Here is a 57671-nt window from a genome sequence, read left to right as displayed (position 1 = left end):
GCGGGATACGGCGATGCCGTTCATGGAGGGTCTGCACGACGTGGTGGGGCACCACGTCCAGATCGGTGTGCTGGACGGCGGCGAGGTGCTGTTCCTGGAACGGCTCTCGGCGCCGGGAGCGATCATCAACTACACCCGCATCGCGGGCCGGCTGCCGCTGCACGTGTCCTCCAGCGGTTTGGTGCTGCTCGCCCACGGGCCAGTGGAACTGCAGGAACGCGTCCTGGCGGGTCAGTTGCGGGCCTACACACCGCACACCATCACGTCCCCCGCAGCATTGCGCTCCACTCTGGCCGCCGTCCGGCAGCAGGGATACGCGTTCTGCGCGGGCTACTTCCACGAGGACGCTCTCGGCATCGCGGCTCCGGTCCGCGACGGGCGGGGCGACGTCATGGCCGCCCTTTCGGTGATCGTGCCCAACGAATCCGGAGCCACCTCCGTCGTGCCCGTGGTGCGGGCGGCCGCGCGGGGCATGTCCCGTGCCCTGGCGGCTCGAGGAGCCCAGGGCCTCCCCGGCTGAACCGCTCGCAACTCGGTCTCTCACTGAATGAGAGTGCTGTCGCGCCACCTTCCCGCCCACGCGCATGCTTCCCGCAACCCCAACGACGGGAGGCGACGACGTGGTCGCAACTCTGGAGATCTCCGACAAGGAGACCGTGGCCGAGGGCGTGGTCGCGCTGACCCTGGGCCACCAGGCGGGCACACGGCTGCCGGACTGGACACCCGGCTCCCACATCGAACTGGTGCTGCCCGACGGGACCATCCGGCACTACTCGCTGTGCGGCAACCGGTGGGACGCGTACACGTACCGGATCGCGGTTCTGCGCGAGCCGCACGGCCGCGGCGGATCGGCGTACGTCCACGATGTACTGCGGCCGGGCGCGCGGGTCGGCGTCGGCGGTCCGCGCAACCACTTCCCGCTGGTGCCCTCGGAGAAGTACCTCTTCATCGCCGGTGGAATCGGTATCACGCCGCTACTGCCGATGGTCCAGCAGGCCGAACTGCTGGGTGCGGACTGGCAGTTGCTCTACGGCGGACGGACGCGGGCATCCATGGCCTTCGCCGAGGAACTGTCGGTTGCCTATGGCGAGCGGGTGCACCTCGTACCGCAGGACGAGTACGGACTGCTCGATCTCGACGCCTGGCTGGGAACTCCGGGTGCAGACACCAAGGTCTACTGCTGCGGTCCCGGTCCGCTGCTGGCCGGCGTGGAGGCCGCCTGCGCCGACTGGGCACCGTACACCCTGCGCACCGAGCGCTTCAGCGCCGCCGAACAGACCGCCCCGGTGCGCGGCACCCCCTTCGAGGTCGAGTTGCGGCGGACAGGACGCACCGTGACCGTGACCCAGGACCTCTCGGTCCTGGACGCGGTGCGCCGTGCCGGAGTGGACGTGCTCGCCTCCTGTGAGCAGGGCACCTGCGGCACCTGCCTCACCCCGGTCCTTCAGGGCCGGCCCGACCACCGCGATTCGATTCTCGCCGACCATGAACGGGCCGCCAACACCTGCATGTTCCCGTGCGTGTCCCGTTCCTGCGACGACCGCCTGGTCCTCGACCTCTGATCCGTCCCCGCCCGAGCCGTGCCCAGGAGCCGTCATGCCCGAATCCGCCGAGCGAGCCGCAATGGTGCCCATCTGCGACGCCGACCCCTTCGCCCCCTCCGTCCTTGAGGAGCCGGAAGAACTCCACCATGTGCTGCGGGATGCCGGGCCCGTGGTGTACCTGCCCCGGTACGACGTCCACGCCTTGGCCCGCTACAAAGAGGTGCACGCCGCCCTCCTGGACTGGCAGCACTTCGAGTCGGGTGCCGGGGTGGGGCTGGCCAACTTCCGCCACGAAGAGCCGTGGCGGCCGCCGAGCCTGCTGCTGGAGGCCGACCCGCCCCGGCACGATGCCCCCCGGCGAGTGCTGCGCGAGATCCTCGCTCCGCCGGAGCTCCGCCGCATGCGCGAGACATGGCAGGCCGCGGCGGAGGAGATGGTCGACCAACTCCTGAGCGAAGCAACGGAGTTCGACGCCTTCGCGCGACTGGCACGGGCGTTCCCGCTGAAGGTCTTTCCCGACGCGGTGGGACTCGGCCCCGACGGCCGGGAGAACCTCCTGCCCTACGGCAACATGGCCTTCAACGCCTTCGGTCCCCGCAACGACCTGGTGGCGGCGGATGCCCATCAGGTGGCCGAGCTGTCGGCATGGGTCAATGCCCAGTGCGCCCGCGAGGCACTTGCCGAGGACGGGTTCGGAGCACGTATCTGGAGCGCGGCCGACCGTGGTGACCTGACGCGCACCCAGGCGCCATTGGTGGTGCGTTCACTGCTCACCGCCGGCGTCGACACCACGGTGCACGGTCTGGCGGCCTGCCTGTACGCCTTCGCCACCCACCCCGAGCAGTGGCAACGGCTACGCGAGCGACCGGAGTTGGCGCGGGTCGCCTTCGACGAGGCGGTGCGCTGGCAGTCGCCGGTGCAGACCTTCTTCCGTACCGCCACCGCCGACATGACCATCGCCGGCACCGTCATCCCCGAGGGAACGAAGATCCTCATGTTCCTCGGCGCCGCCAACCGTGACCCCGCCCGCTGGACCGACCCGGACCGCTTCGACCTCACCCGCGATCCCTCCGGCCACGTCGGGTTCGGCATGGGCATCCACCAGTGCGTCGGCCAGCACGTCGCCCGCTTGGAGGCCGAGGCGCTGCTGACCGCACTGGCCCGCCGCGTCGAGAGGATCGAGTTCACCGGCACCCCGCGCCGGCACGTCAACAACACCCTGCGCGCCTGGGCTTCCCTACCCGTGCGCGTCCACCCCAGCGCCTGAGCCGAGAGGAACCACGAAATGCCGCAGCGCGTACGAGCCGTTGTCGCCCTGGCCAAGGGAGAACCGGTCACCCTCGAGACGATCGTCGTGCCGGACCCCGGTCCGGGTGAGGCCGTGGTGAAGGTGCAGGCCTGCGGGGTGTGCCACACGGACCTGCACTACCGCGAGGGCGGTATCAACGACGACTTCCCGTTCCTGCTCGGCCATGAGGCCGCCGGAATCGTGGAGTCGGTGGGGGAGGGCGTGACCGAGGTGGAACCGGGCGACTTCGTCGTCCTCAACTGGCGTGCGGTGTGCGGGCAGTGCCGCGCCTGTCGACGCGGCCGTCCCTGGTACTGCTTCGCCACCCACAACGCGACCCAGAAGATGACATTGGCCGACGGCACGGAACTCTCGCCCGCCCTGGGCGTCGGGGCCTTCGCCGAGAAGACCCTCGTCGCGGCCGGCCAGTGCACCAAGGTCGACCCGAAGGCATCGCCTGCTGCGGCGGGACTGCTGGGCTGCGGCGTGATGGCGGGTCTCGGCGCCGCGCTCAACACCGGCTCCGTCGGCCGCGGCGACTCGGTCGCCGTCATCGGCTGCGGCGGTGTCGGCAACGCCGCCGTGGTCGGCGCCCGGCTGGCGGGCGCGGCGCGGATCATCGCCGTGGACATCGACGACCGTAAGCTGACCACCGCTCGGTCGATGGGGGCCACGCACACCGTTAACTCCCTCGCGGCCGACCCGATCGAGGCCGTCCGTCAACTGACCGGAGGTTTCGGTGCCGATGTCGTCATCGACGCCGTCGGCCGCCCGGAAACGTACCGGCAGGCGTTCTATGCCCGCGACCTGGCCGGGACCGTGGTGCTGGTCGGGGTGCCGACCCCGGACATGAAGATGGAACTGCCACTGCTGGACATTTTCGGGCGCGGCGGGGCCCTGAAGTCGAGCTGGTATGGCGACTGCCTTCCCTCCCGCGACTTCCCCCTGCTCATTGACCTGTACCTCCAGGGCCGCCTGGACCTGGACGCCTTCGTCACCGAGACCATCCCCCTGGACGACGTCGAGAACGCCTTCGCCCGCATGCACAAGGGTGATGTGCTGCGCTCGGTGGTGGCGCTGTGACAGCCGCCCACATCCAGCGCCTGGTCACCTCGGGCACCTTCAGCCTGGACGGCGGCACCCGGAACGTCGACAACAACGTCTGGATCGTGGGCGACGACGAAGAGGTGATCGTCACCGATGCGGCACACGACGTCCCCGCCATCGCCGACGTCGTCGGAGAACCGAAGTGTGACGGCCCTCGTGTGCGACCACGGCCATGACGACCACATCGACGCCACGCCCGCCCTCGCTGAACTGACCGGGACGCCGATTCTCCGCCTTCCAAGGAGCCACCGTGATCTATCGCAGCCTCCTGTCCGGACTCCACATCCCCAACTCCTTCCTCTCGGATCACGTACTCGCCGGTGCCGCTACACGGGCGGACAAGGCGGCGCTCATCGACGCCTCCACCGGCGAATCCGTCACCTACGCCGAACTCGTGCGAGCCGCCGCCTGCGGCGCGGAAGGGCTCGCGGGGACTGGCATCGCGCCGGGCGACGTCGTCGCCGTGATGAGTCACAACCAGCCCCGGTTCGCAGTGGCGGTGCACGCCGTGCTCAGGGCAGGGGCAGTGGTCTCCCCGCTCAACCCGGTGCTGACGGTGGAGGAGATTGTCAAGCAGCTCACCGACTCCCGTGCCCGTGCGCTCGTCGTGGCGCAGCCGTTCGCGGAGAAGGCCGCGGAGGCCGCGCGGCGGGCCGGAGTGCGGCAGATGTTCGTCATCGGCACCCACCCGGAACAGGGTTCCTGGGACGTTTTGGTGGCAGGCGCCGAGCCAACTCCTCCGGCGCTCACCGCGAACCCCGCCGAGGCGCTCGCCGCGCTCCCATACTCCAGCGGAACCACGGGCATGGCCAAGGGCGTCATGCTGACCCACCGCAACCTGGTCGCCAACCTTCAACAGCTCGCACGATGCTGGCAGTTGACTGAGGACGACGTGCTGTGCGGCGCGCTGCCGTTCTTCCACATCTACGGCTTCACTGTCATCCTCAACTCGGCGCTGCTGGCAGGCGCGACCGTCGTCACCCTGCCGCGCTTCGGACTGCGGCCCTTCCTCGAGGTCGTTCAGAGCTACGGCGTCACCAGGGGGCACCTAGCCCCACCCATGGTCTTGGACCTCGCACAGGCAGCAGAGGTCGATGAGTACGACCTGTCGTCGATGCGCAAAGCGATCTGCGGGGCCGCTCCGTTGGACGAGGAGCTGGCGGCGCGCGCGGAGAAGCGCATCGGCTCCGTGATCCGCCAGGGCTACGGGATGACCGAGGCGAGCCCTGGCACCCACTGCGCTCCCGACGAGATCTTCGTTGAGACGCCTGCGGGAGCGGCCGGGCGCCTGCTTCCCGACACTGAAGCACGGCTGGTCGACCCGCTGAACGGCGAGGACGCGGAGCCCGGCGAGACCGGGGAACTGTGGGTCCGCGGCCCTCAAATGATGGCCGGATATCTGGCCAACCCAGAAGCGACCGCCCAGACCCTCACCGAGGGATGGCTGCGCACCGGCGACATCGCCCGCGTCGACGAGCACGGCAACTTCTTCGTCGTCGACCGGCTCAAGGAGTTGATCAAGTACAAGGGCTATCAGGTCGCGCCCGCTGAGCTCGAGGCCGTACTACTCACCCATCCCGACATCACCGATGCCGCCGTCATCGCGATGCCCCACCCGACGGGCGGCGAGGCGCCCAAGGCCTTCGTCGTGACCGAACGGACCATCGACGCCCAGGACCTCCTCGACTGGGTGGCCGCGCGGGTCGCTCCGTACAAACGCATCAGGGCCGTCGAGTTCATCGACGCCATCCCCAAGTCGCCGGCCGGGAAGATCCTGCGTCGCCGACTCAAAAAAACTTGATCAAGACTCGATCGAACAGAAGACAGCGAAGGAAACGAATATGGATCTGACGGGCAAGGTCGCGGTCGTGACCGGCAGCGGTCAGGGTCTCGGGCTGGCGTACGCCTCCGCCCTGGCCCGAGCGGGCGCGAGAGTAGTGGTCAACGACATCAACACCGAGGCGGCCGACAGGGCCGTCAAAACCATCGAGGCCGCCGGCGGGCGGGCCGTCGCCGAGGTGGCGGCAGTCGGCCACAGCGAGACGGCCGACGCCCTGGTCGCCCGCGCCCTCGACGCCTTCGGGCGGCTCGACATCATGGTGACCAACGCCGGGCTGCTGCGCGACAAGGTGCTGTGGAACATGACGGACGACGACTTCGACTCCGTCATCGACGTCCACCTGCGCGGCACCTTCACCTGCGCCCGCGCCGCCGTACGGCACTTCCGTACGGCCGGGAATGGCGGGCGGCTGATCCTGGCCGGCTCACCTGCCGGGCAGCGCGGCAACTTCGGTCAGACCAACTACGCGGCGGCCAAAGCCGGTATCGCCGCCATGACCCGCACCTGGGCCATGGAATGCGCCAAGGCCCGGATCACCGTCAACGCACTGATCCCGAACGCGGCCACTGCCATGACCCGGTCCATTCCCTTTCTCGCCCCGTACGTCGACATGCTCGACCGGGGCGAGCCGATCCCGTCCGCAGTCCGCCGCGCATTGTCGTTCGGCGGCCCTGAGGACTGCGCGGGCCTTGTCGTCTTCCTCGCCTCCGACGCCGCGTCCCAGGTCACCGGCCAGTGCATCGGCATCGGCGGCGACCGCCTCACTCTGTGGTCCCATCCGGCCGAGATCCGCTCCGCGTTCCATGACGGCGGCTGGGACGCCGGCACGATCGCCGAGACCTGGGCCTCCGGAGTCGGCGAACGCCCGGAGACGTACGGCATCGCTCTGCCCAAGCGCCCCACCGCGACTCAGGAGGCCGCCCGATGACCGCCCCACTCGACATCGCCTCGCTCACGGCCATCGATGTCCATGTCCACTGCGAGGTCTCCAAGGACGGGCGTCCCTCCCTGCCCCCAGACCTCCTCGCCGCCTCCGAGAAGCACTTCGGTCCGGGCGGTCAGCGCCTGCCGCAATTGGAGCAGGTCGCCGCGTACTACCGGGAACGGCGCATGGCGTGCGTCGTGTTCACCGTCGACGCCGAGTCCACCACCGGCTATCCGGCCATCGCCAACGAAGAGGTCGCCGAAGCGGCCGCCGCACACCCGGACGTGCTGATCCCCTTCGCCAGCATCGACCCGGCGAAGGGGCAGACGGGAGTGAAGGCCGCGCGGCGTCTGGTCGAGGACCACCATGTCCGCGGCTTCAAGTTCCACCCCAACATGCAGGCGTTCTTCCCGAACGACCGGGCGGCCTACCCCCTGTACGAGGCGCTTGAGGAACTGGGCGTCCCCGCGCTGTTCCACAGCGGCCAGAGCGGCATCGGCGCCGGCCTGCCCGGGGGCGGCGGCATACGCCTGAAGTACTCCAATCCGCTGTACCTCGACGACGTCGCCGCCGACTTCCCAAATCTCAAGATCATCATCGCTCACCCGTCCTTTCCCTGGCAGGACGAGGCCCTCGCCGTCGCCACGCACAAGCCGAACGTGTGGATCGACCTGTCCGGCTGGTCGCCGAAGTACTTTCCGCCGCAGCTCGTCCAGTACGCCAACACACTGCTCAGCGACAAAGTGCTCTTCGGCTCCGACTTCCCCTTGATCACTCCCGACCGTTGGCTGAAGGACTTCGCTTCCCTGCCCATCAAGGACGAGGTCCGGCCGAAGATCCTCAAGGAGAACGCCGCCCGGCTCTTCGGCCTCACCAAGGACTGACCTGTCAGCAAACCGACGCGCCAATCCTCTGGAGCGCGGCGGGGTCTTGCGCGCGGCCGAGTCCGTTGCACAGCAAGCTGCCAATTTCGACGGCCTTGACGCGGTGGTCGGTCGCGGCGGCGTACGCGACACGGCCCGCGCCGGTACAGATGCCTAGCGTGGCCGATATTGGGCGGATCGACATCCTGACGTGTGGTCAGGTAACTGACGGCGTTGGTTATGTCCTCCGGCGGGTTGGAAGGGGGCTTCCGGCAAGCGTGGTCCTCCTTCACACTCGCCCTGATAGGCCGTGTCGAAGCGAGGGCGGCGAATCCGAGCTCGGCCAGTCGTCGGGCATGGAGACCAGCCCTCTGCTCCTTAATGCCGCCCCTTGGAGGGGCGATCACGCTCGCGGGCAGGGAGCCCGGCACGCCGTCACGGGCGTTGGGGGCTGTAGAAATGCAGGTCGGCCCCATAGTGCTTCTGGGGAAGTGACATCTGCGTTCGCGTCCTTCTTCGCCTCTTTCGCGCAGCACACGGCTTTGGACAACGTGCTGAGGAGGGCCCATGGGGTGGGGGACTCGAAGGGGATGTCCTCCGGTGGCCTGAGCCGGTCTCGGGCCGCGCCAATGACCCTGCGACTGTCGCGCGTGCCCACAAAAAAGAAAATTCCGTCCCGGGATCACTTCATCCAGGGAGAAAACTGTCCCTCCCTCTGCCCGGGTGAACGGTGGCAGACTTGCGGCCATAACCAGTGACGTGCCGGATGCGAGTGGGGGAGACTTCTCGCGAGATGCCGTGCCGAATCGAGTCTGGATTCATCGATGTCGGCCCGTGTCAGGAATCCTATAATGCGGACCCGCCTACGCGTACGCCCGGAGCCCGCGGCTCCTCTCGGCTCGAGTGAGCCCACCAGTCGGCGTGAATGAGATGCAAGGCCATCCTGGGATAAAAACGCCCCCCTCACAATGTGAGGAATTCGTGTGAGAGTGACTTGTATGGAGAGCAGCATACATTTGAACGGGTTGGGTGTATTTCTCAAAGCCCGGCGAGCGGAGCTGAGCCCGCGCACGGTAGGGCTGCCGGAGTCGGGAGCGCCGAGGCGCGTACCAGGTCTCCGGCGGGACGAGGTCGCCCGGCTGGCCGGGCTGAGCAGCCCGTACTATGCGCGCTTGGAGCAGGGGCGTGTAGTACGGCCGTCGGCGGCCGTACTCGCGACGCTCGTCCGCGTCCTGCACCTGGATGACGAACAGCGGGACTATCTGTTCGAGCTGGCGGGCGAGGTGGGAGTCAAGGTCTGCCGACGCCCGGCGCAGAAGGTTCAGCCTCAGGTGCAGCGATTCATCAACGATATCCCGTTCACCCCGGCGCTGGTGCTGGGCCGGTACATGGGCATCCTCGCCTGGAACTCGTTGGCCGCCGCTTTGGTCACCGACTTCTCCCGGATCCCGGTCAGGAAGCGGAACTTCGTCCGGCTCCTCTTCGTCGAGCCTGCAATGAGGGTGCTGTACCCGGACTGGGAGCGTGTCGCCCACGCGTGCGTCACGCAGTTGTGGATGGAGGGCGCCAAGTGCCCCGGAGACGTACAGCTGACCGAGCTCGTGGGCGAACTGTCGGTGGCTGACGCCCACTTCCGCCGATGGTGGGGAGCGAAGCACGCCACGGCGCTGAGCGTGGGAACGAAGACCCTGCGGCATCCGGTCGTCGGGGACGTCACCCTTGACTGGGACAGCTTCACCAGCGACACCGATGGCGAGCAGCAGTTGGTGATCTGGACCGCCGAACCAGGAACGGCATCTCACGACAACCTGCGTCTTCTCCAGGCATGGACTGCGCGGCCGTCGGCAGTATGAGCGGCTGCATGCATCCGAGCGAGGCCGGACACCCGACGTGAGACTTCACGGGCTCGGCAAATTGGTGAATGCTACATCTTTCTCGGCTACGGTCGTTGCCCGATAGTGCCACACCCGCTTTCATCTGCTCCGCTGTCGGGCAGCGGAGCAGAGTTCCCTTCGGGAGAAGAATATCCGGGGAGAAAACTCTCCCTCCCATGGGGGATGCCGGTGGTGCAAGACTTCGGGGCGTGACCAACCGCGGTCGCACAACACGTGCGCATTCTGAATACGCGGTGGTGACGAAGTCGTGGGATTCGCCCAGTTCCCTGTCGCCGTGCAGGCCAGGTGCCCCATCCGCCGAGTCCGAAGGCCTATGTATGTCCTCCCCTGAGTTCACTGATCCGGATGTTCCACCCCCCACCGACTCCACCGAGTCCGAGTCCCTCACCGCGCCGACACGACGCACGTTCATCGCCACCAGTACCGCGGTCGGTGGTGTCGTTGTCGTCGGCGGCGTGATCGGAGGGTCCTTGCTTACCGCCGGGGAGGAGGTGGCTGCCGCCGAGGGGCCTCCGTCCAGCCGTGTCTCTCTGACGGTGAACGGCACCCGCCGGACCGTGACGGTGGACAACCGCACCTCGCTGCTGGACCTGTTGCGCGAGCACTTCGATCTGACCGGTTCGAAGAAGGGCTGCAACGCGGGTGCTTGCGGGGCGTGCACCGTGCTGGTCGACGGCCGACGGGTCAACTCCTGTCTGACACTCGCCGTCCGGCTGGAGGGCGCCGACGTCACGACCATCGAGGGTCTGGCCGACGGCGACAAGCTGCACCCGCTGCAGCAGGCGTTCATCGAGCAGGACGCGTTCCAGTGCGGTTACTGCACGCCGGGCCAGATCATGTCGGGCGTCGGCTGCATGCAGGAGGGACACACCGACTCGCCGGAGGAGATCCGCGAGTGGATGAGCGGAAACATCTGCCGCTGCGGCTGTTACGTGAAAATCGTGCGCGCGGTCGAGCAGACCGCCGGCCGGAAGTAAGGAGCCGCTGACATGTATCCCTTCTCCTTCACGAAGGCCGCGAACACCCGCGAAGCCCTCAACTCCGGTCGGCACGGAGGCCGTTACATTGCTGGCGGCACCACTCTCGTCGACTTGATGCGCGAGACCGTCGAGCGTCCTGAGGCGCTGGTCGACATCTCCGGTCTACCTCTGAACGAAGTCACCGTCACCGAGCGTGGCGGGCTGCGCATCGGTGCGCTGGTGACCATGGCCGAGACGGCCGCCAACCGGAAGGTGCGCACGACCTACCCGGTCATCTCCGAGGCGCTGGAGCTGAGCGCGTCGGCCCAGCTGCGGAACATGGCTACCATCGGCGGCAACATCATGCAGCGCACCCGCTGCACCTACTTCCGCGACGTGACGGCCGACTGCAACAAGCGTGATCCGGGGTCGGGCTGTGCCGCGCTACACGGCCACAACCGCACGCACGCGATCCTCGGTACCTCCGGCTCCTGTGTGGCCACCCACCCCTCCGATGCCGCCGTGGCCTTCGCGGCGCTGGAGGCGAGCGTGCATCTGTTGGGCCCGGACGGAGAACGCCGTGTCCCCTTCGCGGACTTCCTCCTCAAGCCCGGCAACACCCCGAACCGCGAACAGGCCCTCCGGCAAGGTGAGTTGATTACGGCGGTGGAGATTCCGGCGCTGCCGCGCCCGCTGAAGTCGGGCTACCTGAAGGTGCGTGACCGGCAGTCGTACGAATTCGCCCTGACGTCGGCGGCCGTCGCACTGCATGTGCGTGGCGGGGTGATCCGCGAGGCGAAGGTCGCCGCCGGGGGAGTGGCCACGGTGCCGTGGAAACTGCCTGGCGTCGAGCAGGCCCTCATCGGTGAGCGCCCCTCGGAGTCGTTGTGGAAGGCCGCTGCCGCCAAGGCGGCGGAAGGCGCTCGTCCCCTTCAGCACAACCGATTCAAGGTCGAGTTGCTCAAACGGACCGTGGAACGCCAGCTGCGCGTAGTAGGAGGTATGAAGTGAGCCCCCAGCCGCAGACCGCTGTAGGTGCGCCGCTGTCCCGGGTGGACGGCCGACTCAAGGTCACGGGCAAGGCGCAGTACGCCGCCGAGTTCGACATCGACGGGGTCGTGCACGCGGTCATCGTCGACAGCAGCATCGGCCGCGGCCGCATCACGTCCATCGACACCGGCGCCGCAGAGAAGCAGCCGGGTGTGCTGCGGGTGATCCACCACGGCAACGCGCCGAAGCTGCCGTACCGGGACAACTCCGGGTCCAACAACATGCCCGGGCGCAGGCTGCGGGTGTTCCAGGACGACAAGGTCCTCTTCCACGGCCAGCCGGTCGCCGTCGTCATCGCCACCACCCTGGAGGCCGCACAGCACGGCGCGAGCCTGGTCAAGGTCCGCTACGACGCGAAGAAACCCTCGACCGACCTGCACGAGGCCGAGCCGGACCAGCCGACGAACTACGCGCGCGGCGACGCGGAAGCCGGGCTGCGCAACGCTCCCGTACAGCTGGACCTGACGTACCAGCTGGGGCGCAACCATCACAATCCGATGGAGCCGCACGCCACCATCGCCCGCTGGGACGGCAACAAGGTGACCGTCTGGGACAAGACCCAGTGGGTGGTGGGCACGCACGACGAGATCGCCGCCGTGTTCGATCTGCCCGCGGACGCGGTGCGGGTCATCAACCCGTTCGTGGGTGGCGGCTTCGGCAGCGGCCTGCGCTGCTGGCCCCACACCATCGTCGCCGCGCTGGCCGCGCGAGAGACGAAGCGTCCCGTCAAGCTGGTGCTCAGCCGCAAGCAGATGTACTTCGGCACCGGATTCCGGCCGTCCTACGAGTACCAGCTGCGCCTCGGCAGCGACCGGCGCGGCCGGCTGTCCGCCGCGACCCACCGGATCGACTCGGAAACCTCGTCGTACGAGACCTTCACCGAGGGGGTCATGCTGCCCGGGCAGATGCTCTACAGCATGCCCAACGTCAGCCAGGCGTACCGGACGGTGCCGCTGGACGTCAACTCGCCGATCTGGATGCGCGGGCCCGGTTTCGCGTCGGCGTCGTTCGTGATCGAGTCGGCGATGGACGAGCTCGCCCACAAGCTCGGCGTCGACCCGATCGAGCTGCGCCGGCGCAACGAGCCGTCCGAGGACGAGGCGAAGAACCTGCCCTGGTCCACCCGTCGGCTGCGTGAGTGCTACACGGTCGGTGCGCGTGAGTTCGGCTGGGATCGTCGTAGTCCCAAGCCTCGTTCGACGCGTGACGGGGACTGGCTGGTCGGTCTGGGCATGGCCGCGGGCGTGTACGACCCGGGGCGCTATCCGGCGCAGGCCCAGGCCCGGCTGAACGCCGACGGCACCGCGGTGGTCGACGCGGCCACCACTGACATGGGGCCGGGAACCTACACCTCCCAGACCCAGGTCGCCGCGGACGCGCTCGGGCTGGCCATGCGCGCGGTCACCTTCCGGCTCGGCGACTCCCTCTATCCGGCGACCGGGCCGCACGGCGGCTCGTCGACCATGGCCAGTGTCGGCTCCGCCGTCCTCGACGCGTGCGACCAGGTGCGCCGGCAGGCGATCAAGCTGGCCGTCGAGGACCGCGGGTCGCCGCTGTACGGCGTGCCGGCCGGCGACGTCGTCGTGCGGGGCGGCCGACTCCACGTGCAGGGCAATCCGGCGCGCGGTGAGACGTACAAGAGCCTGTTGGCCCGCAACAACCGCACCCACCTCGAAGCACACGGCGACTACGCCGGACCGCCGACTCCCGAGCGGGACTCCTACGCCGCCTACAACGCGACCTTCGCCGAGGTCGCCGTGGATGCGACGCTGGGCCTGGTGCGGGTGCGGCGGGTGCTCGGGGTGTACGACTGCGGCCGCATCATCAGCCCCAAGCTGGCCGACAGTCAGGCGATCGGCGGCATCGTGGGTGGCATCGGCACGGCGCTGCTGGAGCACACGGTCACCGACCACCGTGACGGGCGGATCGTGAACCCGAGCATGGCCGACTACCTGGTGCCCGTGAACGCCGACGTCCCAGAGGTCAGGGCGATCTACCTGGACGGCGAGGACAACTCGGGCAACGCGCTGGGGGTGAAGGGGATCGGCGAGGTCGTCCAGGTGGGTGTGGCCGCCGCGATCGGCAACGCGGTCTTCAACGCCACCGGCCGCCGGGTCCGTGAACTGCCCATCACCGCCGAGGCGTTGCTCTAACTCTCAGCACGCCCATCGACCGGCCCGGCAGCAGCTCCACTGTGCGGCTGCCGGGCCAGACTGGGCCGCCGCCGCGCACAGATGCTCCCCCGCAGCGCGGCGGCGGCCCGCCCCACGTTCCCCCGGCGAACCACGGAGAAAGACTCATGCTGAACATCGCGGACACACTGCACCGCTGGTGCCGCGAAGCACGCCCCTTCGCCCTGGCCACCGTCGTTGACGTCACCGGCAGCGCTCCCTTGCCGATCGGCACGTCGGTCGCGGTGGACGCCGACGGCAACGCGGTCGGCAGCATCTCCGGCGGCTGCGTCGAGGGCGCGGTCTATGACCTGTGCCAACGGGTCCTGGAGGACGAGGGTCCTGTCCAGCGCGCCTGGTTCGGATACTCCGACGACGACGCCTTCGCCGTCGGCCTGACCTGCGGCGGCGAACTCGAGGTCCTCGTCCGGCGCATCGACCCGGCTACCGAACCGCATCTCGGTGCCGCCCTGGACGACATCGTCCAGGGCAGGCCGACCGCCGTGGCGCAGATCGTCGACGGCCGTCACGACTTGCTGGGCCGCATGGTCTGCGTCCTTGTCGATGGCACCGCCTCCTACGGAACCCTGGACGGAGGGCCGACGGACCGCGCGGTGACCGCGCAGGCGGGCGCCCTGCTCCGGTCCGGACGTACCGCGCGCGTCGAGCTGGGCGGAGACGCCGACGCCTGCCCGGACCGGCTGTCCGTCCTCATCCACGTGGCAGCCCCCCGCCCCCGCATGCTGATCTTCGGCGCCGTCGACTTCGCCGCCGCGCTCAGCCAGGCGGGCCGCTTCCTCGGGTATCACGTCACCGTGTGCGACGCTCGCCCCGTCTTCGCCACACCGGCACGTTTCCCGGACGCGGACGAGGTCGTCGTCGACTGGCCCCACCGCTACCTTGAGCGCACGAGCGTGGACGCCCGCACCGCCGTCTGCGTCCTCACCCACGACGCCAAGTTCGACATCCCTCTGCTACGACTGGCCCTCGGTCTGCCCGTCGGTTATGTCGGGGCCATGGGATCGCGGCGCACACACGAACAGCGTCTCCGCCTTTTGCGCGAACAGGGCATGTCCGACGCTCTCATCGCCCGCCTACACTCGCCGATCGGCCTCGATCTAGGGGCTCACACACCGGAAGAGACAGCTGTCTCCATCGTGGCGGAGATCATCGCCTCCACCAACCTCGGAAGTGGCCTGCCCCTCTCCCGACGCACGGGACCGATCCACCGTGCGATGCCCCCGTTGCCATCCGCGGCCGATGCCCTGCCCACGTTCGAAGGGACAGCCGCACGTGCCGGTGTGTGAAGCGGCACGGTCTCGCGGATGATCAATGGTGTGCCGGGGCAGCGACAGGACCCGGACGGCCCCCATCTCAGGCGGGCTTCCCGCAGCCGAACCCGCCGCCCTCGCGGAACCTTGACCGCTGAACACCCTCGATCCGCAGACGCTTTCTTCCGGCAAGTGCGCCACAAGCACATCTGCGGAGCAACGCTTCGCCCCGGCCAGGGGCCCCATCCCTGTGAGATTGGCTGACATGACTGGCAGTGCACCCCATGAGTTGGGTGACTTCCTGAAACTTCGGCGTGCGGAGCTGACTCCCCGCTCTGTGGGGCTGCCCGACTCGGGAGCGCCGCGGCGAGTCCCAGGCCTGCGCCGGGAGGAGGTGGCTGTGCTGGCCGCGATCAGCACCGACTATTACACACGGGTGGAACAGGGACGCATGGATGTCTCCCAGCCCGTGCTGGAGGCCATCGCCCGAGTACTGAAGCTCAGTGACGACCAGCGGGAGTATGTCTTCGAACTGGCGGGCAAGGACGCCGGCCGCCCGCACCCGCCCGAGGCTCAGGTCGTCAACCCGCAGCTGCAGCGGCTGCTCGACGACCTCATGTCCATCCCCGCGATGGTCCTCGGACGCCGGATGGACGTGCTGGCCTGGAACGAGATGGGTGCTGCCCTGGTGGGCGACTTCGGGCGCATCCCGAAAGCGGACCGCAATTACGCGAAGATGATCTTCTCGGACCGTATGAGGGGCCTGTACGCCGACTGGGAGGCCGCGGCCCGCCTTGCCGTCGCACAACTGCGAAGGGAAACGGCCCGCAACCCGGGCTCGCCGAGACTCGCCGCACTGGTCGACGAGTTGTCGGAGCGGGACGCGGACTTCCGGCGGTGGTGGGCCGAGCACCTCGTGGCGGCCCGGAAGGTCGGTGCGAAGACGCTGAACCATCCGATCGTCGGCGAACTCACCCTCGAATGGGACACCCTCACGTGCAGCACCGACCCCGATCAGCAACTGACCATCTGGACGCCCGCACCCAACACGGCCACGCACGACAGACTGCGCAGCCTTGCGGCTTGGGTGGCTGACGGGCAACCGGCCGCCCCCGGTACGGCGAACTGACGACGACATCGCGCGCAGGCGAATCCGGTTCGACGCGTGCACGCGACGCCCACTTCGCCGGCGGCGCGGCGCCTTCGAGGCGTGGTCCGCAGGTTCGCCGACGTCACCGCGAGCGAGATAGCCGGTTCACAGAGGGCGATGTCAGGCGGGTGTAGGGCGACCAGGGTGAGATCAACGGCTCGGCCCACTGGGGGCGGTCGCCGACGTCCGGCCATGCAGGCGGCGAAGTACGAGCCGAGCAGCATGGGCACTGCTGCTTCCAGGCTGGCGTCCTCCCGGATGCGTCCTCCCGGATCTCTCCCTGGTGGTGGGCGGATGCAGATAGCAGGGTTTCCTCCCTGGTTTCAAACAGCCAGGGAGGAAACCCTTCCCCTCGCAGCCGCTTATTCCATGACTTGCCGTCAGCCGAGGCCGTCCTACGAGGTGGTCGGCACCGCGGCCCGCAGGGCTTGGCTGGCCCGGTATCGCGGGTCGTGGTAGGACGACCAGAGGGCGTCGAGCAGTTCGAGCACGCCGCCTGTGGACCAGCGGGCGCTCCAGGCGAACGGGCCCATGGGGTAGTTGGTGCCCAGGCGCATCGCGGTGTCGATGTCATCAGGGGTCGCGACTCCGTGGTGGGCCGTCTCCCACGCCTCGTTCGCGATCATCGAGAGAACTCGGGCGAGCACGAGTCCCGGTGTGTCGGCAATGGGGAAGGCGCGTATGCGGGCGCGATCCAGCAGGGCGACGACGGCGTCGGTGAGTGCGGCGTCGGTGGAGGCGAGGGCGAGAGCCGTCGCCGTGGCGGGATCCAGACAGCGATCGAGGAGAAGTACGGGCTCGCCGCGTAGGGCCGACTCCTCGCGCGCACTCCGGCCGCGAGTGACCATGACCGACCCCAGACCGACGAACTCGACGCGGGGGGTGTCGCTCTCCTCCCGGCCGAACGCGAGGCCGCCACGGGTGACCAGGGCCTCCAACTGGTCGTCCGAACCGTGGAGGACCACAGGCGTGGCGCCTGATGCCTCGGCCTTCACTTCCGCGGCGAGGGGGAGCGGTCGCTCGGCGGTCCCGTCGTACTCGTAGAAGCCTCGGCCGGTCTTGCGACCGAACCGTCCTGCGGCGATGAGTTCGCTCTGGATGAGGGAAGGGGCGAACCGAGGGTCGTAGTGGTACGACGTCCAGACGGACTGCGTCACCGCGAAGTTGACGTCGTTGCCGATCAGGTCCATCAGTTCGAACGGGCCCATGCGGAATCCGCCGGCGGAGCGCATCAGTTCGTCGATCGTCTCCGCAGTGGTCGCACGCTCTTCGACCAGTCGCAGGGACTCTCCGTAGAAGGCCCGGGCGACCCGGTTGACGATGAATCCGGGTACCGAGCGGACATGGGCGACCGACTTGCCCCAGCGTACGGCGAGTTCGACGACGGTGTCGACGACCTCGTCGGCGGTCTGCAGGCCTCGGACGACCTCGACGAGCTTCATCACGGGGACGGGGTTGAAGAAGTGCATGCCGACCACGCGTGACGGATCCGGTGTGCCGGCGGCGATGGCGGTGACCGACAGCGACGAGGTGTTCGTCGCGAGGACGCACGTCGGTCCGAAGTGTTCTGCGGCTCGCCGCAGAACCGCCTGCTTGACGTCCAGGTGTTCCAGGATGGCTTCGATGGCGACCGTCCGCGCATCCACCGGCGCCTGGGCGAGATCCGTGAGGGTGAGCAGCCGTGCCTCGACCAGGGCGGGCGCCGCTGGGTCCTTCCGGCTGAGGCGGGCGGTGATGTCGGATCTGGCCGCGTCCAGCTGTGCCTCGTCCGGGTCGACCAGGTGCACCGGGTGTCCGGAGGCGAGGGCGACCTGCGCGATCCCTCGGCCCATCGTGCCCGCTCCGATCACACAGATGGGGGCCAGTGGCTGTGACATCAGGGTCTCCTCGGCGTCGTCCGTGGACCGTCCTGCCGCAGCACCATGGACGATCTCCAAGATCCTTGACATGGATCCTCGACAGAGTATCGTAATGTCAAACTTTTTCACGTGTATAAGAAACAGGTCGAAGTGTGAGGTGTGTGTCAGGTGGCGGCCCGCACACAGCTGCATCCCGAACGGGCCGACTCGTCGAACCAGGAGCTGAGTCCATGAGTTACGAGGACATCACCCTCGCCGTCCACGACGGCGTCGCGGTGATCACGATCAACCGGCCCGACCGGGCCAACAAGCTGAGGTTCGAAACAGCCCGTGAGCTGCTCGCAGCGCTGCAGCACGTGCGGCAGACACCTGAGATCGACGTGGCGATCCTCACCGGTGCCGGCGACAGGTTCTTCTGTATCGGGGGAGAACACGACCAGCTGGCTTCCCTCGACTACTCCAGCGTGATGCCGGTCATCGATCTCTACGAGTTCATCGACGCGATGCCCAAGCCAGTGATCGCGGCGGTCAACGGCTATGCCGTCGGCGGGGGGAACGTGCTCCAGGTCGTGTGCGACCTCTCGATCGCCGCCGACCATGCTGTGTTCCGCCAGGTGGGCCCGATGGTCGGCAGCTTCGACGCCGGCTACGGCACCTGGTACCTCGAGGAGACCATCGGGCGCCGTCGGGCGAAGGAGATGTGGTACCTGAACCGCAAGTACTCCGCGCAGGAAGCCCTGGACATGGGCCTGGTCAACGAGGTGGTGACCGGCCGCCCCGTCCTTGACCGGGCCGTCGAGGTGGCCCAGGACCTGCGTCGGCGCGGCCCCTTCGCGCTGGCCGCCCTCAAAACCGCCTTCTCCAGCCGCCACACCGGCGTCGCCGGGCAGGCCCGCCTCGCGCACGACCTGCTGCTCACCGCCTACCGCAGTACCCAGGAGGCGGCTGAGATGTCGGAATCCTTCGAGGAGCGCCGCGACCCCCGCCGCGAGAGGTTCAACCGATGACCGGGCGCCATGTGGAACGCGACGACTTCCTCGCCGTGCTGACAAAGCGCCTCACGGCCTGGGACGGGAGTGACACCCCCGCGATCCGCTCCCTGCTCCACACCGCGGACGTCCTCGACCTCGCACAGGAGACGGCCGGACTGGACGACTCCGTCGACTGGCTCGTGGCAACCGTGCGGACGACCGCGTACTTCTCACCCGCGGCGGCCTTCGCCCTCGGCGGCCGGTTCGCCGCGCAGCGCGGACTCGCGGCTACGGAGGCCGCCGACCGCGACGTGACGGACCTGACGGACCTGACGTCTGCGGTCACCAATCCCACGGCTCACCGCCCATGGACGGCCACGGTGCCGACGCTGCTGGCTCCCGCCGCGTTGGTATTCCTGGACCGTGGGACGCATTCCGCCGTCCTGGCCCGCTGGGACGCTCTCGTGGCGGAGGACGCCGAAGGCACACGGCGCACCGGACTGCGCGCAGCCGCCCTGCGGACGGTCCGGCTCGACGACACCCTGGTGACCACACTGCCGGACGCCGTCGCGCGGCGCACCTCACGCGACTGGGACCTGTTCACCTCCGCCGTCGGGCTCGGCCTCGCCGAGAAGGCGCTCGACACGGCCGAGACCTACGCCCGCGAGCGGCGTCAGTTCGGTTCCCCCATCGGTACCTTCGCGGGTCTGCGCGCGATGCTGGCCGAGATGAGGATCCGCGTCTGCGCAGTGCGCGTGATGCTCGACGCGGCGGCCGCCGGTGACCTCGACACAGAGGAACTGCTGGCCCAGGCGGGCAGGACCGCCGTCGATGTCTGCCTCGACGCGATCCAGGTGCACGGCGGCTACGGATACGTCGACGAATACCCGGTGGCCGGTCTGCTGCGCGACGCGGTGAGCCTGCGGGCCCGGGGTGGCGGCCGCCGGTCCCTCCTGGCACAGGTCGCCGCGCGTGGCCTCGGCCACCTTGGGGGCGACGCCTGATGGCCCTCGCACCCTTCCCGCGCCGCACGAAGAACCACCCGAGGACGGAGGCTTCATGAACGCGTCCCCTGCCCCGCTGCACGGGATCACCGTGGTCGACATCTCGTCGTCCTACGCGGCACCCACCACTTCCATGTACCTCGGTGACATGGGAGCGGAGATCATCAAGATCGAGCCCGTGCGCGGAGACGACGCCCGCGGCTGGGGACCACCCTTCCTCAACGGCGAAGCCGCGTGGTTCCTGTCGGTCAACCGCAACAAGAAGAGCCTGTGCCTGGACATCCGCGGCGAACAGGGCCGCGAAGTGCTCTTCCGGCTGCTGGAGACCGCGGACGTGTTCATCGAGAACCTGAACCCGGCCAAGCTCGACCGGCACGGTCTCGGACTGGCCGCCCTGAGCGAACGGTTTCCCAGGCTGGTGATCTGCGCGCTCTCCGGATTCGGGCTCGACGGGCCCGACGCCGCCCTGCCGGGATACGACCTGATCGCCCAGGCCCGCTCCGGGATGATGAGCGTCACCGGTGACGCCGGTGTACCGCAACGCGTCAGCACGGCCCTGTCCGATGTCGCGGCCGGTACCGTCGCCGCGTACGCCATCGCGGCAGCGCTGGTGAGGCAGCAGATGCACGGCGTGGGCGAGATCATCGACGTCTCTCTTCTCGAGGCCGACCTTGCTTTCATGTCACCCCGCATCGCCAGTTACCTCGCGGGCGATCCTGAGCCCCGCCCCTGTGGGGGCACCGACTCCGTGGTCGCGATCTACCAGTCGTTCCTCACTAGCGACCGTCCCATCGTCGTCGCCGTGGGCAACGACAAGCTCTGGCTCAACGCCTGCGCGGCCCTGGGCCTGGACGAGCTGGCCCGGCGGCCTGACCTGGCCACCAACGCCGGACGCCGAGGGCAACGGAACGAGGCCGTCGACGCCTTCCAGTCGGTTCTGTCCACGATGACCTCGCAAGAGGCACTCAAGGCCCTGCAGGACGTCGGCGTACCCTGTGCACGGATCAACTCGCTGTCCGAAGTCGTCGAGGACCCCCAGGTGGAGGCCCGCGAGGCGATCGTCAGCCAGGTTCATCCACGGGCGGGTGTCTTCCGGGGCGTCGGAAGCCCGTGGCGGCTCGGTTCGCAGAGCAGCCGGGCCCCGCGCTTGCCGGCCCCGCTCCAGGGCGAGCACGGCCACGACATCCTTGCCAGTGCCGGATTCGACGACGAACGGATCGCCGATCTCACGGAGGCGGGTGTCGTATGGATTCCCTGATCGAGGTGGCCGAGGCCGAGCGAGTGCGGACGATCACTCTGAATCGTCCGGACCGGCTCAACGCCCTGAACAGTTCAGTGCTGGACGCCCTGGCCGACGAGGTCCGACGGGCCGCCGACGAAAGCCCGGGAATCAGGTGCCTGGTCGTCCGAGGGGCGGGCGACAGAGCCTTCAGCGCCGGCGCCGATCTGGAGGAGATCCGGGGCCTGGACGCCGACCGGGCGCACGCATTCATCCGACGGGGCCATCGCGCGATCACCGCGATCGAACGCTCGCCCGTTCCGGTGATCGCCGAGGTCGACGGCTTCGCACTCGGCGGGGGCTTCGAGCTGATGCTGGCGTGCCACGTGGTGATCGCCTCCGATCGCAGCCGGTTCGGCCTCCCGGAGGCACGGATCGGCTGCATCCCGGGATTCGGAGGCACCCAGCGGCTGCCCAGAACCGTGGGCAAGGCCGCGGCGCTCCATCTCATGCTCACCGGCACCCGTATCGACGCCGATCGTGCCTGGCAGATCGGTCTGTTGTCCGTCCCGCCCGTCCCCGCCGCCGGGCTAAGGCGCGAGGTGGACGCCACGGCGCGCCTGATCGCCTCGGGAAGCCGCACCGGGCTGGCCAACCTGCTCGAAGCCGCACGGCAGAGCACCGCCGGCCCTGCCCTGGAACACGAGGCGGCGCTCGCCGCACTGTCGATCGCCTCTGCCGACGGCCAGGAGGGCATCACGTCCTTCGCCGAGCGACGCGAGCCCGTCTTCACCGAGGAGTGACGAAGTGACCCCTGCCCCCGAGATTCCACCCCCGGCGGACGACACCGCCGTGATCCAACTCCTCGACCGTGTGATCGCACAGACCGTGGCTCCGGCCGCCGTGACCGTAGACCGGGAGAGCACATTTCCCGCGGCGTCCGTCCAGGCGCTCGCCGAGGCAGGTCTCGGCGGGCTGTTGATGCCGACCTCGCTCGGGGGGCGTGGCACATCCACGGCGACGTATGCCGAAGCGCTCTCCCGGATCGCGGCCGCCTGCGGATCGACCTCCACGGTCTACATGACCCAGATGCACTGCGCGCACCCGATCCACCTCCAGGGAAGACCCGACCAGCACGAAGCCTGGATTCCCGCGATCTGCCGGGGCACGGCTATCGGGGCCATCGCCCTGACCGAGCCCGAGTCCGGATCGGACGTCGCGTCGATGCGCACGACGGCGCGCCGTGACGGCGACTCCTATGTGATCAACGGCGAGAAGACCTTCATCTCCAACGGCGATGTCGCCGACGTCATCGTGCTCTTCGCGACGGTCGACCCGAGCCTCGGCAAGGACGGCATCACGGCCTTCCTCGTCGACACGGCGCGTACAGAGGGTCTTGAGGCCGGCAGGCCGATGAAGAAGCTGGGCCAGAAGGGCGCCTCGACCGTCACGCTCGGATTCCAGGAGTGCCGCATCCCTGCCGACGCCCGACTCGGCGCCGAGGGTGAGGGCTACCCGCTGCTGCTGCGGTCCGTCGCCAAGTCACGCATCAGCGCGGCCGCGCAGGGAATCGGGTTCGCACAGGGCGCCTTCGACGCTACGGCGCGCTACTGCGCGCAGCGAGACCTCCTCTCCTCCCGCACCCGAAGCGCCCAGGACCTCCAGTTCGAACTGGCACGGCTGCGGGCCGAGATCACGGCCGGCCGGTCGATGCTGAGGGAGGCCTGCGACCTGGTCGACGCCAGCGGCGAGGACCCCACGGCCGAGGTCTCCATGGTCAAGATGCACTGCACGACGCTGGGCGTGCGAGTTGCCTCGGCCTGCGTCGAACTGCTCGGCGACGACGGCGACCGCGACGACATCGGCGCGGAGCGCCGGCTGCGCGACGGGAAGATCACCGAGATATACGACGGAACGAACCAGGTCCAGAGCATGCTCGTCGCCCGGGACATCCGCCTTTCGGCGACGCCGTGACCGAGAGGCCGATGAAGTCCCTGTACACGAAGGAGAAGTCCATGGTGTGGGAGGGCCGCCACGACCGTCTGTTCATCGGAGGGCAGTGGGTTCCAGCACATGGTGAGCACCTGAGGATAGTGTCGCCGTTCACCGAGGAGGTCATCGCCGAGGTCCCCTCGGCGTCCACGAGCGACATCGACCGCGCCGTCGCGGCGGCGCGCGCCGCGTTCGACAACGGCCCGTGGCCGCGTATGCCGCTGGAAGCGCGCATGGCGGCGCTGCGGGAACTGCGGCGGCTGGTCGCCGAGCACCAGGAGCCCATCGCCCAGCTGATCACCGACGAGATCGGCTGCCCTATCACGCAGTCCCGTGCCCTCCAGGCCGTCAGTCCGGTCCGGGTGATCGACGCGTGCCTCGATCTCGCGCCGGACTACCCGTTCCGGTCGATCCGCACCGCTGAGACGGGCAGCGCACTCGTCACACGGGAGCCGGTCGGCGTGGTGGCAGCGGTCGTTCCGTGGAACGTGCCCATGAGCATCAGCGTCCAGAAGATCGTCCCAGCGATGCTGGCGGGGTGCACGGTCGTGCTGAAGCCGGCCCCGCAGACGCCTCTCGACGCGTATGTCCTGGGCGAGCTGATCGAGCAAGCCGGGTTCCCGGAGGGCGTGGTCAACATCGTTCCGGCAGAGCGCGAGAGCAGCGAGTACCTCGTCGCGCACCAGGGCGTCGACAAGGTGACCTTCACCGGATCAACCGCCGCGGGCCGGCGGATCGCGGCGCTGTGCGGTCACGACCTGCGGCGCGTCACGCTCGAGCTGGGGGGCAAGTCGGCCGCCGTCGTCCTCGACGACGCCGACCTCGACCAGGCCGTGGAGACGATGCGCCTCGGGGCGTTCCGCAACAACGGTCAGGTGTGCAGCCTGAAGACCAGGGTGCTGGTCTCCGAGGCGCGCCAGGACGAGCTCGTCGAGCGGCTGGGCGCCTTGATCGACTCGATGCCCGTGGGCAGCCCCTACGACGAGGCCACCCAGATCGGGCCGCTGTTCTCCTCCCGGCAGCGCGAGACGGTCGAGCACTACATCGCCACCGGCCACAAGGAAGGCGCGACCCTCGTCAAGGGCGGTGGACGTCCGCAGGGTCTTGACCGCGGTTGGTTCGTGGAACCGACGCTCTTCACCGGTGTGCGGCCCGACATGACGATCGCTCAGGAAGAGATCTTCGGACCGGTCCTCGCCGTCATGACCTACCGGGACGAAACCGAGGCGGTCGAGATCGCCAACAACTCCGCCTATGGCCTCAGCGGGGCCGTGTTCACCTCGGACCCCCGTCGAGGGCTGGAACTCGCGAGCCGGATCCGCACCGGTGTCGTGGAGCTGAACGGGCACCCGGTGGGGCTCAGGGCTCCGTTCGGCGGGTTCAAGGCCAGCGGGATCGGGCGCGAGTTCGGCCCAGAGGGCCTCGACGCCTACACGGAGGTGCGGTCCATCGGACTGCCCCCGGACGTGGCGGCATCGCTCGCGTGAACGACTACACCGTGGCTATTGGATCGAGAGGAACGAACTGTCAGATGGATCGTCTTGCCAGTACCGATGGACTGACCGAGGACCAGCGCGAGATCCTCAAGCTGGTCCGGCAGTTCGTCGAGGAAAAGATCATGCCGGTCGCGACCGGGCTCGAGCACAGGGACGAGTATCCGACCGAGATCGTCGAGGGCTTGAAGGAGCTCGGCGTCTTCGGCCTGACGATCCCGGAGGAGTACGGCGGCCTCGGTGAGTCCTTGCTGACGTACGCGCTGTGCGTGGAGGAGATCGCGCGGGGCTGGATGAGCGTCTCGGGTGTCATCAACACGCACTTCATCGTCGCGTACATGCTGATGCAGCACGGCACCGAGGAGCAGAAGCGGACGTACCTCCCGCGGATGGCCACCGGCGAGGTCCGGGGCGCCTTCTCGATGTCGGAGCCGGGCCTCGGCTCCGACGTCTCGGCCGTGTCCACCAAGGCCGACAGACTTCCCGACGGCTCCTACTCGATCACCGGCCAGAAGATGTGGCTGACCAACGGCGGCTCGTCGAACCTGGTCGCGGTGCTGACGAAGACCGACGAGGGCGCGGACTCGGTCTACAGGAACATGACCACGTTCCTGGTGGAGAAGCAGCCCGGCTTCGGCGAGACCGCCCAGGGCGTCACCATCCCGGGAAAGATCGACAAGATGGGCTACAAGGGCGTCGACACCACCGAGATGATCTTCGACGATCATCGGATCGGGGCTGGTCAGATCCTCGGCGGAGATCCCGGCAAAGGCTTCTACCAGATGATGGACGGCGTTGAGGTGGGCCGGGTGAACGTCGCCGCGCGGGCGTGCGGGATCGCCGTTCGCGCCTTCGAGCTGGGCATCGCGTACGCGCAGCAGCGTGAGACGTTCGGCAAGCCGATCGCACAGCACCAGGCGATCCTGTTCCGCCTCGCCGAGATGGCGACCAAGGTCGAGGCCGCGCACGCGATGACGGTCCGTGCGGCCCGCAAGAAGGATGCGGGCCGGCGCAACGACGTCGAGGCCGGCATGGCCAAGATGCTCGCGAGCGAGTACTGCAAGGAAGTGGTCGAGGCGTCGTTCCGCATCCATGGCGGGTACGGCTACTCCAAGGAATACGAGATCGAGCGGCTCTACCGTGAGGCGGCCTTCATGCTCATCGGCGAGGGTACCTCCGAGATCCAGAAGATGATCATCGGTCGCAGTCTGCTCAAGGAGTACGCGATGTGATGTGCCGAGCGGTAGCCCTTGCCGGTCGCCCCGGCGCAGACCGGCGCCGGGCGATCCCGCCCCCAAGGCTGAAGCACGACATTTTTCAGTATGACAATTGACTACCTTGGTCATATACTGCAGCTTTCGGGATCTGGAGCCTTGGTGTGTCCGACGCGACCGCGTCGGCCGGCCTGGCGGGCGTGGAGGGTTTTGCATGGCTGGTGCGGCGAGGTCTGGGGCCGACGAGAGGTTCAAGGCACGGCAGGTGATGCGGCCACGCGACCAGGTGGAGCAGCAGATCCGGGATGCGATTTTGGAGGGACATTTCGCTCAGGGGGAGAAGCTTCCACCGGAGACGGAGCTGGCGAAGCAGTTCGGGGTGAGCCGTCCGACCGTGCGTGAGGCACTGGGTGCGTTGGTGAGCGGGGGACTGATCCGGAAGATCCCTGGGATGTCCGGCGGGAGTTTCGTCAATACGGTGACTCCGGATTCGCTGAGCCGGATGCTGAGTGAGTCAGTGGACACGATTTTGCGTCTGGGCGCGTTGGATGTATTTGAGTTGACGGAGGTGCGGCGGGTACTGGAGGTGCCGGCCGCGCGTATGGCTGCCGTGCATCGGAGTGAGGCGCAGGTAGACGAGTTGCGGTCGATTGTGGAGCGACAGCGGACGACCACGATTGATGATCCGGGAATTCCGGGTTATGACCTGGCCTTTCACACGACGATCGGGCAGGCGTCGGGTAATCGGTTGCTGGCGGCATTCATTGCGGCTGTGCATGATGCGACGCATCCGGCGCAGTTTCTGGATGTGACGGAAGAGGTGGGGAGGCGGACGGTGAAGCAGCACATGGTGATCCTCAAGGCGATCGAGGAGGGGGACGAGAGGGCGGCTGCGGAAGCGATGCAGTCGCACCTCGACTACGTCCTGCGCTACTCGACCGCGCAGAGCGATTCTGTGTGACCTTCTGCCCGCTGTCTCGGCGCCCTGCCGGCACGGCTCGGTACGGCAGCCAGGTGTTCTCAGCCGATCGCGAGAACCACGGAGCCGCTGGTACATGCAGGTGGCGTGCTTGCGGATGAGCGGTGTTCCTTCGCTGCCAGGCTCCGCGTGCCGAAGCCGGGAAGACCTGCAACAGCGACTGGATATCCAGCCTCACAAACGAGGTCGGGGCGCGAAAAAGCGGTGAAATCCATCCCGGGAGGGGAACATCCTGGGAGGGAATTCTCCCCCCTTTCCCGGATGGAATCGGTGTCATGCTGGGAAGCGTGACTGCCAACGTCCCCCTCAACGAACTGGGAGAATTCCTCAAGAAGCGCCGCTCGGAGCTGAGCCCGCGCACGGTCGGACTGCCCGAGACCGACAGGCCCCGCCGGGTGGCAGGGCTGCGCCGTGAGGAGGTCGCCCGGCTCGCCAGCATCAGCACCGACTACTACACCCGTCTCGAGCAGGGCCGCATGCACGCCTCCGCACCCATACTGGACATCCTGGCCCGCGTACTCCAGCTGGACGACGACGAGGGCGGCTACCTCTTTCAGCTCGCGGGCAAGACCACCACCCGCACGAGACGGCGCGGTCGGCAGCAGGTCCAGCCGCAGCTGCAGCGGGTACTGGACGACCTCACCGCCACCCCCGCCATCGTGCAGGGCAGGCGCGGCGACATTCTGGCCTGGAATGCACTTGCGGCTGCCCTGGTCACCGACTTCTCCCGCCTCCCGGAAAAGCATCGCAACTACCCGCGGATCACCTTCACGGATCCGGCTATGCGCACCCTGTACGCCGACTGGAAGACCTCGGCGCACCTCTCCGTGGCCCAGCTGCGGATGGAAGCCGCGAAGTTTCCTGAAGATCCCCGCCTGATTGAGCTGGTCGGTGAACTGTCCCTGCGGGACGCACAGTTCGCCCGCTGGTGGGGTGATCACCACGTCGCCGCCCGCACAGTGGGCACGAAGACCCTCAACCATCCGGTCGTCGGGGAACTCGTCCTGGACTGGGACACCCTCACCGCCAACACCGACCCCGACCAGCACCTGACCGTCTGGACCGCCGCCCCTGGCTCCTCCGCCCACGACCGGCTGCGCATCCTCGCCTCCTGGGCCACGGACCAGCACCTGTACCCCTCGGAGCCACACATCTGACGCCGCCGAAAGCCCTCGTCGATCGGCTTCCGCCCAATCCGCACGCCCATGGGGCGGTTTTCACGTTCACGATCCGCCAGACCGGCGGCTTCACCCGCAAGATCGGCGGTGCCCCGGGGCTGCGTGTGTCCGGAGGGTCCGTCCGGACGGCTCGACTCCGTGGTGAGGGAGCGCGCCGATGACGCACGCACCGCTCGTGCTGGTGGGGATGGCGCGGGCATCGCAGCCCCTGACGAGCCTGACGGCTTACGGTTGTCGAGATCACGTACCGCTGCTACTGCCGACGCCGGACCTGCCAGACGACGACCCCTTTCCGTGGATCGAGGAGGTCGAGGATTTTCTGGCCGATCTCCAAGACTAAGAAGATGTAAAGGGCTTCCACGAGAAGAGGGGAGGACGAGCAGACTTGCGTCTTCTTCATCGCCAGAGCCGACGAAGACATCTGCTGACGGTAGCCTCCCGCGTGGTCACGCTGCACGGAGTCCCTGCGGGAACCCTCGGGTCGTCGGCGACGAGGCCGAGGAATCCGGTGTGGGTCGACGCGTGACAGGAGGACACTCGTCATCCCCATACGCATGAAGAGACTTCGCTCCACGCGCCTGGTTGGCGGAGACGCCCCCCGCCGTCACGTGCGCATGGCGGACGTCCTACAGCACTGGTTCGCACCACAGGACGCCCTGCCCCGGCATACTTCGGCGTCCTGCGGATCAGATGGCGTCGGTGAGAGAGCTGAACTCGTCGTCGGTGAGTCGGACCAGTGCGGCGGCGGTGTTCTCCTCCAGATGCGACACCCTGGAGGTGCCGGGAATCGGAAGTATCACGGGGGAGCGGCGCAGGAGCCAGGCGAGGGCGAGCTGCGAGGGGCTCGCCTCATGCTGTTTGGATGCGGCGTCCAGGGGGCCGCCCGGACGGGCGAGCTCGCCGGTGGCGATCGGGAACCAGGGGATGAACGCGATGTTCTCAGCCTCGACGTAGTTGAGTACGCCTTCAGCCGAGCGGTTCGCGAGGTTGTAGAGGTTCTGCACGGAGACGATCTCGGTGTGTGTGCGGGCTTCCTTCAGCTCTTCGACCGTCACTTCCGACACGCCGATGTGGCGCAGCTTGCCTTCTTGCTGCAGCCGGGCCAGCTCCCCCAGTTGGTCGGCGAGCGGAACCGTGGGGTCGATGCGATGCAGCTGATACAGATCGATGCGCTCGAGTCCGAGGTGGCGCAGGCTCAACTCCACCTGCTGACGCAGGTACTCGGGCCGGCCGTTGGGTCGCCAGTCGCCTGGGCCCGGGCGGGTGAGACCGCCCTTGGTGGCGATGACCAGGTCATCGGCGTAGGGATGCAGAGCCTTGCGGATCAGCTGCTCGTTGACGAACGGTCCGTAGGCGTCGGCCGTGTCGATGAAGTTGATGCCCAGCTCCACGGCTCGGCGCAGGACTCGGATGGCCTCGTCCGGATCTCGCGGCTCGCCCCAAACGCCGGGGCCCGTCAGCTGCATGGCGCCGTAACCGAGACGGTTGACCGTCAGGTCGCCACCCAGGTCGAAAGTGCCCGAGGCGACCGCGGGGTTCGTGGTGGGCTGCGTGCTCATAACAAGGTCCTTAGGTGAGTTCGAAGGTCCAGGAGGACGGCGGGTACGGTCGGGCTATTGAACGTGGAGGGGGGCTGTTCAGCTCTGCCGACGCTCTCGGCCGCCTGCCCGGCGGCGACGAGGCAGTACCTCGCCGCCGTGTTCATCACCGACTGCCCGAGCCTTTCACCAACGCTCCGCCTGAGGAAGGGACGGTTCTTTCCCAGGACGGAACTGTCCCGGGGAAGGAACCTCCCTCCTTGAGTGTGAGTGTGTACACGCCAACCGCAGAGCCGGCTGGGTTTTACGTCGGTGGCGAAGCCGGATGTGCCGGGGCCTGAGCAGGGCTTCGCCGCTGCGGCACCGCCTCGCCGGAGCGGGCGGAATTCGGCGAGCGGCGGAGCCTGGGCCAGACAACCAGGATGCTGGCGGCAAGCCCTCCGAGGGAGAGGAGGGTCAGCTGGCCTGCGATGGAAGGGCAGCCCGATGGCGCTTCATAGCCGCCGTCCTGGAGACCCGCGTGACGCTCGAAGTGGTTGAAGGCGCCGGGGAAGACTGCCTCGTCGAGGGCGTACAGCGCGGGGAAGGCGGACGGCCCTGCGGCGATCGAGAACGCCGCCCACTGGTCGGCATGCCGGGCCTCGTGCTCCGACAGGCGCTGCATGTGCGGTGTGTCCGCCTCCATGCGCTGGTCGGTGAGGAAGACGGTGCCGAACATGGTGCCTGCGCGGACGACCCCGTCCTGCAGGACCACGGCGGTCGTCCCGTTGTCGGTGCACTGGTACAGGTCGCCGCCTTTGGCCACGCCGTAGAGCAGGGCCGCCCCGGAGACCGGCGCGTTGACTATCGTGCGGGTCGTTTCCCACGGGCCCCCGTCCCCATTGGCCGCCGCGTTGCCGTACGCGTCGGCGGCGGGTTGGGCGGGTTGTACCGCGCAGGTGCGGAACTCGTCGGCGGCGCCGACCGCGACGAAGGAACCGGCGCACACCAGTTGCACCACCGCTCCGGCGGCGACCGCCCCCACACGGCGCCGGGACGGCACCCGTCCGCGTAGCGTGCTGACGAGGCCGAGGGCAAGGCCCACAAGGCCGCCGCAGATCAGGCACGCCAGCCACCACAACGCTTTGCCGGTTCTCCGGTTCCCTGGCGGCGTGGCGGGTGGCTGTCGATCTGGAAGGGGTGGCTGTCGCTCCGGGACTACCGTGGGAACGGGCCGGTCCAGCGTCGACGTCGTCATGAGCGCCTTTCTGGGCTGGTGGAAAAGAAGACCCCGCTCATCGTTCCGTGGTAATTCTCGGGTCGTGGTCCGTGGGAGAGGGGAATGTTCACGATCGATCTTTATATACGAACGAAGGCGAGAAAAGAGGAGAGTTTCATCCGGGGAGAAAGATATCCTGGGAATAAACTCTCCCCCCTTTCTCGGATGTGATTGTTGCCACGCTGGATAGCGTGGCTGGCGTCAATCGCCTCAATGAATTGGGAGAGTTCCACAAGAAGCGCCGGGCTTTGGCTCGCTGTACGGTGCGGAAGCCGCACGCCTCGCTGGCGCGGCGGTCAGCGTTGGCGATGGCCGCGCGGACGGTGCGGGTTGCTGAGGGATGGAACAGCCGCCGTTCCTCTGCGGAGTGGATCGCCGTGTCGGACGTCAACTACTGCTCTGCCGACCGACCTGGCGGTGACACCACCGGCCGCATCGTCATCCGCGTCCCCCAGGCCCACTACGCGGATGCCGCCCAGATCCGCCAGAGCCCGGAGCGCCGGCCGCCGCTCACTGCCTGGTCCGCGCCGACGACGGACCCGTCGCGCAGTTGGTCCGAGAGGTGGACGTTGGATACTGCGTCGCTTCGTCGACGCACCGAGCCGCTGGTGACGCAGACGCCCGGTGACATGCTTATCGTTCCCGAATGGAAAGGGGCGTGTTTCCGCGATGACTTCCATCTTGGGATGGAAAGCGAGCGGGCCGCCGCAGCGCTGCAGGGGAAAAGCGGCTTACTGCGCGACGGCGGCCTCAGAAAATTCGGCAGCCAGAACAGCAGGGCTTGATCAAGTTCCGTAGGTGTCCGGTTCGTTGGGGATGCCCAGGATGGGGAGTACTCGTTGGGGCTCGTCGCGGATCGCCCGGGTGGTCTTGGCGATGTTGTCGGCTCCGAGGGTTTTCAGCACGCCGATGGCGAGGTTGCGGAGGGTCGCCATGGCCCGTGGTGCGAGGGCGCCGTGCAGCGTGAGAACGCTGACCGGCGCACCTCTGCTCATCGCGCGGGCTCGGCCTACCGGCCGCTCAACACGCATGGAACGTAGCCGACCCGCTCGTCCGGATCGCCGTCGACCGTTGGGGTGATCGGTGTCTCCGCAGCGGTGCGCCACGGCAGCTTCGGCCACCACTGCCGCTGTGCGGCAACGGCGTCCGCGGTCGGCTCCGTCGGCACCCCCGGGACGAGCACCAGGTAACCCTGCTTCTGGCATTCCGCTTCCGCTCGCACCCGCTCGACCGGTTCTGTCCAGCTGTGCGGCGCGAGATCGAACAGTCCCCAGTGCACCGGAATGATCAGCTTGCCGCCCACCAGTTCGTTCACGCGCACGGCGAGTTCGGGTCCCAGGTGCTGGTCCGGCCAGTCCGGGTCGTACTCCCCTGATTCGATCAGAGTCACGTCGAACGGCCCGAGGCGTTCGCCGATCTGCGTGAGAGCGGGCGCGTACCCGGTGTCGCCCGAGTACCAAGCCCGGTGCTGCGGGCCGCGCAACGCCCACCCCGACCACAGGGTTTCGTTGCTGCGCAGCGGGTCTCGGCCCGAGTTGTGCCGGGCGGGAGTGGAGACGAGTTCCAGGGAGCCGACCTTGGTGGTCTGCCACCAGTCGAGTTCGCGAATCTGCTGCGCGGGGACACCCCACCGTTCCAGGTCCGCTCCGATTCCCAGGGGCACCACGAACGTGGTGTCCGACCAGCCGGACATCGCACTGATCGTCGGTTGGTCGAGGTGATCCCAGTGGTCATGCGAGATGACCACGACATCCACCGGGCGGAGATCGGAGAGTGCGGCGGGCGCCGGGTAGAACGGCTTGATGCCGAGCAGGCCGTTCGGCCCTGCCTGTTCTCCCCAGAACGGGTCGATCAGCACTCGGGTACCGTCGATCTCCATCAGCGTCGACGAGTGGCCGAACCAGGTGATGCGCAGCCCCTCCGCCGGCGGATCATCGAACAGACTGGTGTCGGTCGCCGCGATGTGAAGGGGCTGATCCGGGCTACTGGTATCGCTGCTGTCACCGTCGAAGATCGTCCCTGCGAGCGGTGCCCGCGGGGACAGCCACAGCGGCTGGGGGTCCCTGAACTCGCCGTCGTGCCACTGCGGTGACCTCTCGATCCTGGCCTGCCGCTCGCCGGACGGAGACGCACCGAACGGTGTGGTGCGCACGTAGATCAGACCACCGACCACCGTGATCACGATCAGCACGCCGACGACGACCACGGCCCAGCCGATCCGCCGCCGCCAGCGTCGCGGCCTGCGCGGAGCCGACTCGGCCGCACCGTCCTCGGGTGGGTTCGGGACGGTGGGGCCATCGTCCTCATTCAGTCGTGCGGTCACCACGTCGGTCCTTCTGCGCATTTCACGTCGGCGTCTTTCAAAAGCAGGGAGAGAAACAGGGCAGTTGACACGCCTCAGTCAGCGCAGGTGCGCGGTCATGAAGCGGGCGACCAGCGCGGCCGGCTGGTCAGGATTCCGGCTGAACTCGTGGTCCTGACCAGGAAGCAGATGCAGTTCGCCGTTCCGGAAACGGGCGGCGTAGTCCTCGGACCGGCTCGGGGGAATGAGCGCGTCGTCGGAGCCGTGGATGATGCTGACCGGCGCGGTGTAGCGGGAGGGGACCTCGTTGATCGGGAGAGTCTGCGCGGTGACGAGATAGTCGCGGCCGATCTGCACACCGAACGCCTCCAGTGCCCTGGCGAGCCCCCGCGGTGGCCGTGGCACCCAGTCACCCGTCGTCGTCACGCGCTCGGGCAAGGTGCGGGGCGTCGAGCAGAGCGACCTGGGACTGACTGGCGAGAGCGTCGCCGGAGTGGCGCTCGGGGTGGGCGGCTTCGCCCCGATTCTGACCCAACGGAGTACTCCTAACTTGTCGGTTGAATCGGCAGCGCGACGAAACGTGTCGGCTCATTCATGATCAGCAACGTTGCCATGACTCTCGCCCGACTGGGAGGGAAAGATGTATCTCCCCTCAATTGTTCAGCTCATGGCAGTGGAGGCATGGGGCAGGCTTTAAGTGCCGGTTCCGATATATCCCGACCTCTTGGCGACGATACAGCCGAGCCCAAAGGTGCCACTGAATGCACTCACGCCAGCTATTGCTGTTGCTTTTAGCCCCGCACCGAAGACGGTGAACGCGAGTTCAGCCAGGAGGGTCATGATTGTTGATGTCAAAAGGATGACTCCGATGGCAAACCGGCTGATATCTTCACCCTCTGATGCTCCCCGAGGGGTTTCACTTTCAGATGGCGTCTGATTTTCCACTCCATCGTTCTTTCTGGTTTCGGGGCGTTGCGGTCTAGCCGCCGATGGCGGACATCGGCCTGTCCGGCTGGACGAAGGACGGGTCGTCCAGGCCCGCGCCCGCCTTCTTGCCCCACATCGCCAGGCGCCAGATGCGGGCGATCTCCTCGTCCGGGGCGCCGGAGCGGAGCGCTGCGCGCAGGTCGGTCTCCTCGCGGGCGAACAGGCAGGTGCGTACCTGGCCGTCAGCCGTCAGGCGCGTGCGGTCGCAGGCCGCGCAGAACGGGCGAGTGACCGAGGCGATGACGCCCACGCGGTGCGGGCCGCCGTCGACGATCCAACGCTCCGCCGGGGCCGAGCCGCGCTCCCCGGAGCCCTCTTCCGTGAGCGTGAAGCGGGTGCGCAGGGAAGTCAGGATGTCCCCGGCGGTGATCATGCCGTCGCGTTTCCAGCCGTGCTGGGCGTCGAGCGGCATCTGCTCGATGAACCGCAGTTCGTAATCGTGCTCGATCGCCCAGGCCAGCAGGTCCGGGGCCTCGTCGTCGTTGAGGCCCCGCATCAGCACGCTGTTCACCTTGACCGGGGTCAGGCCCGCCTCGCGAGCGGCCCGCATTCCCTCCAGGACGTCCTGGATACGGTCCCGGCGGGTGAGGGTCTTGAAGACGTCCGGGCGCAGGGTGTCCAGCGAGACGTTGACCCGGTCCAGGCCCGCCGCCTTCAGCGCGGCCGCGGTGCGCTTGAGACCGATACCGTTGGTTGTCAGGGACATCTGTGGGCGGGCGTCCAGGGCAGCGACGCGCTCGACCATCCCGACCAGCCCGGGACGCAGCAACGGCTCACCGCCGGTGAAGCGAACCTCCTCGACACCTAGCGAGGTGACCGCGATGTCGATCAGACGGACGATCTCGTCATCGCTCAGCAGGTCGCTCTTGCCCAGCCACTGCAAACCCTCCTCGGGCATGCAGTACGTACAGCGCAGGTTGCAGCGGTCGGTGAGTGAGACTCTCAGGTCGGTGGCCTGCCGGCCGTAGGTGTCGATGAGCACGCGGGCCCCTCCCTCGTCGGACATCCGCGCTGTCGACGTTCGGTGAACCGGCCTTTCCTCAACAACGGTCGAGGCCTTCTCAGCCTGGCTTGAGGCTCAGAGTATCTGAGGGTGCAGCTGTCTCCGCCTGGCAAAGGGGGGAGAAAATCCTCCCTGGATAGCTTCTTCCCGTGATGAAGATCCCCCTTGTGTAGAGCGGCAGAAGGGCATCCGTCATTTCTTGGATTCGGGTCGATGCCTCATCATCGATCCTCCACGGGAATTCTGACCACGAGTGCCAGGCGCGTCCTGGGTGTTTGGCCAGGGCGTCCGCTAAGCCTGGCGTTTATGCCCTTTTTCGGGTGCCTGATCACTTCACAGCAGACTCGACCCGGAGTCGACGCAGCTCAGGTCTGCCACCCGTGCCTGTGAGGATGGAAGATGGGGCCCCGGCTTCGGGCCGCTGTCCCCAGGGTCAAGCCCGCGGGTTGAAGGGGTCCTTGATGACGTTGCCGGTGTCGATCCAGGCGGTCTTGACCTCGGTGTACTCGTTCACGGCATGGACGCTGTTCTCCCGTCCGATGCCGCTCTCCTTGAAGCCGCCGAACGGGGCGACGTAGTTGACCTTGCGGTAGTTGTTGATCCACACCGTGCCCGCGCGCAGGCGCCGGATCATCCGGTGGGCCAGCGCGATGTCGCGGGTCCACACTCCGGCGGCCAGGCCGAAGCTGCTGTCGTTGGAGATGCGGACGGCGTCGTCCTCGTCGCGGAACCGGATCAGTGACGCAACCGGCCCGAACACTTCCTCGCGGGCGATGCGCATGTCGTTGGTGACCTCGGTGAACACCGTCGGTTCGACGAACAACCCCTTCTCCAGGGCGGGATCGTCCGGGCGCTTGCCTCCGGTGGCGAGCACCGCGCCCTCGGCCTTGGCGATGTCGATGTACCGAAGCACCTTGTCGTACTGCGCCCGGCAGGCGACCGTGCCCATTTCGCTGGCGGGGTCGCTCGGATCGCCCAGCCGGATCTGTGCGGCACGGGTGGAGAGCGTCTTGGCGAAGTCGTCGTAGATGTCGTCGTGGACCAGGACGCGGGACCCTGCCATGCAGGTTTGGCCAGTGGCCGCGAAGATTCCGGCCATCACACCGTTGACGGCGTTGTCCAGATCGGCGTCGGGAAAGACGATGTTCGGTGACTTGCCCCCCAGCTCCAGCGTCACACGGGCCAGCCGAGCGGCCGCCGTGGCTGCGATCTGCTTGCCCACCGCCGACGATCCGGTGAACGAGATCTTGTCGACCCCGGGGTGAGCCACCAGCGCGGCCCCGGTCTCGCCGGCCCCGGTCACCACGTTGACCACACCGTCAGGGAAGCCCGCCTCCTTGATGAGCCGAGCGAACACCAACGTCGAAACCGGCGTGATCTCCGACGGCTTGACCACCACGGTGCACCCGGCCGCCAGGGCCGGCGCCAGCTTGGCCATCAACAGCATCAGCGGGCTGTTCCACGGCGTGATCAGGGCAACCACGCCGATCGGCTCGCGAACCGTGAACGCCTGCATGTTCGGCACGCTCGTCGCCAGCGTCTCACCGATCGGGCTCTCTGCCACCCCGGCGAAGAAATAGCAGTGGTTCGCCAACGCCTTTGCCTGGTCGGCCACTTCACGGATCAGCTTGCCGTTCTCGCGTACCTGCACGGCTGCCAGCTCGGCGGAGCTCTGCGTGATCAGGTCGCCCAGCCGGCGCAACAGGCCCGCACGCATCAAGGGACTCGCGGCCGACCATGGACCGTGCTCGAAGGCCTGCCGTGCCGCGGCCACCGCGGCACCCACATCCCCCGCGGTCGCTGTCGACACCTCCGCCCAGTCCTCGCCGTCGAACGGACTAGTACACCTGAACGTCGCGCCGTCGGTACTCTCCCGCCACTGACCGTCGATAAGCATCGAGAAGCTCTCGATCGGCATCTCGAACCTTCCTTTCCTTGGGGTGCGCGCTGTGTGGCGCCCTGACGGGGCAGCGGGAATGGTCCTGTGCGGCAGGGCGGCACGGATGAACAGGAGGCGGCCGTGAGCTGGGCCGGACCGTACGAGGACGACTCGGCGACCGGCGTGGCTGGCGCCATCTCGTGAATCTAACCTTGACCCTTCAGCCGGTCAACTGTCAGACACTGGCAAGCCTGCAACCCCGGTTCTCGTCCGGTCTCCGCCTGTGGACCGGAATGATCGGCGTCCCGAGGCGCCGGCCGGGCGGACGCAGCCGATGCCGTGAGGTCGCACCGCAGGGGCAGGGTCGGTGATTCGCCAGTGCCACCTTGTCAAGTCGATCGACTGTGCGCGCGGGGCCTGCGCCGCCTGTCGCGGTCCGGGTAGCGGCGTGGCGATCCCGAGGTTTCGGCGCGGGCCGGCCGACGGAGCGCTTCGAGTTCGATGGGCCGCCACCTGCGGTGATGCCTTAAATGCCTTGTCCGTGAAACACGCTGATCGCACCTTGACAGGGAGTTGAATGTCAGACATCTTGAATCCATGTCCACACAGGTCGCCATCGTCACGGGCGCGGGCCGAGGCCTCGGCCGCGCCGTCGCCCACAGCCTGGCCCGCCGCAAGGTCGCCGTCGTCCTCGCAGGCCGCACGTCCCACCATCTTGCGGAACTCCGCGACACCCTGCTCGGTGAGGGCGGCACCGCCCTGGCTGTTCCGACCGACGTTTCCGACGGTGCGTCTGTTCAGGCCCTGTTCGATGCGTGCCTGGAGGAGTACGGACGTCTGGACGTCCTGGTCAACAACGCCGGTGTGACCGCGCAGGTCAGCCTCGCCGAGACGACGGAGGACGACTGGGACCGCATCTTCGACATCAACGCGCGGGGCATGTTCCTGTGCAGTCGGGCGGCGGCTCGGCACTTCGTGTCGGCGGGTTCCGGCCGGGCGATCAACGTCGCCTCGGTGTTCGGACTGCTCGGACGACCCGGATTCACCGCCTACGGCGCGTCGAAGGGCGCCGTCATCAACTTCACCCGTGCCGCGGCAGCGGAGTGGGCGAAGTTCGGAGCGCAGATGAACGCCGTGGCACCCGGCTACTTCGCGACGGACATCAACGCCGAGCTGCGCGACGACGAGGCCGCGGTCGCCAGGGTGCTGAGGCGGATCCCGGCACGCCGCATGGGACGGCCCGAGGAACTCGCCGATCTCGTGACCTACCTGTCCCTCGACGCACCCGACTTCCTGACGGGGCAGACCATTGCCCTCGATGGCGGAGAGTCCAGCGTCTGACCATGTCCCCAAGGAGACGAACCATGTTCGAGGCCGTCATCTGCGAACCCGTCCGCACCCCGGTCGGGCGCTACGGGGGGGTGTTCAAGGACCTCCCCGTCACGCATCTGGCCGCCACGGTCGTCAAGGGCCTGGTCGACCGCACCGGCATCACCGGCGAGGACATCGACGACGTGATCTTCGGCCAGGGATACGCCAACGGAGAGGCGGCGGCCATCGGCCGGATCGCCGCCCTGGACGCCGGCCTGGACATCACCGTTCCCGGCCTGCAGATCGACCGGCGGTGCGGATCAGGACTGCAGGCCGTGATCTACGCGTGCATGCAGGTCGCGACCGGCGGTTCCGAGCTCGTGCTCGCCGGCGGCGCCGAAAGCATGAGCCAGGCCGAGTACTACATCCCTGGCATGCGCTGGAACCAAGGCCGTCAGCCGCAGCTGCTCGACCGGCTCGCACAGCCGCGCGGCAACTCGGGAGGCCGACGTTTCCCGGTGTCCGGGGGGATGATCGAGACGGCGGAGAACCTGCGTGCCGAGTACGGGATCAGCCGGACGGAGCAGGACGAGTGGGCGGTCCGTTCGCACGCCCGCGCCGTCAGTGCGATGGAACGGGGCCTTTTCACTGACGAGACGATCCCGGTGGTGGTGCCGGGTCGCAAGGGCGACGACCTCACAGTGACCGCTGACGAGCACCCCCGGCCGGGTACCACGGTCGAGTCGCTCGCCCGTCTGCGCCCGCTACTCGAGGGCGCCATCGACGGGGCGACCGTGACCGCGGGCAACTCCAGCGGCCAGAACGACGCCGCCGCCGTCGCCGTCGTCACGACGCCGGAACGCGCCGAGCAGCTCGGACTGCGCGCCTACGCCCGGCTGGTGAGCTGGTCGCTCGCCGGCGTGGAGCCACAACGCATGGGAATAGGCCCGGTTCCCGCCGCGCAGCGGGCACTCGAACGAGCCGGACTCCAATGGTCGGACCTCGATCTGGTGGAGCTGAACGAGGCCTTCGCCGCCCAGGTGCTCGCCTGTCTGCGCGAGTGGAAACTCACCAATGGTGACCTGGAGCGGGTCAACGTCAACGGTTCGGGCATCTCCCTCGGCCACCCCATCGGCGCCACCGGCGGCCGGATCCTCGCGAACCTCCTCCGCGAACTCGACCGTCGCGAGGCGCGCTACGGAATGGAGACCATGTGCATCGGCGGAGGCCAGGGACTCGCGGCGATCTTCGAGCGGGTCGCGTGATGGCCCGGCGACGCGTACTCGTGACCGGCGCTGCGGGATTTCTCGGCTCGCACGTCGTCGAGCGACTGAGCGCGGCAGGCCGTTACGACGTCGTGGCCACGGACGTGATGCGCACGGAGCGCTCCGACGCCCTGGCCGCTCTGGACGACGTCGAGTTCCTCGCCATGGACCTGCGCGACACCGAGGCACTCGAGGCGGCTGTCGGCGAGTGCGACAGTGTCGTCCATCTGGCCGCGGTCAGGACCCAGACCGCGTCGGCGTCACCGCGCGCCGCGTACGACGTGAACGTGGGCGCGGCGTACGACCTCCTGAGCCTGTTGGCTCGTCACGGGGTCGAACGACTGGTGCTCGGGTCGACCCACAGCGTCTACGGCCCGTTCGGCGACCCGGCGGCACCGCCGTTCACCGAGGGCCAGGCGTCGATCCGCCCCGGTCTCAGCATGTACGCGGCGAGCAAGCTGGCCGCGGAGGCCTTCGCGGAGGCGTTCGCCCATGCCGGCGGGGCCCCGTACGTCATCCTCAGATACGGCACCATCTACGGGCCTCGGGCCAACCGTGACTCCAACGCCGGCATCCTGCTCGACATTCTCGACGCACTCGACCGGGGTGAGCGACCGTCCGTGCCCTGGCAGCGGGACGCCGTGCACGCTCTCGTCCACGTCGACGACGCGGCGCTGGCCACCGTCCGCGCGCTGGAGATGGCCGGCGTCGAGCGCACGGCGGTCAATGTCGTCGGGCCGCCGGTCACCGCGGACGAGCTCTACACCGCGCTCGTGCGCATCCACGGTTCCGACCCGGCCACCATCGAATGGCGCGACGAGCGCACCAGGTACCAGCACGTCAGCTCCGAGCGGCTGGCCTCGGAACTTGGCCTCACCACGACGACCGACCTGCTCAGCGGCCTCCAGGAGTTCGTCGACTGGTATCGCGAGGACGTCAAGACCGTCGACCAAGCCCAGTGATCGGAAGACGAACCCCGTGACCCGCATCCTGTATCTGAGCCTGTCCAACGCCACGTACTCCTCGAACTACTTTCCCTTCCTGCGCCGCTACATCGACGACTTCGTCGACGACGGCACCGAGGTCGAGCTGCGCGGAGCACGGGTCGGACGCATCGACAGCTTCCGGTTCTGGGAAAGCCTCGACTCCGTGTCGATCCTGGACTCCGTGCTGGACGCCGAACAGTCCGGCTTCGACGCGGTCGCAATCGGCAACATCCTCGACCCAGCGCTGCGCGAGGCCCGCTCCATGGTCGATATCCCGGTGCTCGGCCTGGGCGAGACGTCGATGCTGACGGCGTGCCTCATGGGCAGCAAGTTCTCCCTGGTCGGCGTGAACCCCTACTTCGGAGGACGCTTCGAGGAGAACGTCGCCAAGTACGGGTTGCGCGAACGGCTGGCCGGCATCGAGTGCATGGACCTCACACCGCACGAACTGGACGCATGCTTCTCGGACGACGAAGGCCGCCAGCGGGCCACCGACTCGTTCCTGGCGGCGGCCCGAGCGACCATGGCTCAAGGCGCCGAGGTCATCATCCCGGCGGGCGGACGTGTGACGGCGTTCCTTAACTCCGTCGGCCTCCGCGAGGTGGATGGCGCACCCGTGCTCGACGGCACGGCGACATTGCTGGCCATGACCGAGTCGGCCGTCCGGATCCGCGCGGCCGCCGGGTCCTTCGTCAGCCGGCGACGCCTGTACGCCAAGGCCCCCTCCGACGTGATCAGGTCGGCGGCGGCTGAATACGCCGAGAGCTACGGGATGCCCGCGCTGGCCCGTCTCGCCAACCCCGTGAACGTTGATCCGGAGGAGAAGAAGTGACCACACCCAAGCCCAGCGGACCGCCGGTCTACCCCCTGAGCAAGCAGGACACCTTCGTGTCCAACCTGGACCGGCTGAGGGAGACCTCGGACGCCGTGGCGGACGCCTTCCGCGGCCTGCGCCGTGCGGCCGACGCACACGGAACCCTGGAAGCGAAGCAGCGCGAACTCTGTCTGCTGGCAGCCTTCGCCGCCATCCGCAACGAGGGCGGGTTCCGCGTTCACTGCAACCGTGCGACCGAGGCCGGCGCGACAGCGGAGGAGGTCGAGCAGGTCGTCATCCTCCTGCTCGGCACCTCCCTGGGCCTGGTCCCGGTCGTCGAAGCGCTCAGCTGGGCGCACGACGAGCTCCAGTGACCCGAGCCGTTGCCCCGCCACTACCCGCAACGCCCCCTTCGCACAGCACGAAGGCATCGACAGGAGGACACATGGCCGACGTCAATGAGGTGAAGAAGGCTCTCGTGGTGGGTGCCGGTTCCGGCATCGGACGCGCCACCGCCCTGCGTCTCGCCGGGCTGGGCATCACCACCGCCGTGGCCGATCTGAACGCCGAGGCCGTCCAGGAACTGGCGCAGAACCACCCGAACATCGTCGCCCTGGGCGATGTGCCATGGGACGCGACCGACCCCGAAGCCTGCGACCGGATGCTCAAGGAAGCCGTAGGAACCCTGGGGCGCGTCGACCACGTGATCTCCACCGTCGGCTGGACGGCCATCCAGCCGTTCCTCGACGAGTCGCCCGACTACTGGCGCCGGATCATCGACGTGAACCTGATGTCGAGCATCTACATCGCGGCGGCAGCGGGACGGACACTGCGCGAGCACGGCGGAAGCATCGTCCTCACCTCGTCCGAGGCCGGCACGGTGGGAACCTCGGGCGAAACCGTCTACTCCGCGGCCAAGGCGGGCGTCATCGCGCTCGTCAAGTCACTCGCCCGGGAGTGGGCGCGCCACGGCATCAGGGTCAACGCGGTGGCTCCCGGGATCACGGCCACGCCGCTGCTGGAGAGCCAGGGTGGGGAGTCCCTGGTCTCGAGCATCGTGCGGAACGTACCGCTGCGCAGGGCGGGCGAACCCGAAGAGATCGCCGCCGCCCTCGCGTTCCTCGCGCTCGACGACGCGAGCTACATCACCGGCCAGACCCTGTGCGTGGGCGGCGGTCTGACCATGGGGTCGTAGACCCAGCGGCATACAGGAAGTGCCGCGCAGCCGACGGCGGCGCGCACGGACAACTCCCGATGGTGAGGACAGCATGGAAATGAAAAGCAAGACGATCATCATCACGGGTGGCTCTCGTGGCATGGGACAGCGCCTCGCACTCCGGCTCGCCGGCGAAGGCGCCGATGTCGTCGTCAATTACCGGCGTGATACCGAGGCGGCGGAGCAGACCGTTGCCCAGATCGAGGCGGCCGGTGGCAGAGCCCTGGCAGTGCAGGCCGACATCTCGGACACCGAAGCCGTCGAGGCGCTCGTGGCGACCGCGGCCGACCGTTTCGGGAAGATCGACGTCATCGTCGCCAACGCGGCGGCCAGCGCGTTCAAGCCGCTGACACAGATTCACTCCCACCACATCGGCAAAACGATGGGGATTACCGTCCAGGGCTTCCTCGACCTGGCTCGCGCGAGCGCTCCGCACATGCCGCCCGGCGGAAGGATCGTGGCCGTCTCCGGATGGGACAGCTTCCGGGTCCTGCCCGGCCACGGACTCCTCGGCGCCGCGAAGGCCGCGATGGAGACGATTGTGAAGTACTTCGCGATCGAACTGGCCGGCCAGGGCATCACCGCCGTCGGAGTCTGCCCGGGGCCCATCGACACCGACTCCTTCCGGTACTACGCCGGTGAAGCCTGGGAGGACTACGAACGCCAGTGGCGCGCCATGACACCCTCCGGCTCCTATCCCACGCCCGAGGAGGTCGCCGAGGTCATGGCCTTCCTCTGCTCCCCACGCAGCGCGGCCATCAACGGCCAGACGATCGTCGTCGACGGCGGCCTGTCGCTCGCCACGATGCCGATCTCCTTCGGCCAGGGCTGAGGAGATGGTCACCGCAATGAACGCGTCGGCGCAGACCGTTGCGCAGCTCATGAGCCAGATCGAGCGCCGGCCTAGCCGGTCCGTCGCCGTCGAGGGACTCGACGGCCTGCACCGGCTCACCATCGCCGATCTCACCGAGGCGTCGAATCGTCTGGCCAACGCCTTCATCGGCCTCGGCCTCGCCCCGGGTGATCGCGTGGCCTACGTCGCGCAGAACCACGTGGAGTACGTCGTGCTCGAGTTCGCGCTGCTGAAGGCAGGTCTGGTCAAGGTCCCGCTCAACCACCGGTTCACCCCGCACGAACTCCGCCGGTGCATGGAACTCGCCGACGTCCGGCTCGTGGTCGCGGACACGGCGGCGGCTGCCTCGATCGACGAGGTCGTCGACGGCGACGGCCCCTCGAAGGTGGTCATAGGCACGCGGCCCGGCTGGCGTTCGTTCGATGACCTGGTGACCGAGGGCTCGCCTCTTCGGCCACGGGTCCACGTCGGTCCCGAGGACCTCTACCACATCAGATTCAGCTCCGGTTCGACCGGACGGCCCAAGGGCATCGCGATCTCGCACCGCGGGGCCCGCGCGGCGATCCTCGGCAACACATGGGTGATGAGCACGAGCGGGCCGACGCTCGCTCCCCGCACACTGCAGGTGGCGCCGCTGGTGTACGCCGGCGGCTGGAGTGTCCTGCCCACGCTGCTGCGCGGCGGCACGAACGTGGTCCTTCCCCGGTTCGACGCGGACGAGACACTGCGGGCGATCAAGGACGAGCGGATCGACTGGATGTTCGCCGTGCCCACCATGCTGCGCAGGATGAGCGTTTCGGACGAACTCCCGCTGCTGAAGGGCGCACGGCTGTCCTGCCTGATGCTGGCCGGTGAACCCGCCGCCCTTCCCGCGCTCGAGGTCGTGAGCGAGCACACGGACGCGCTCCTCCAGTGCTGGGGGCAGACCGAGGCGCCCGCGTCCACCACCCTTCTCAGCCGGCAGGAGATGAAGTCGCCCGAGCTGTGGTCCTCCATCGGCCGTCCCGTCCCCGGCGTGGAGTTCTCCCTCCTCGTCGGGGGTGACGTGCTCGACGAGGTGCCCCCCGGCGTACAGGGAGAGCTGGTGATCCGTACCCCGAGCGTCACCACGGGGCTCATCGGTTCGGAGTCCGAGCACGCCGACCGTCTTCTTCCCGACGGCTGGTGGCGCACCTCCGACCTGGGCCACTTCGACGAGGAGGGGCGCGTCTTCATCGTCGGCCGCGCGAGCGAGACGATCATCACCGGCGGCACCAACATCCAGCCCGTCGAGATCGAACGCGCCTTTGAAGAACACCCCGGCGTCCGTGAGGCCGTCGTGGTCGGCGTTCCTGACGAAGAGTGGGGCGAGACCCCGGCGGCACTGGTCCACGTGCCCGACACCGGCGCGCTGGGGGCCGAAGGCCTCACTCTCTGGGTGCGCGGAAGGCTGGCCGGATTCAAGCGTCCCCGCCACGTCTATCTCTCGGCCGACCCGATTCCGCGGGCCTCCGGTGAGTCGAAGATCGCACGCGGTGACATCAAGCGGATGGTTCGCGCATGGGTGGCAGACCCCACTCGCGTTCCTGCCAACGTGACAAAGGTGGTGAACCCTCGTGGATGAGGTCGTGGTCGACGATACGGACGTGATCGGGTCGGTACGGCTGAACCGTCCGGAGCGCGGTAACTCGGTGACGCCCGCAGTCGTCACGGAGCTGGGTGATGCCGTCCAGCGGCTGTGTGACACGGACGGGGTCCGGGCAGTGGTCCTGACCGGGACGGGCTCGGTGTTCTGCGCCGGCGCCGACGTCCGGGAGATGTACGACGTGTACCACGGCGATGGTCCCGACGGACTGATGGCCTACCTTGCCGATGTGTGGATGCCTGCCGTGCAGCGGACGGTTCGCCTCATCTGGGGCGCTCCCAAGCCGATCGTTGCCGCGTTCAACGGCGCGGCCACGGCCGGGGGGCTCGACTTCGGCCTCGCCTGTGATGTGCGTGTCGCCGCGTCCACCGCGCGATTCGCCGAGAGTTACGTCAACCTCGGGATGGTCCCCGTCGCCGGAGGGGCCTTCCTGCTTCCCCTGGTGGCAGGCCTGTCCGCCGCCACGACCCTGCTGGCGTCGGGAGCCTTCGTCGACGCAGACCGGGCTCTGGGCCTCGGCATGGTGAACGAGGTGTGCCAACCCGACGAACTCGGTGCCCGCGCACGGCAGTTGGCGTCAGATCTGGCTCATGGCCCCGCCGCGACATTCGCGCGGGTCAAGGACATCGCCCGCGGTACGTCGACGCCGGCCTTCGAGACAGCCCTGCGTGACAGCCTCAAGGCGAACATCGAGCTGATCGCCCGTCCCGAGGTCCGGGAACGAATCCTCTCCGTCATGGAACGGTTCAGCCCCTCGACCGCTCGGCACGGCTGACTGCTTCAATCGGTCGAAGACGGCTCCTCCTGTCCGGCGCGACAGGAGGAGCCGTCTTTTGTGCGAGCAGCGCGCGGGCTGGCCGCATGTCAGCCCTTGCGGGTGTTGATCTCCTCGGTGAGCTGCGGGACGACGTCGAAGAGGTCGCCGACGACGCCGTAGTCGACGAGGTCGAAGATCGGGGCCTCGGCGTCCTTGTTGACGGCCACGATGGTCTTCGAGGTCTGCATGCCGGCGCGGTGCTGGATGGCGCCGGAGATGCCGTTGGCGATGTAGAGCTGCGGCGAGACGGACTTGCCGGTCTGGCCGACCTGGTTGGTGTGCGGGTACCAGCCCGCGTCCACCGCGGCGCGCGAGGCGCCGACGGCCGCGCCGAGGGAGTCGGCGAGCGCCTCGATGATCGGGAAGTTCTCGGCGCCGTTGACGCCACGGCCGCCGGAGACGACGATCGCGGCCTCGGTCAGCTCGGGGCGGCCGGTCGACTCGCGCGGGGTGCGCGCGGTGACCTTGGTGCCGGTGGCCTGGGCGGAGAAGGTGACGTCGAGGGCCTCGACGGTGCCGGCGGCCGGGGCGGCCTCCACCGGGGCGGAGTTCGGCTTGACCGTGATGACCGGGGTGCCCTTGGCGACACGGGTCCTGGTGGTGAAGGACGCGGCGAACGCGGACTGCGTGGCCACCGGGCCCTCGTCGCCGGCCTCGATGTCGGTGGCGTCGGTGATGATGCCGGAGCCGATGCGCAGCGCGAGGCGGGCGGCGATCTCCTTGCCCTCGGCGGAGGAGGGGACCAGCACGGCGGCCGGGGAGACAGCGGCGTACGCGGCCTGGAGGGCGTCGACCTTCGGGACGACCAGGTAGTCGGCGTACTCGGCGGCCTCGTGGGTGAGGACCTTGACGGCGCCGTGCTCGGCGAGCGCGCCTGCGGTGGCGGCGGCACCGGCACCCAGGGCGACGGCGACCGGCTCGCCGATACGGCGGGCGAGGGTCAGCAGTTCCAGGGTGGGCTTGCGGACGGCGCCGTCCACGTGATCGACGTAGACGAGAACTTCAGCCATGGGACTTCTACTCTCCTGCTTGCGGAAGATGAGGGGCGGTCTGCGGGGCGGGGCTCAACGAGCCTCGAACGGGGCCTAGATGAACTTCTGGCCCGCGAGGAACTCGGCGAGCTGCTTGCCGCCCTCGCCCTCGTCCTTGACGATCGTGCCGGCCGTGCGCGCCGGGCGCTGGGTCGCGGAGTCGACCACGGAGTACGCGCCCTCCAGACCGACCTCCCCGGCCTCCAGGCCGAGGTCGGACAGGTCCCAGGCCGCCACCGGCTTCTTCTTGGCGGCCATGATGCCCTTGAAGGACGGGTAACGCGCCTCACCGGACTGGTCGGTTACCGACACGACGGCCGGGAGGGAGGCCTCCAGCTGCTCGGAGGCGGAGTCGCCGTCGCGGCGGCCCTTGACGACACCGTCCTCGACGGAAACCTCGGAGAGCAGGGTGACCTGCGGGACGCCCAGACGCTCGGCGAGCAGCGCGGGGACGACGCCCATGGTGCCGTCTGTGGAGGCCATGCCGGAGATGACCAGGTCGAAGCCGGCCTTCTCGATCGCCTTGGCCAGCACCAGGGAGGTGCCGATGGCGTCGGTGCCGTGCAGGTCGTCGTCCTCGACGTGGATCGCCTTGTCGGCGCCCATCGACAGGGCCTTGCGCAGCGCGTCCTTGGCGTCCTCGGGGCCGACGGTCAGGACCGTGATCTCCGCGTCGTCGGCCTCGGCGGCGATCTGCAGCGCCTGCTCGACCGCGTACTCGTCGAGCTCCGAGAGCAGACCGTCCACGTCGTCACGGTCGACGGTCAGGTCATCGGCGAAGTGCCGGTCGCCAGTGGCGTCGGGCACGTACTTCACAGTGACAACGATCCTCAAACTCAATGCATGTCCCTTCACAACGAATGCTACAGTCACGCAGATTATTGACAAGACTGTAAGAGTATGACATTTCAGTTCCCGTTAGATCAATGCTGAGGAGGTCTCCGTGCTCATCGGTGTGGTGAAGGAGTCCAGGCCGGGCGAGGCCCGGGTGGCGACGACGCCGGCCACGGCCGCGCAGTTGCTGAAGCTCGGCTACGAGGTGGTGGTCGAGCGGGGCGCGGGCGCGGCATCCAGCTTTCCCGACGAGGCGTACGTCGAGGCGGGTGCCGCCATCGGTGACGCGTTGGCGGCCGACATCGTGCTCGGGGTGAACCCGCCGTCAGCGGAGCAGATGGACAGGCTGCGTGAAGGTGCCACGCTGATCAGTCAGCTGAGTCTGAGGGCGGAGCCCGAAAGGTTGGAAGACCTCGCCGGACGGCCGATCACCGTGCTCGCCATGGACGCCGTACCGCGGATCTCGCGGGCCCAGTCGCTGGACGTGCTGTCTTCGATGGCCAACATCGCGGGCTACCGTGCCGTGGTCGAGGCGGCTCACGAGTTCGGCCGGTTCTTCACCGGCCAGGTCACGGCGGCGGGCAAGGTTCCTCCGGCCAGAGTGCTGGTCGCCGGTGCCGGTGTCGCCGGACTCGCGGCGATCGGCGCCGCGGGCAGTCTGGGTGCGGTGGTGCGGGCCACCGATCCGCGGCCGGAAGTCGCCGACCAGGTGAAGTCGCTGGGCGGGGAGTACCTGGCAGTCGACACCCGTGAGGCGCAGGCCAGTGCGACCGGCTACGCCAAGGAAATGGGGGACGGCTACAAGGCGCGCGAGGCGGAGCTGTACGCCGCGCAGTGCAGGGACGTCGACATCGTCATCACCACCGCCCTCATCCCGGGGAGGCCGGCACCGCGGCTGATCACCGCCGAAATGGTCGCCGGTATGGCACCGGGCAGCGTGATCGTCGACATGGCCGCGTCCAACGGCGGCAACGTGGAAGGCGCCGTCGCGGGACAGAAGGTGGTCACCGACAACGGGGTGACCATCATCGGCTACACCGACCTGGCCGGTCGGCTTCCTACTCAGGCGTCCCAGATGTACGGCACAAACCTGGTCAACCTCATGAAACTACTGACGCCCGACAAGGACGGCACGCTGGTGCTGGACTTCGACGACGTGGTGCAGCGTTCCATGACCGTGATGCGCAAGGGCGAATCGACCTGGCCACCGCCGCCGGTGCAGGTGTCCGCGACACCTGCCGCCGCGCCCACGGCGACGCCTGCCCGCCCCGAGAAGGGGAGCCGGCGAGTGATCTCGCCGGCCAGACGATTCACAGCGATCGCGGCGGTCGGCGCACTGCTGTTTCTGACGGCCGCACTGTCGCCGCGTGCACTGCAGGGCCATCTGACGGTCTTCGCCCTCGCGATCGTGGTCGGCTACTACGTGATCGGGCACGTGCACCACGCCCTGCACACTCCGCTGATGTCGGTGACCAACGCGATCTCCGGCGTCATCGTGGTCGGGGCGCTGCTGCAGATCGGCCATGGTGACACGGCGATCACAGCCATCTCGTCCGTCGCGATCCTGCTCGCCGCCATCAACATCTTCGGTGGGTTCGCCGTCACCCGGCGCATGCTCGCCATGTTCTCCAGGAGCTGACTCATGGCTGTCGACACCGCCGCACAGGCGGCCTACATCGTCGCCGCACTGCTGTTCATCCTGGCCCTGGCGGGTCTGTCGAGGCACGAAACCGCCAAGGCCGGCAACACCTTCGCCATGGTCGGCATGGCGTTGGCGCTGATCGCGACGATCGCCCTGGCCATCGACCAGGACATGGAGAACTCCGGACTCGCCCTGTTGACCGGTGCCACCGCGGTCGGCGCGGTCATCGGCCTGCAGCGGGCAAGGGTCGTGGAGATGACCGGCATGCCGGAGCTGATCGCCCTCCTGCACAGCTTCGTGGGTCTGGCCGCAGTGATGGTCGGCTGGAACGGTTACCTTCATGTCGAGGCGGACCTCGACGGCGGCGCCGCGCAGGTGCTGCGGGCCACGGAGAACTTGGGCATCCATCATGCCGAGGTGTTCATCGGCGTGTTCATCGGTGCGGTGACGTTCACCGGTTCCGTCGTGGCCTTCCTCAAGCTGTCCGCCCGGATGAAGTCCGCGCCGCTCACGCTGCCCGGCAAGAACGCCCTGAACCTCGGTGCCCTGCTCGTGTTCGCGGCATCGACCACCTGGTTCGTGATCGAGCCGAGTCTCTGGCTGCTGCTGGCGGTCACCGCGGTCGCGCTGCTGCTGGGGTGGCATCTGGTGGCCTCGATCGGCGGTGGCGACATGCCGGTCGTGGTATCCATGCTGAACAGTTACTCCGGCTGGGCCGCAGCCGCCTCGGGATTCCTCTTGGAGAACGACCTGCTGATCATTACGGGTGCCCTGGTCGGCTCCTCGGGCGCGTACCTGTCCTACGCCATGTGCAAGGCGATGAACCGGTCCTTCGTCTCCGTCATCGCCGGTGGCTTTGGCATCGAGGCAGGACCGGGTGGCGGCGAGGACTACGGCGAGCACCGCGAGACCAACGCCGAAGGCGTCGCGGAAATGCTCACGGACGCCGACTCGGTGATCATCACCCCTGGCTACGGCATGGCCGTCGCCCAGGCGCAGCACGGCGTGGCCGAACTGACCCGCAAGTTGAGAGAAAAGGGCAAGGACGTCCATTTCGGGATCCACCCGGTCGCGGGGCGGCTCCCTGGTCACATGAACGTGTTGCTGGCCGAGGCCAAGGTGCCCTACGACATCGTGCTGGAGATGGATGAGCTCAACGACGACTTCGCCGGCACGTCCGTGGTGCTCGTGATCGGCGCCAACGACACCGTCAACCCGGCGGCGATGGACGATCCCGGCAGCCCGATCGCGGGCATGCCCGTACTCCGGGTCTGGGAGGCCGACAACGTCGTGGTCTTCAAACGCTCCATGGCCTCCGGCTACGCCGGCGTGCAGAACCCGCTGTTCTTCCGGGAGAACTCGGCGATGCTGTTCGGTGACGCGAAGGAGCGTGTCGAAGACATCCTCCGCGCACTCTGAGAGTGGCCTTCCTGGCGGCCCGGTCTGGGCTGGTCATTTCTCTTCCCGGTCGGCCGGAACGGAGTCCGTTTGCGTTCGCGGGGATAGGAGTCATCGAGTGTCCACGGCCCTTCTGCTGGTTCCGTCTCGCTGATCAGGAACACGGGAGCAGCACAAGGGCCGTGAACATGACTGTGCCGTACCTCGAACACGTTCTACGCCTGCCTGATGCTGTGGGAGGGCGGGCCTCCTGTTCCTGGCCGCTGACGCAGCTCAGTGCCTTCAGCGGTTCGCGGCCGCCTTCGGCAGCGGAGCTCTGTTGGCGTCCGCGCCGGCGGTATCTCTCGGCGGGGAGAGCGTGGGGACGAGGGGCGATGTAACCCGCCAAGGCGAGCTGCGCCGGTCGAGACGCCCGACAGGTGGGGGTGACCTTGCTGCGAGCCCCAGTGGCAGGGTGGGCCAACTGGTCAGTCGAAGTCTGACCATTGACCGCAACTTCTAATGTCCGACAGAATGTCGGCTGGTGTAGGCGCAGAGACCCCTCGGCTCCGGAGGCAAGCGCGAATGCGGTGGCCCGGCCATGTGCTTGCGTGACCGCCGGCGCCCTCGGTTGATTTGCTGCATCGGAGGTGTACGTCTTGCCTGGGATCCCTCCAGCCAATCGTCGTGCGACCAGGGCCGGCCCTGCGGGCGCCGAACCGTACGCCCGCGACTTCACTGTCATCTCCGGGCTGGACTTCCTGCGCACTCACGGCCAGACGCCGTCCGTCTCATGCGGGGCTGCTTCCGTCGCCCTGCGGTCCGCTTCGAACGGCGCGGCGGCATCCTGCGAAGCCTTCTTTGGCCTCCCGACAGGTTTGATCACCACCGGCATTTGCGGCGTTCGGACCATTTATGCCAGGCCGTGGTGGGGAGCGCCGATGGGCGGCTCGCGAGGCTGTGCCACTGCGAATGGAGGACAACGTATGACGAAGTATCGACTGCACATCAATGGTGACTGGGTCGACCCTGACGGCGGCGAGTGGCTCGACACCTATGATCCGTATCGGGGAGAGCCCTGGGCTCAGATCCCCCGTGGTAACGGCGAGGACGTGTCGCGTGCTGTGAGCGCCGCCGACCGCGCCATGACGGATGGGCCCTGGGCGAGCTTGAGCGCCTCGCAGCGCGGCAAGATCATGCGCAATATCGGCGATCTCGTCGTCAAGAACGCAGAACGGCTCGCTGAGATCGAAGCGCGCGACAACGGGAAGTTGCTTGCTGAGATGCGCAGCCAGCTCGCTTCGATCTCCGAATGCTGGTATTACTACGCCGGGTTGGCCGACAAGATTGAGGGCGCCGCAATACCAATCGAAAAGCCCAATACGTTCGCTTTCACTTTTCGCGAGCCGATTGGCGTCGTGGCCGCACTGACCGCTTGGAACTCTCCGTTGTGGTTTGTTGCGGTCAAGTGTGCCCCTGCCTTGGCCGCAGGTTGCGCCGTAGTGGTGAAGCCGTCAGAGTTCGCCTCTGCCAGCACGCTGGAGTTCGCCGGGCTCATGAAAGAGGCTGGACTGCCCGGCGGCGTATTCAATGTCGTCACCGGCTTCGGCCCAGAGGCGGGGGCCGCATTGGTCGAACACCAAGACGTCGCAAAAATCACCTTCACGGGCTCAGATGCGACCGGAGCGAGGATATACGAGACTGCGGCGCGCACCATGAAACGCGTCTCTCTCGAGCTCGGCGGGAAGTCGCCGAACATCGTGTTTGAGGAAGCCGACCTGGACGGGGCCGCGGCGGGAGTGGTCGCGGGCATCTTCGGAGCGGCGGGCCAGATGTGCTCGGCGGGGTCGCGACTTCTCGTCCACAACTCGATCAAGGACGTCTTCACGGAAAAGCTGCTTCGCCTCGCCCAGGACGTGCGGCTCGGTGATCCAATGGATCCCCAGACGAATGTCGGCCCCATCGCAACGCCTCCGCAGTATCAGAAGGTGTTGCACTACATCGACATCGCAAAGGCGGAAGGCGCGCGTTGCGTTCTCGGTGGCAAGCCGGCGGCCGGGCCCGGCCTGACCGGCGGTCAATTCGTCGAACCCACGATACTGGTCGACGTCACCAACAGTATGCGCATTGCCCAGGAAGAGGTCTTCGGTCCGGTTCTCTCGATCATCGGTTTTGATGACGAGGAGCAGGCCGTACGGATCGGCAATGACGTTGCGTACGGGCTGGTAGCAGGGGTCTGGACGAAGAGCATCGGCCGGGCCATGCGCATGTCGAAGGCGCTCCGCGCAGGAACTGTCTGGGTAAATACCTACCGCACATACAGTTACATGGTGCCTTTTGGCGGCATGAAACGGTCCGGTATGGGACGGGAGCAAGGAATAGAGGCGGTCAACGAATACCTCGAAACCAAGAGTGTCATGATCTCGACGGACGATGACGCTCCACCCAATCTCTTCGTGATGCGGTGATGGGAGTCGATGCCCACGGGGGAGTACCGCCTGCTCCCTCACCACGATGAACGCGGTGGAAATTGTCTGCCCTCGACCATTTCTCGTTGCACTAAACCGTCCGGCGGGCCGGTAAGCCGTCCCCTCAGCTCCCAGGCTGTCGTTCCGCCGTGTTCCCGTGCTCTATGGCTGACGCCATCGCGGTCAGGGCTTCGGCGTAGTCAGATGCCGTCCGGTTCGGGTCGATTCACCACGCCTCGCCGTGTTCCGGGAGCGGAGCATGCGGCCGGGTTCTGGCCAGGGACCATGCCCGTATGGACACCATCGTTGAGATCTATGTGCCCCTTCGGGAGGTCCCGGGCACCCCGGAGGGTTCATGCCTTCCCCTGGATTGACCAGGTCGAGGACTTCCTTGCTGAACAGGAGGTAGCGGAAGTGCATGACGAAGGAGAGGAGTACGGCGAGGCATACATCTTCTTCATGACCGGGGCCGCCGAGGCGGATCTCCTGGCCGTCGCGTCTCGCGTGGCCACAGTTCCGGGCATCCCGAGCGGAGTGTTCGCGATGGCGGGTGCGACACCAATCAGGAGCTCGCCGAGGCCCTTGACCCCGGCGCGCATCACGATTGAGGAGGTGTTGCCTGCTCGACGGTGATGATGGTCTCGGCTGCTTCGCATCCGGGGGCTGTCGCCTGGATGCGGATCTTGCCGACGGCGGTAGGCCGTACGATCGCCAGAGCCCGTCCGTTGTAGGTGTGCCGCTCGGCCGCGTCGAACCGCTCTTGCGTCTGCGGGGCGGCGCTGCCCAGGGCGATCAGCTCGCCGGGGCCGGAGACCTCCACACGGACCGGACGGTCGGCGCCGGTCCAGCAGGTCCCGTGTGGGTCGGTCAGGGTGAGGGTGACGAAGCCGAGTTCGCCGTGCGCCGCAGTAACGGCCAGCCGGTCCGGCTCTGCGGTCAGCGTCACCGGGCCCTGGGCCGAGCCAAGCCGGCAGCGGCCCGTCTCCTCGCCGTTCCGGTACGCGACGGCGCACAGCTCTCCGGGCTCGTACGGGAGGTCGAAGGCGGCGCGGAAGCGGTGTGCCGGGCCCGTCGGCACGCGGCCCACCGGGCGGTCGTCGAGACAGAGTTCGACCTCGTCGGCGTCGCTGTAGACCTCGACGGTGACGGGCTTGCCCTCCCAGCCGGGCCAGGTCCAGCTGGCGATGCTGTCGCTCCATGCCCAGGGAGTGCCGATGAAGGTCCTGCCGTGGGTCTCAGGGTTCTGGACGGCGATGTAGGGGGCAGTGCGCAGGCCGAAGACGATCTCGCGGTAGTAGGAGGCGGGGCGCCGGTGGCCGGTGATGTCGACGTCTCCGCAGCCCGCGAGGAGGTGGGGGAAGGGGGCGCCCATGACGATGTGGGGGTTCTTGGGGGTCGCGTACTGGGGGCGGCCTATGCCGACCTCGCCGAGGTAGTCCCAGCCGGTCCAGGTGAAGTCGCCGATGACGTGGCTGTACTGCTCCACCAGCTGCCAGGTGCGGTCGATGAGGGTGGGGAAGGTCTCGGTGCCCAGGATGATCCGGTTCGGAAAGAGCTCCCGGTCGAGGGCGTAGCGGCTGTCGGCGTAGTTCATGCCGGCGACGTCAAGGACGCTGAAGGACTCGGCCGTGCGCCGGGTGACCACGTCGGAGGCGCTGATGTGGTTCGTCGTGTCGGACATCTCTGCCATCAGGGTGTTGATGCCCGCGCCGCTCTCGGCTTCCTTCTCCTTCTCCATCTCGTGCAGAGCGGCGGCATCGGATATGGCGGCGAAATGGCAGTTGATGGCGTTGGTGACGTAGCGGCTGCTGTCGATGGAGCGGATCTTCTCGGCGAGCTTGCGGCCCCAGGCGGCGCCGACAGCGGATCCGGTCTCGGGGATCTCGTTGCCGATCGAGTACATGATGACGCTGGGGTGGTTGTAGTCCTTCGCGACCATCGCCTCCACGTCGCGCTCCCACCACTCGGGGAAATGCAGGCTGTAGTCGAATCCGCTCTTGGCGGACGTCCACACGTCGAAGGTCTCGTCGACCACGAGCATGCCGTGCCGGTCGCAGGCGTCGAGCATGGCCTTGCTCATCGGGTGGTGGGACATGCGGATGGCGTTGAAGCCGGCGTCCTTGAGGATCTGCACCCGCCGTTCCTCGGCGCGGGCGTAGGTGGCCGCGCCGAGGGGGCCGTTGTCGTGGTGCACGCACGTCCCCCGCAGCTTGACGCTGCGGCCGTTGATACGCAGTCCCCGGTCGGGGTCGAGCTGCAGCGAGCGGACGCCGAAGTGAACGCTGTCGCTGTCCAGCGGTTCGCCGGCGTCGCTCAGGGTGAGACGACAGCTGTACAGATGGGGGCTGTCCACGTCCCACAGCCGGGCCTCATTCAGGTAGACGCGTGAGCGGACGGTGGCGTACTCGCCGGGCAGCACGGTGACCTTGGTGACGTCGTCCGCCACCGCGTTCCCCGAGGAATCCAGGACACTCACGGCGAGGTCGAGCGTGCGCAGGGCGATGGAGTCGTTGCGCAGTCGGGTCGCGACCTCAACCACCGCCTGCTCGCCTTCCACGTCCAACGTGGTCACACGGACTCCGTCCGGCGCGATACGTACGATGTCACCGGTGAGCATCCAGACGTCGCGGTAGATGCCGGCCCCGGTGTACCAGCGGGAGTCCTGGTGGGCGCGTGCCTCCACGCGGATCTCGTTGTCCTGGCCGTATCGAAGATAGAGGTCGGCGTCGACGGTGAAGTGGGAGTAGCCGTAGGGACGCTGGCCGGCGAAGTCGCCGTTGATGTGCACGGTGGCGTCGCGGTAGACACCCTCATACTGGAAAAGGATCCGCTTGCCGCGCAGTTCCTCCGGCACGAAGAACGTCTTGCGGTACTCGAAGACACCGCCTTGGAAGTAGGCGCCCGCGCCAGACTCGATCGTCAGTGCACCGTCCGGAGGAACGCGATCCTGACCGATCATCGCGTCGTGCGGCAGTCTGACGTCACGGAACGGGGCGACGGGGCCGGTCATTTCCGCGAAGGGGTTCACCTTGTGCCGGGTCTGCCAGTCGTCATTGAAGGAGGTGCGGATCACGGTGGGTCCTCTTCGCCGAATACCAGGGGTGGGGCCGGGGTGCCTGAAGACGCAGCGCCGTGCCAACGGGCTCACGCCACGGAACGTTACTTACAGCGTGGTACTTAAACGTGTAGGTAACGTGGGCGTAGGTTAGTCCGCGGTCCTGAATCTTGACAAGAGGATTATCAGAAGGTGGCTGCATGACCGGGACATCCAGCGGCAGGCGGGTGATCAGCGGGGATGCCGCGCCGAAGGCGGGGGTCCCGAAATGGGTTCGGAATCGGCGGGCGAAGTAGTTCGGATCAGGGGAGGGCTGGGCCGGTCGCCGTCGCATGGTCGACGCGGCCGGCGGTTCGGGCTGGAGGGCTTTGGGCAGGCGGGGTATGCGGATCAGGCCGACGACCGCCGCGGCCGGCAACAGGCCGAACTGCGTGCCGAACATCAGGCGGGTGTGGCCCAGCGAGAAGGCGGGAGTGCCCAGCGCGGCCAGACCGGCGACGGCCCGGGTGAAGGCCATAGTGACCCCTTGGGCGGTAGCCCGCGGCAGGGTCGGGAACAGCTCCTGCGACCAGACCTCGGACCGACTCACCGACGAAGGTGTTGCCGAGACCTGAGATGAGCATGACGGCGACCAGAGTGAACCTGCTCGGCCCCAGCAGTGCGGGCAGCCCTCAGGTGAGGACGATCAGTCCGGAGCCGACCGCGAACCAGGCACGCCGGGCCGGTCTGTCGACCGCTCGCATGAACAGCAGGCCGGCGACGAAGCCGATCGGCAGTCCGATCAGGGTGAGCTGTGCGACCTCGCCCTTGGCCAGAGCGGTTTACAGGAACGTGCCGAACCGGCCGAGGTTGTTCGCGCCGAGGTTGCAGGTGGCGTAGCACAAGCCCGTTGCCAGCAGGGCGTACACGGTCGGCGCTCGGAAGAGATCGCGGATGCGGCTGAACTCGATGGTCTCGGAGCGGGCAGCCACCCGTTCGGCCGACTCGCTGAGGGTGAGGCGCAACAGCGGTACGACGACCGCGACGACCAGCAGGTGGGTGAACAGGATCCGGCCTGCCTACTCGTTTCACTGACTCGTGCCAGCCCGGTGATCTGGCGGGTAAGCTAACCGCGGCCGGGGGCTTTGACATGAGGTGCGACTGAGGCGGCGGGTGACCGGGGTGTCCGAGGGCAGGCTGGTGACCAGCGCGGATGTGGCGAGGGAGGCTGGAGTCTCCCGCGCGACGGTGAGTTACGTCCTTAACGAAGTTCCCCATCAGAAGATCCTCGAAGCCACGCGGCAGCGGGTGCGGGAAGCCGCCGCCCGGCTCGGCTACGCGCCCTCGGCCGCGGCGCGTGCCCTGCGCACAGGGCGCTCGGAGATCGTGCTCGGCCTGCTGCCGGACTGGCCGATCGAGCATGTCCTCGGACGGCTCATCCAGCAGCTGACCAATGCCTT

General features: G+C 67.9%; 51 protein-coding genes and 1 pseudogene (2 of these 52 cut by a window edge). 38 read left to right on the top strand and 14 right to left on the bottom strand.

Annotated features, from left to right (window positions below; translation table 11 throughout):
* The 14 genes and pseudogenes from ACW4TU_RS04195 to ACW4TU_RS04130 form a co-directional block, all read left to right on the top strand.
* On the top strand, positions 1 to 520 hold the 3' portion of the coding sequence (locus ACW4TU_RS04195) for an IclR family transcriptional regulator (protein ID WP_457424750.1). It extends 236 nt beyond the left edge of the window; only the last 520 of its 756 coding nucleotides appear in the window; its start codon lies off the left edge, out of view; the stop codon is at positions 518 to 520.
* Positions 521 to 584: 64 nt separating this feature from the next.
* Positions 585 to 1562: a PDR/VanB family oxidoreductase gene (locus tag ACW4TU_RS04190; protein WP_457424748.1), complete on the top strand. Its 978-nt coding sequence runs from the start codon at positions 585 to 587 to the stop codon at positions 1560 to 1562.
* A gap of 34 nt (positions 1563 to 1596) precedes the next feature.
* Positions 1597 to 2811: a cytochrome P450 gene (locus ACW4TU_RS04185; RefSeq protein ID WP_457424746.1), complete on the top strand. Its 1215-nt coding sequence runs from the start codon at positions 1597 to 1599 to the stop codon at positions 2809 to 2811.
* 18 nt (positions 2812 to 2829) lie between these two features.
* Entirely contained in the window at positions 2830 to 3915 is a 1086-nt protein-coding gene (locus ACW4TU_RS04180) for an S-(hydroxymethyl)mycothiol dehydrogenase (protein ID WP_457424744.1), read from the top strand.
* A pseudogene (locus tag ACW4TU_RS04175) lies at positions 3912 to 4167 on the top strand (MBL fold metallo-hydrolase); the annotation flags it as partial. The gene ACW4TU_RS04180 and the pseudogene ACW4TU_RS04175, both read left to right, overlap by 4 nt.
* A gap of 22 nt (positions 4168 to 4189) precedes the next feature.
* Positions 4190 to 5740, top strand: a complete 1551-nt coding sequence (locus ACW4TU_RS04170; protein WP_457424741.1) for an AMP-binding protein — start codon at positions 4190 to 4192, stop codon at positions 5738 to 5740.
* 40 nt (positions 5741 to 5780) lie between these two features.
* Complete coding sequence (locus tag ACW4TU_RS04165; RefSeq protein WP_457424739.1) at positions 5781 to 6707, top strand: SDR family NAD(P)-dependent oxidoreductase; 927 nt, start codon at positions 5781 to 5783, stop codon at positions 6705 to 6707.
* A complete protein-coding gene (locus tag ACW4TU_RS04160; protein ID WP_457424737.1) occupies positions 6704 to 7588 on the top strand; it encodes an amidohydrolase family protein in 885 nt (294 codons plus the stop codon). The genes ACW4TU_RS04165 and ACW4TU_RS04160 overlap by 4 nt, the downstream gene beginning before the upstream one ends.
* A gap of 977 nt (positions 7589 to 8565) precedes the next feature.
* Positions 8566 to 9420, top strand: coding sequence for a helix-turn-helix transcriptional regulator (locus ACW4TU_RS04155; protein ID WP_457424735.1), 855 nt, complete (start codon positions 8566 to 8568; stop codon positions 9418 to 9420).
* Positions 9421 to 9779: 359 nt separating this feature from the next.
* The gene (locus ACW4TU_RS04150; protein ID WP_457424733.1) at positions 9780 to 10439 is read left to right on the top strand and encodes a (2Fe-2S)-binding protein; all 660 of its coding nucleotides are present in this window, start codon (positions 9780 to 9782) and stop codon (positions 10437 to 10439) included.
* 12 nt (positions 10440 to 10451) lie between these two features.
* Complete coding sequence (locus ACW4TU_RS04145) at positions 10452 to 11432, top strand: FAD binding domain-containing protein (protein WP_457424731.1); 981 nt, start codon at positions 10452 to 10454, stop codon at positions 11430 to 11432.
* Positions 11429 to 13624 (top strand): xanthine dehydrogenase family protein molybdopterin-binding subunit, encoded by a 2196-nt coding sequence (locus ACW4TU_RS04140; RefSeq protein ID WP_457424729.1) that lies wholly within the window; start codon positions 11429 to 11431, stop codon positions 13622 to 13624. Before ACW4TU_RS04145 ends, ACW4TU_RS04140 begins: the two co-directional genes overlap by 4 nt.
* Positions 13625 to 13770: 146 nt before the next feature.
* Positions 13771 to 14949: an XdhC family protein gene (locus tag ACW4TU_RS04135; RefSeq protein WP_457424727.1), complete on the top strand. Its 1179-nt coding sequence runs from the start codon at positions 13771 to 13773 to the stop codon at positions 14947 to 14949.
* A 229-nt stretch (positions 14950 to 15178) separates the two neighbouring features.
* Positions 15179 to 16042, top strand: a complete 864-nt coding sequence (locus ACW4TU_RS04130) for a helix-turn-helix domain-containing protein (protein ID WP_457424725.1) — start codon at positions 15179 to 15181, stop codon at positions 16040 to 16042.
* A gap of 416 nt (positions 16043 to 16458) precedes the next feature.
* Here ACW4TU_RS04130 and ACW4TU_RS04125 read toward each other — a convergent pair whose 3' ends face one another.
* Positions 16459 to 18012 carry a 3-hydroxyacyl-CoA dehydrogenase gene (locus ACW4TU_RS04125; RefSeq protein WP_457424723.1) on the bottom strand — a complete coding sequence of 518 codons (1554 nt, stop codon included), beginning with the start codon at positions 18010 to 18012 and terminating at the stop codon, positions 16459 to 16461.
* 140 nt (positions 18013 to 18152) lie between these two features.
* Between ACW4TU_RS04125 and ACW4TU_RS04120 the strand changes: the two genes are divergently transcribed.
* From ACW4TU_RS04120 to ACW4TU_RS04075, 10 genes are all read left to right on the top strand, one after another.
* Positions 18153 to 18929 (top strand): enoyl-CoA hydratase-related protein, encoded by a 777-nt coding sequence (locus ACW4TU_RS04120; RefSeq protein ID WP_457424721.1) that lies wholly within the window; start codon positions 18153 to 18155, stop codon positions 18927 to 18929.
* A complete protein-coding gene (locus ACW4TU_RS04115) occupies positions 18926 to 19897 on the top strand; it encodes an acyl-CoA dehydrogenase family protein (protein ID WP_457424719.1) in 972 nt (323 codons plus the stop codon). Before ACW4TU_RS04120 ends, ACW4TU_RS04115 begins: the two co-directional genes overlap by 4 nt.
* Before the next feature lie 55 nt (positions 19898 to 19952).
* Complete coding sequence (locus tag ACW4TU_RS04110) at positions 19953 to 21155, top strand: CaiB/BaiF CoA transferase family protein (protein ID WP_457424717.1); 1203 nt, start codon at positions 19953 to 19955, stop codon at positions 21153 to 21155.
* Positions 21143 to 21919 (top strand): enoyl-CoA hydratase/isomerase family protein, encoded by a 777-nt coding sequence (locus ACW4TU_RS04105; protein WP_457424715.1) that lies wholly within the window; start codon positions 21143 to 21145, stop codon positions 21917 to 21919. Before ACW4TU_RS04110 ends, ACW4TU_RS04105 begins: the two co-directional genes overlap by 13 nt.
* Before the next feature lie 4 nt (positions 21920 to 21923).
* Positions 21924 to 23090 carry an acyl-CoA dehydrogenase family protein gene (locus tag ACW4TU_RS04100; RefSeq protein ID WP_457424713.1) on the top strand — a complete coding sequence of 389 codons (1167 nt, stop codon included), beginning with the start codon at positions 21924 to 21926 and terminating at the stop codon, positions 23088 to 23090.
* Positions 23091 to 23101: 11 nt separating this feature from the next.
* Positions 23102 to 24595: an aldehyde dehydrogenase gene (locus tag ACW4TU_RS04095; RefSeq protein WP_457424711.1), complete on the top strand. Its 1494-nt coding sequence runs from the start codon at positions 23102 to 23104 to the stop codon at positions 24593 to 24595.
* A gap of 44 nt (positions 24596 to 24639) precedes the next feature.
* Positions 24640 to 25833, top strand: coding sequence for an acyl-CoA dehydrogenase family protein (locus ACW4TU_RS04090; protein WP_457424709.1), 1194 nt, complete (start codon positions 24640 to 24642; stop codon positions 25831 to 25833).
* A gap of 196 nt (positions 25834 to 26029) precedes the next feature.
* A complete protein-coding gene (locus ACW4TU_RS04085; protein ID WP_457424707.1) occupies positions 26030 to 26776 on the top strand; it encodes a FadR/GntR family transcriptional regulator in 747 nt (248 codons plus the stop codon).
* Positions 26777 to 27069: 293 nt separating this feature from the next.
* A complete protein-coding gene (locus ACW4TU_RS04080; RefSeq protein WP_457424705.1) occupies positions 27070 to 27951 on the top strand; it encodes a helix-turn-helix domain-containing protein in 882 nt (293 codons plus the stop codon).
* A gap of 178 nt (positions 27952 to 28129) precedes the next feature.
* The gene (locus tag ACW4TU_RS04075; RefSeq protein ID WP_457424703.1) at positions 28130 to 28312 is read left to right on the top strand and encodes a hypothetical protein; all 183 of its coding nucleotides are present in this window, start codon (positions 28130 to 28132) and stop codon (positions 28310 to 28312) included.
* 346 nt (positions 28313 to 28658) lie between these two features.
* Here the strand turns inward: ACW4TU_RS04075 and ACW4TU_RS04070 are convergent, their stop codons facing one another.
* Both ACW4TU_RS04070 and ACW4TU_RS04065 read right to left on the bottom strand, forming a co-directional pair.
* Positions 28659 to 29531 (bottom strand): aldo/keto reductase, encoded by an 873-nt coding sequence (locus ACW4TU_RS04070; RefSeq protein ID WP_457424701.1) that lies wholly within the window; start codon positions 29529 to 29531, stop codon positions 28659 to 28661.
* A gap of 283 nt (positions 29532 to 29814) precedes the next feature.
* Entirely contained in the window at positions 29815 to 30552 is a 738-nt protein-coding gene (locus tag ACW4TU_RS04065) for a hypothetical protein (protein WP_457424699.1), read from the bottom strand.
* Between the two features lie 407 nt (positions 30553 to 30959).
* Here ACW4TU_RS04065 and ACW4TU_RS04060 point away from each other — a divergent pair, with 407 nt between their 5' ends.
* Positions 30960 to 31553 (top strand): hypothetical protein, encoded by a 594-nt coding sequence (locus ACW4TU_RS04060; protein WP_457424697.1) that lies wholly within the window; start codon positions 30960 to 30962, stop codon positions 31551 to 31553.
* Here the strand turns inward: ACW4TU_RS04060 and ACW4TU_RS04055 are convergent, their stop codons facing one another.
* The 6 genes from ACW4TU_RS04055 to ACW4TU_RS04030 all read right to left on the bottom strand — a co-directional run bounded on the left by ACW4TU_RS04055 (position 31554) and on the right by ACW4TU_RS04030 (position 36978).
* Positions 31554 to 31763, bottom strand: coding sequence for a hypothetical protein (locus ACW4TU_RS04055; RefSeq protein WP_457424695.1), 210 nt, complete (start codon positions 31761 to 31763; stop codon positions 31554 to 31556).
* Between the two features lie 14 nt (positions 31764 to 31777).
* Positions 31778 to 33091: an MBL fold metallo-hydrolase gene (locus ACW4TU_RS04050; protein ID WP_457424693.1), complete on the bottom strand. Its 1314-nt coding sequence runs from the start codon at positions 33089 to 33091 to the stop codon at positions 31778 to 31780.
* Between the two features lie 78 nt (positions 33092 to 33169).
* A complete protein-coding gene (locus ACW4TU_RS04045) occupies positions 33170 to 33496 on the bottom strand; it encodes an alpha/beta hydrolase family protein (RefSeq protein WP_457424691.1) in 327 nt (108 codons plus the stop codon).
* On the bottom strand, positions 33480 to 33605 hold the full coding sequence (locus tag ACW4TU_RS04040) for a hypothetical protein (protein ID WP_457424689.1): 126 nt from the start codon (positions 33603 to 33605) through the stop codon (positions 33480 to 33482). The genes ACW4TU_RS04045 and ACW4TU_RS04040 overlap by 17 nt, the downstream gene beginning before the upstream one ends.
* 444 nt (positions 33606 to 34049) lie before the next feature.
* Positions 34050 to 35039 (bottom strand): GTP 3',8-cyclase MoaA, encoded by a 990-nt coding sequence (gene moaA / locus ACW4TU_RS04035; protein WP_457424687.1) that lies wholly within the window; start codon positions 35037 to 35039, stop codon positions 34050 to 34052.
* A 454-nt stretch (positions 35040 to 35493) separates the two neighbouring features.
* Entirely contained in the window at positions 35494 to 36978 is a 1485-nt protein-coding gene (locus ACW4TU_RS04030) for an aldehyde dehydrogenase (protein ID WP_457424685.1), read from the bottom strand.
* A gap of 558 nt (positions 36979 to 37536) precedes the next feature.
* Between ACW4TU_RS04030 and ACW4TU_RS04025 the strand changes: the two genes are divergently transcribed.
* The 9 genes from ACW4TU_RS04025 to ACW4TU_RS03985 all read left to right on the top strand — a co-directional run bounded on the left by ACW4TU_RS04025 (position 37537) and on the right by ACW4TU_RS03985 (position 45783).
* Positions 37537 to 38280 (top strand): SDR family NAD(P)-dependent oxidoreductase, encoded by a 744-nt coding sequence (locus ACW4TU_RS04025; protein WP_457424683.1) that lies wholly within the window; start codon positions 37537 to 37539, stop codon positions 38278 to 38280.
* Between the two features lie 23 nt (positions 38281 to 38303).
* Positions 38304 to 39515 (top strand): acetyl-CoA C-acetyltransferase, encoded by a 1212-nt coding sequence (locus ACW4TU_RS04020; protein WP_457424681.1) that lies wholly within the window; start codon positions 38304 to 38306, stop codon positions 39513 to 39515.
* A gap of 20 nt (positions 39516 to 39535) precedes the next feature.
* Positions 39536 to 40477 (top strand): NAD-dependent epimerase/dehydratase family protein, encoded by a 942-nt coding sequence (locus ACW4TU_RS04015; protein WP_457424679.1) that lies wholly within the window; start codon positions 39536 to 39538, stop codon positions 40475 to 40477.
* 16 nt (positions 40478 to 40493) lie between these two features.
* Positions 40494 to 41333 carry an aspartate/glutamate racemase family protein gene (locus ACW4TU_RS04010; RefSeq protein ID WP_457424677.1) on the top strand — a complete coding sequence of 280 codons (840 nt, stop codon included), beginning with the start codon at positions 40494 to 40496 and terminating at the stop codon, positions 41331 to 41333.
* The gene (locus tag ACW4TU_RS04005) at positions 41330 to 41689 is read left to right on the top strand and encodes a carboxymuconolactone decarboxylase family protein (RefSeq protein ID WP_457424675.1); all 360 of its coding nucleotides are present in this window, start codon (positions 41330 to 41332) and stop codon (positions 41687 to 41689) included. Before ACW4TU_RS04010 ends, ACW4TU_RS04005 begins: the two co-directional genes overlap by 4 nt.
* Positions 41690 to 41760: 71 nt before the next feature.
* The gene (locus tag ACW4TU_RS04000; RefSeq protein WP_457424673.1) at positions 41761 to 42510 is read left to right on the top strand and encodes an SDR family NAD(P)-dependent oxidoreductase; all 750 of its coding nucleotides are present in this window, start codon (positions 41761 to 41763) and stop codon (positions 42508 to 42510) included.
* A 79-nt stretch (positions 42511 to 42589) separates the two neighbouring features.
* Positions 42590 to 43363: an SDR family oxidoreductase gene (locus ACW4TU_RS03995; RefSeq protein WP_457424671.1), complete on the top strand. Its 774-nt coding sequence runs from the start codon at positions 42590 to 42592 to the stop codon at positions 43361 to 43363.
* 4 nt (positions 43364 to 43367) lie between these two features.
* The gene (locus ACW4TU_RS03990; protein ID WP_457424669.1) at positions 43368 to 44987 is read left to right on the top strand and encodes a class I adenylate-forming enzyme family protein; all 1620 of its coding nucleotides are present in this window, start codon (positions 43368 to 43370) and stop codon (positions 44985 to 44987) included.
* Positions 44980 to 45783, top strand: a complete 804-nt coding sequence (locus ACW4TU_RS03985; RefSeq protein ID WP_457424667.1) for an enoyl-CoA hydratase/isomerase family protein — start codon at positions 44980 to 44982, stop codon at positions 45781 to 45783. The genes ACW4TU_RS03990 and ACW4TU_RS03985 overlap by 8 nt, the downstream gene beginning before the upstream one ends.
* A gap of 89 nt (positions 45784 to 45872) precedes the next feature.
* Here the strand turns inward: ACW4TU_RS03985 and ACW4TU_RS03980 are convergent, their stop codons facing one another.
* Positions 45873 to 46835: an electron transfer flavoprotein subunit alpha/FixB family protein gene (locus ACW4TU_RS03980; RefSeq protein ID WP_457424665.1), complete on the bottom strand. Its 963-nt coding sequence runs from the start codon at positions 46833 to 46835 to the stop codon at positions 45873 to 45875.
* A 75-nt stretch (positions 46836 to 46910) separates the two neighbouring features.
* Positions 46911 to 47696 (bottom strand): electron transfer flavoprotein subunit beta/FixA family protein, encoded by a 786-nt coding sequence (locus ACW4TU_RS03975; RefSeq protein WP_457424663.1) that lies wholly within the window; start codon positions 47694 to 47696, stop codon positions 46911 to 46913.
* A gap of 103 nt (positions 47697 to 47799) precedes the next feature.
* On the opposite strand from ACW4TU_RS03975, the gene ACW4TU_RS03970 reads away from it, so the two are divergent.
* The 3 genes from ACW4TU_RS03970 to ACW4TU_RS03960 all read left to right on the top strand — a co-directional run bounded on the left by ACW4TU_RS03970 (position 47800) and on the right by ACW4TU_RS03960 (position 53177).
* Entirely contained in the window at positions 47800 to 49329 is a 1530-nt protein-coding gene (locus ACW4TU_RS03970; RefSeq protein WP_457424661.1) for a Re/Si-specific NAD(P)(+) transhydrogenase subunit alpha, read from the top strand.
* A 3-nt stretch (positions 49330 to 49332) separates the two neighbouring features.
* Positions 49333 to 50751, top strand: coding sequence for a Re/Si-specific NAD(P)(+) transhydrogenase subunit beta (gene pntB / locus ACW4TU_RS03965; protein WP_457424659.1), 1419 nt, complete (start codon positions 49333 to 49335; stop codon positions 50749 to 50751).
* 944 nt (positions 50752 to 51695) lie between these two features.
* On the top strand, positions 51696 to 53177 hold the full coding sequence (locus ACW4TU_RS03960) for an aldehyde dehydrogenase (RefSeq protein WP_457424657.1): 1482 nt from the start codon (positions 51696 to 51698) through the stop codon (positions 53175 to 53177).
* A gap of 598 nt (positions 53178 to 53775) precedes the next feature.
* On the opposite strand, the gene ACW4TU_RS03955 is transcribed toward ACW4TU_RS03960, so the two are convergent.
* The 3 genes from ACW4TU_RS03955 to ACW4TU_RS03945 form a co-directional block, all read right to left on the bottom strand.
* Positions 53776 to 56250: a glycoside hydrolase family 2 TIM barrel-domain containing protein gene (locus tag ACW4TU_RS03955; RefSeq protein ID WP_457424655.1), complete on the bottom strand. Its 2475-nt coding sequence runs from the start codon at positions 56248 to 56250 to the stop codon at positions 53776 to 53778.
* The gene (locus ACW4TU_RS03950) at positions 56228 to 56749 is read right to left on the bottom strand and encodes a hypothetical protein (RefSeq protein ID WP_457424653.1); all 522 of its coding nucleotides are present in this window, start codon (positions 56747 to 56749) and stop codon (positions 56228 to 56230) included. The genes ACW4TU_RS03955 and ACW4TU_RS03950 overlap by 23 nt, the downstream gene beginning before the upstream one ends.
* A 304-nt stretch (positions 56750 to 57053) precedes the next feature.
* On the bottom strand, positions 57054 to 57236 hold the full coding sequence (locus ACW4TU_RS03945) for a hypothetical protein (protein WP_457424651.1): 183 nt from the start codon (positions 57234 to 57236) through the stop codon (positions 57054 to 57056).
* A 175-nt stretch (positions 57237 to 57411) separates the two neighbouring features.
* On the opposite strand from ACW4TU_RS03945, the gene ACW4TU_RS03940 reads away from it, so the two are divergent.
* Positions 57412 to 57671 carry the beginning of a LacI family DNA-binding transcriptional regulator gene (locus ACW4TU_RS03940; protein ID WP_457424648.1) on the top strand. It continues 721 nt past the right edge of the window, so the window shows 260 of its 981 coding nt (coding positions 1-260); the start codon lies at positions 57412 to 57414; its stop codon lies beyond the right edge, outside the window.

It is taken from the genome of Streptomyces kryoterrae, assembly GCF_054072135.1.
Note: the sequence above shows the minus strand (reverse complement) of the source record. Positions and strands in the feature narration are given on the sequence as shown.

Bases quoted from the DNA above. Each gene is read 5' to 3' on its own strand.
- ACW4TU_RS04190 (WP_457424748.1), top strand. From the start codon at position 585: ATGCTTCCCGCAACCCCAACGACGGGAGGCGACGACGTGGTCGCAACT.
- ACW4TU_RS04185 (WP_457424746.1), top strand. From the start codon at position 1,597: ATGCCCGAATCCGCCGAGCGAGCCGCAATGGTGCCCATCTGCGACGCC.
- ACW4TU_RS04180 (WP_457424744.1), top strand. From the start codon at position 2,830: ATGCCGCAGCGCGTACGAGCCGTTGTCGCCCTGGCCAAGGGAGAACCG.
- ACW4TU_RS04165 (WP_457424739.1), top strand. From the start codon at position 5,781: ATGGATCTGACGGGCAAGGTCGCGGTCGTGACCGGCAGCGGTCAGGGT.
- ACW4TU_RS04160 (WP_457424737.1), top strand. From the start codon at position 6,704: ATGACCGCCCCACTCGACATCGCCTCGCTCACGGCCATCGATGTCCAT.
- ACW4TU_RS04155 (WP_457424735.1), top strand. From the start codon at position 8,566: ATGGAGAGCAGCATACATTTGAACGGGTTGGGTGTATTTCTCAAAGCC.
- ACW4TU_RS04150 (WP_457424733.1), top strand. From the start codon at position 9,780: ATGTCCTCCCCTGAGTTCACTGATCCGGATGTTCCACCCCCCACCGAC.
- ACW4TU_RS04145 (WP_457424731.1), top strand. From the start codon at position 10,452: ATGTATCCCTTCTCCTTCACGAAGGCCGCGAACACCCGCGAAGCCCTC.
- ACW4TU_RS04135 (WP_457424727.1), top strand. From the start codon at position 13,771: ATGCTGAACATCGCGGACACACTGCACCGCTGGTGCCGCGAAGCACGC.
- ACW4TU_RS04130 (WP_457424725.1), top strand. From the start codon at position 15,179: ATGACTGGCAGTGCACCCCATGAGTTGGGTGACTTCCTGAAACTTCGG.
- ACW4TU_RS04125 (WP_457424723.1), bottom strand. From the start codon at position 18,012: ATGTCAAGGATCTTGGAGATCGTCCATGGTGCTGCGGCAGGACGGTCC.
- ACW4TU_RS04120 (WP_457424721.1), top strand. From the start codon at position 18,153: ATGAGTTACGAGGACATCACCCTCGCCGTCCACGACGGCGTCGCGGTG.
- ACW4TU_RS04115 (WP_457424719.1), top strand. From the start codon at position 18,926: ATGACCGGGCGCCATGTGGAACGCGACGACTTCCTCGCCGTGCTGACA.
- ACW4TU_RS04110 (WP_457424717.1), top strand. From the start codon at position 19,953: ATGAACGCGTCCCCTGCCCCGCTGCACGGGATCACCGTGGTCGACATC.
- ACW4TU_RS04105 (WP_457424715.1), top strand. From the start codon at position 21,143: ATGGATTCCCTGATCGAGGTGGCCGAGGCCGAGCGAGTGCGGACGATC.
- ACW4TU_RS04095 (WP_457424711.1), top strand. From the start codon at position 23,102: ATGAAGTCCCTGTACACGAAGGAGAAGTCCATGGTGTGGGAGGGCCGC.
- ACW4TU_RS04090 (WP_457424709.1), top strand. From the start codon at position 24,640: ATGGATCGTCTTGCCAGTACCGATGGACTGACCGAGGACCAGCGCGAG.
- ACW4TU_RS04085 (WP_457424707.1), top strand. From the start codon at position 26,030: ATGGCTGGTGCGGCGAGGTCTGGGGCCGACGAGAGGTTCAAGGCACGG.
- ACW4TU_RS04080 (WP_457424705.1), top strand. From the start codon at position 27,070: ATGCTGGGAAGCGTGACTGCCAACGTCCCCCTCAACGAACTGGGAGAA.
- ACW4TU_RS04075 (WP_457424703.1), top strand. From the start codon at position 28,130: ATGACGCACGCACCGCTCGTGCTGGTGGGGATGGCGCGGGCATCGCAG.
- ACW4TU_RS04070 (WP_457424701.1), bottom strand. From the start codon at position 29,531: ATGAGCACGCAGCCCACCACGAACCCCGCGGTCGCCTCGGGCACTTTC.
- ACW4TU_RS04055 (WP_457424695.1), bottom strand. From the start codon at position 31,763: ATGAGCAGAGGTGCGCCGGTCAGCGTTCTCACGCTGCACGGCGCCCTC.
- ACW4TU_RS04030 (WP_457424685.1), bottom strand. From the start codon at position 36,978: ATGCCGATCGAGAGCTTCTCGATGCTTATCGACGGTCAGTGGCGGGAG.
- ACW4TU_RS04025 (WP_457424683.1), top strand. From the start codon at position 37,537: ATGTCCACACAGGTCGCCATCGTCACGGGCGCGGGCCGAGGCCTCGGC.
- ACW4TU_RS04020 (WP_457424681.1), top strand. From the start codon at position 38,304: ATGTTCGAGGCCGTCATCTGCGAACCCGTCCGCACCCCGGTCGGGCGC.
- ACW4TU_RS04000 (WP_457424673.1), top strand. From the start codon at position 41,761: ATGGCCGACGTCAATGAGGTGAAGAAGGCTCTCGTGGTGGGTGCCGGT.
- ACW4TU_RS03995 (WP_457424671.1), top strand. From the start codon at position 42,590: ATGAAAAGCAAGACGATCATCATCACGGGTGGCTCTCGTGGCATGGGA.
- ACW4TU_RS03990 (WP_457424669.1), top strand. From the start codon at position 43,368: ATGGTCACCGCAATGAACGCGTCGGCGCAGACCGTTGCGCAGCTCATG.
- ACW4TU_RS03980 (WP_457424665.1), bottom strand. From the start codon at position 46,835: ATGGCTGAAGTTCTCGTCTACGTCGATCACGTGGACGGCGCCGTCCGC.
- pntB (WP_457424659.1), top strand. From the start codon at position 49,333: ATGGCTGTCGACACCGCCGCACAGGCGGCCTACATCGTCGCCGCACTG.
- ACW4TU_RS03960 (WP_457424657.1), top strand. From the start codon at position 51,696: ATGACGAAGTATCGACTGCACATCAATGGTGACTGGGTCGACCCTGAC.
- ACW4TU_RS03950 (WP_457424653.1), bottom strand. From the start codon at position 56,749: ATGGCCTTCACCCGGGCCGTCGCCGGTCTGGCCGCGCTGGGCACTCCC.